Raw genomic sequence first — 57671 nt, forward strand, 5'->3', positions numbered from 1 at the left:
GATATTCACGGGTATTCCAACGTAGAAAGAATTCGTGAGCCTTCTTCGTACGTTAGCGCAAGAAGGCTCACTATCTACCATGGATAGCAAAGAATATTTTCCCAGCAGCTCGTAGCACGAACTATTTTCAACCTGTTTGTTTTTTTATAGATTAATATGCTGGTTTTCTAAGCGTCCTATTGGTTGTTAGGATCTATTACTTTAAATGGCCGCATCATATCATAGTCCTCATGCTCTAAAATATGGCAATGCCAAACGTATTTTCCAGTATAAGGTGCGAATTTACTTATTACTCTTGTAATCTGTGCTGAGGGAGCTGAAATTGTATCTTTCCATCCTTTTTCGTTTGGCTGAGGAGGAGCAGGTGAGTCCGTGTAGATAATCCTTCCATCCTTATTATAGTGCGCCAAATCAAAAGCTCTCCTATCTAATAATTGAAATTGAACAAGGTGTATATGGATAGGGTGGCTGAAACCGGTAACATTTATGATTGACCAGATTTCTGTTGAGCCTAATTCTGGTGTCTCAGTAATTGGATCTCCCCACTTTTTATTATCTAATAGTAGCAGTGGTCGCCCGTAGTCATCATTTAATCCTATGAGTTTTAGATTACGAACCGCTTTAATTTTATTTTGTTTGAGAGAGGGTATGGTTGATAAGTAGGTTGGAATAATAGTATGGTCTCGTTGTTTTAGTGGTAGTTGCACTCTAAATTGCATGATCTCGTTTGTTTCATCATCTGGATCAGCATTGGGTCCAAGGTCATTTTTCAAAATAATAGAGTTCTCTTTATACTTGCTGAAATCAACAATTACATCAACACGTTCAGCTGGCTCGATATTTATCGTATTTGCCTTAACCGTATTGGGGAGAAAACCTCCGTCTGAACCAATTTGATATAGGGGGGCACCAGAACTAAGGTATAATTGATATCCCCTTGTATTCGACGCGTTAAGAATCCGAAAACGATATTTCCTTGGTTCTACTTCAAAATACGGCCATATTTTACCATTAACGAGTATTTTATCACCAATAAATGCAGGTGAAATAGATGGATTTGGTGTGTTCGTAGTGGGATTATTAGGCTGTGCTGGATAGTAAAGAGATCCATCTTCATTAATGGTACGATCCATGATAATGAGTGGAATTTCATAAGGACCGTTTGGAATATTCATTTCTCTCTCCTTACCTCGAATAATGTACATTCCGGCAAGTCCTGCATACACATTTAATCTCGTAATCCCCATAGCATGGTCATGATACCAAAGTGTTGTAGCACGCTGTTTGTTTGGATAATGATACACTTGCTGTTGGAATGCAGGCCCTACTTTCTTAAAATCCTTTGTAAACCAAGCTTCAGGGTAGCCATCACTTTCTGGGGTAGTTACACTACCGTGTAAATGAGTTACTGTTCGAACTTCTGGTTGATGAGCTAAATGATGAATGGATTTATCAACTGGCAGTAAATGTTTATCAGGAAGGTTGTTTATCCACTTAATATGCATTTGATTACCTTGATCAGTATCAATCGTAGGTCCAGGAAATTGTCTGTTATATCCCCATAATGTTGTCGGTCTTAAATCACGATGTAGTTTTTGTCTGAATTCTTCCATCCTTATTTCTAAATAAGAATAATCTTTTCCTTTTATTGATTTCATAATAGGCAATTTATCAACAAATTTTGTTAGCTTCAAATAAGAACCCCCTTCGCAAAATTCGGGTGATAATACAGTAGATGTAAAGTAATGGTGTAAAGGTTGGGCGTTCTTCCTAATTCGTCATTTTCATTTTATCCCGCATATAACTGGCAGTAAAATCCTCACATCAAGCAATAGTGAATGCAATATGGGTAAGTGTGGATCAACTGCCAGTAAATGTCCGATTGGTTTAAAGGACTTTAGGTCATACCCTTGTGGTACTACCAATCCGTGGGGGATAAACGCCCTTCCACGGATTGAAGTTTCACACTCTCTATATACACATTTACATGCATGGTGATTATTATCTCTTATATATTTAAATAGAAATATACGATTATATTTATCGTGACTATTACGCTACAATTGAATTAACATGCAGATGATAAGGAGCTGTTTACTATGAATTTTCATGAGTTAGAGCACAAAGAGATGTATGCAACGAGAGAAGCAGATTCTTCATGGATAAATATTGTAACAACTTTAATGAATCAACCTGCTTCACGTATTCGTGCTGCTGATATTGGTTGTGATGGCGGAATTTATGCCAAAGCGTTGGCAGAAATGGGCATACCCACCGTTATTGGTATTGATTTTTCAGATGTAATGTTAACAGCTGCCAAGCAGAATTGTCAGAATTATTCACAACTATCATTTAAAAAAGGTAATGCGTATAGTACAGGTTTACAAGAAAGTAGCGTTGACCTCGTTCTACAAAGAGCGCTCATTCATCATTTGAAGGATTTACCGGCTTGCTTTCGTGAGGCATATCGAATTTTACAAAAAGATGGAGTGTACCTTATTCAAGATAGGACGATAAGCGATTGCTTGAGAGATGGCGATACTAAACATATTAGAGGGTGGTTATATTCGCTATTTCCCCGGTTAATTAATTATGAAGAAAAAAGACGATTCTCGAGTGATGTGATTATAAATTCATTAAAAGATGCGGGATTTAAAGATATCGAAGAGCTACAATTGAAGGAAACTAGAAAAATATACCCTTCTAAAGAACTTTTATTTACGGATATTAGAAGAAGAAATGGGAAAAGTATTCTTTATCAACTGTCTGATCAAGAAATTGAAAAATTTATATCCTATTTAAATACAATTTTAAAAACAGCAGGAGAAATTACGGAAGTAGATTATTGGACGATCTGGAAGGCAGTAAAATAAATAATATATACTCATAAAAGAATCGATGAACGTTCTCACCGATTCTTTTAGAATTATCCAATATGCATGCTTATACTCCGTAGAAGGAAATGTATCGTTTCCTTCTGCCTAATAACACAATTAATTATAAAGAACAGCCGGCTTACGGACAAAAGGTTATATAGTTAATGAGACGAAAGATCATCTTTAATCAAACTATATACATAATGATCCACATATGTATCATACAGCCACTCTGCTTTTCTTAATTGTCCTTCTCTATGAAAACCAAGTCGCTGCGGAATAGCGGCACTTCTAATATTCTTCGTTGCTACCCGAACTTCGATTCTATTTAATTGTAACTCTAAGAAGCAATAGTTGATTATAGCTTTGCATGCACTTGTAATTAATCCTTTTCCTTGAAACTTTTCCCCTAGCCAGTAACCAATTGATGTAGAGCGATTTCCCCAATCAATATGATGAAGGCCAATCACTCCAGCTAATTCTCCCTTATACCATATTCCTAAGTGTAACCCCGTATTATTGCTGAACTGTTTCAGTGCACTGTCAATGAAGGCTAAGGAATGTTCGACAGTCTGTGTTTGATCAATCCATGGTAGCCATTTTCGAAGATGATTTCTTGATTGATCGGTTAAATAAAATAAGTGGTTTGCATGACGGTGTTCTAACAATTGTAAACCTGCTTCAGGGCTCAGCTGATGATAAAACATAGTCGCTTTCTCCTTTCCTATTTACCTAACATGCTCTGCATGCTAAGCTTTAACTACTTCTATTGTAACGGAATGGATGGCAGTTAGGGGGAGATCTTTATGAATATGGATGAAACGTTGCAAAACATTGTTCATGCTTTCCAAACATGTTTAGGGGAAAAACTAGATGGTATTTATTTACATGGTTCGTTAGCTATGGGGTGTTATAATCCGCTTCATAGCGATATAGATCTATTAGTTCTTGTGGGAAAACAACTATCGTTGGATGAAAAGAAGCATATAATTAAACAATTGATCGACTTAGAAGATAGGTTTGCTGTACGTATAGAAATGAGTATGATGTTGCAATCCACCTTATACCCTTTTTTATATCCAACTCCTTTTGAATTACATTATTCCATGGACCATAAACATTATTATTTACAGAATGAAAACTACCTATGTGCTAATGGTAAAGACTATGATTTAGCAGCGCACATTGTCGTAACCCTTGAACGAGGAGTTACATTATTTGGTGAAGCTAAGCAGCTAGCTTTTCCTGCCATTGATCATACAATATACCTTTCTTCCATTATGAAGGATATCGAAGATGCCTATATTGAAATTCGCAACGCACCTGTTTATTATAGTCTGAATTTATGTCGTGTACTTTATTACTTGAGGGAAAGTGTTGTATCGTCTAAGCAAGAAGCAGGTGAATGGATGCTAGCACAGCTAGCTGATGAAAGAGAGGATTTACATATGGTAGTAGCTCATTCCTTAGCTGATTATTCTTTAAATAAGCAAAAACATGCATGGGATGTTTCTGCATTACAGTTATTTGCTGCATATATGCTTCGTGCTATTGATAGACAATTGGAGAACATAACGTAAATGCTTACCACTAATGTAGAAAAGAAATACAAAGAAAAGCCCTTATTCATATACTCCCTTTGTCTCTAGATGGAAATCAACCGTAATCTTATGAAGTGATTCAGCTTTTAATGGATACTTGGCTAAATCTTTTGGTTTAACTCGTTGATGGAATAGCTTATTCTTAATGTTATATACGTCAACTCCTTTATTAATACCATTTAAGTATGTTTCGGTTATTTCTTTTTTTATTTGTTTCTTTACTAATTTTTCAATTTTCTTGACTGAAAGTTGCTCCTCCATGTCAGAAAGTGACCCTACAGCTTTCACATGGATGGAAAATTGAAAATCGCTTCCCTTTTTCTCTACACTAAATTCCACATGGGGCTTCATAATTCGAACTGTTCCTTTAATTTGATCATCTTCTACAACATCTATTGTTGTATTTTTCGTATCATTATTGGTCCAGCGAAGTCCTGGTAGTTCATCATGGGATAACCATTCCTTGCCCTTCCCATTATGAATGGGAAATACACCATTCACCTTTAATGTCTTTTTAGGCTTAGGTTCCACGACAGATTCCTTCCAATCTGTTTCATCGATAGAAAGAGCAGGTAATAATGCCGTTCCTCCAGGCTCTTTGTAGATGGAAACAAATTTATGCATGCGGATCGGCCTAATATAGGAGTTAATAGTATACGTATCCGTGGGCTTATATAAAATGGTGTAGACAGGTGGTAGTTGAAAGAATCCTGTAGCACTTAGGATATCGTCAATCGATTCTTTTGTTCCAAACATCCAAGGAGTGTAACGAAATTGCCCGTTTTTTCGTAATGACTGCTCCGCACGTGTAACTCCTTTCTCAATTACAGATTGCGTATAAATAACAGCACCAACATGCGCCCAATTAATCATTTGCTGTGACGTATGATATAAATTATTAACAGCATCATTAACTGTTTTCCCTTTAGCCCTACCAATGTAAAGAGGAACTTGCTGAGCGGGTTTATTAACATCTTGCTTTGCTACATTGGAAAAGTCTAAAATTTGCACATAAATAATATAGTTTTCATCTTGATAGTCAATTGCCATAGCGGTTGCGTAATTAACCTCGCCAATTTCTTTTTCATCCCAACAACCACTTAAAACGAGTAATAAGAAACTAATTAAAAGTAATTTTTTGATACGCTTCATTATTTATCAGCCTGCCTGTCTGCATCATTCGTATCCAAAATTAATGCTCGTTCATTTTGTTTAACAACAGGGTCTTTTACGACGGCTTTCACAAAATCTTTTTTAGAGAAAGGAGAAACTGGGCTTAAATAAGGAACACCAAATGATTCGAGTTTTGCAAGGTAGCCAAGTGTAAGGAAAACACTAATGAAAAATCCAAACATACCAAATAAGGATGATAGAAGAATTGATCCGATTCTAATTATGGAAACCGTGCCAAAGAGTGCCTGATTTCCTAATGTAAACGTAGCAACTGCCGTAATAGATGAAATAACTAGCATCGTTGGAGAGGTTAAACCGGCACGAATGGCTGCATCTCCTACGATGAGACCACCTACTACGGCTACGGTTTGACCAACTGGTTTCGGTAATCTTACTCCTGCTTCTCTAAATAATTCAAATAATCCAAGCATTAAGAGTAACTCTACTGTCGTATTGAATGGAATACCTAATCTTGAAGCAGCAATTGTAGCTAATAGTGGAAATGGTATCTGGTCAACATTATAAGCAGATAGCGATACCCAAAAAGCTGGTAAGAAGATAGACAGCATAAACCCAACAAGTCTAAGAAACAATTCAAACGTAGCATAATAATACGGTGTATGCTCATCCTCAGAAGTATTTAAAAATAATCCTAAGTTGCCAGGAGCAATAATTACATTTGGTACATTATCAATAAAAATGGCGAACCTACCTCTTGCTAAGCTACTTACAACACCATCTGGACGAGATATTGATTGCATAAGGGGAAATAAGGAATAATGAGATTCACCAAGAATACCTAATAACTGATTATCACTTAACAAGATATCAATATCTATATGATTGAGCCTTTTTGTAACTTCATTTATCATATCTTTATTTTGGATATCGCTAAAATAAACTAATTCTACCTTCGTATTACTTCTTTTTCCAATTACAAATGATTTTGAAGTAAGCGAGTTGGTCTTTAAGCGCTTGCGAACTAGTGCTACGTTAGAGCTTATGTCCTCAATAAATGCATCTCTAGGTCCACGTAAAGATACTTCTGCATTCGACTCTTCAGGTGAACGCTTTGGTGGATTCGAAGTATCAAAGAAATAAATATGGTCTGATATTATGAATGCTGAATAGCCGTTAAATATTTTTTCTGGAAGGGTTTGACCGATATTGACCTCATCTTTAGACCACTTTATTTTTTTTGAGCAGTTTATATGTTCTACACCCTTTAGACCATTATGATAATAAATTTCTTGTATTTCAGGTAAAATACTGTTTATTAATAAACTATGTTCAATCATACCGTTGCAGTAAATCACTAACATCGGTTCTTTGTGCTTTGGATTATATAAGAGATGGTTTTCAATGGAGACATCCGAAGAATCTCGAAATAAGTCTCGTATATAGTTTTCTTTTGATTGCTTTTTATTTTTTCGCATGTATAGACATCCTATTCTTCGATAATTTAATCAGGAGTGCGATCGTGCAAGTGATTACAACACCAAAGATACTGCTGCCCAAGTAATAATAGTTAGATAAAAACTTCAAAAATGCCTCATCCGAAATAGGGGCTAACATAAACAGTAAATAGATGAAGCAGATAAAAGCTTGTATAAATAGCCGTTTCTTTTTATTAGTAATGTTAAAGGCTTGGGTAATGAGATATAAGATGATAGCTAAACGGATAAAAGCGCCAGATAACCATTGGTAAATAGATAAAAAATCCAGATGGTTAAAATAGTTTCCAATACCAACAATTCTCCATTGAAAAAAGGCTGGATAACGAATTTTTGCTGCCTCTTCAACGCCAAAAGTAGCTATTGTCCCAAGTAAGGGGCCGGTAGTTAAGATAGATAAAAATAAGATAAGAAAAACTAAATGCTTGAATTGGATTGATTTTGTAACCTGATGTTGAAGTAAATACAATAAAAATAATTCAATAACGGAACCAAATGCGAACAAAGCACCGTGGAGGACGTCTCCCCATCCATTTTCAACCAGTACTGGTGCCACAAGTCGGTAGTTTTTATCGGGAATAGTACCAATTGCTACGAACATACCGAAAAGAATTACTAGAGGTAGCAGAACGCCTGCGCAGATACCAATAACGTTTAGCTTACAATAAGATATATAGAGCGATGCGCCTAAAGTAAACAAGGTGATAACAAGGATTGGTGTAAAAAACAAATACGTTTCATCTGTCCACATAACGGTTTCCTTTAAGGTTATCCAGCCCATAATTAGAAGAAATATAATAATTAAAATAGCAATACCATAACTTAGCGTTTTAGAATAGTTAGAAGATAACCATTGAAATAGCGATTGATCTTGAAACTGCTTTGTAACATAAAGGAACAATGGGGAAAGGGCTAGAAGGAGGCTATAACCAATTAGCACACTAATCCAAGCGTCTCGGCCAGTCGCGTTAATTAAGATTGGTATCACAATAACATGGTTGCTTAAGCCTGTGCTTAACAAGAAAATAGCCATTAATTGTGAAATTGTAATATTACCCATCTATAATCCCCCAACCCGTGTTAATGATGATAATCATATTGTGAGGATATTAGCAAAGTTTATTCATGCTAAAATGCCAAACCGTAGTTAACTACTAGCTTGGCATTTTTATCCGCATATAACTGGCAGTAATACTTCCATTGATTGAAGTTTCCCCTTATCATTTTATATGCTTATGATAATAGTTACCCCAATGTGGTTTACTGCCATCCCTGTCCGTAAAATTGTAAATATCGGATAATTGCCAGGTAGATAGTGTTTTACCCGAAAAACGATCAACATCAGGATCTGTTGCTAAATGCCTAATCGCTTTACCGATGTAAAAAGGTGTTTCAGATGCTATAAAGTGTTTATCGCTTTTAACACCATCCTGCCAATTATCTTCCGTAACCTGAAATAAATCTAGCATTGCCTCGGAGCGCAGAAACCCTGGAGTAACAGCCAGTGCTATAATCGAATCTTCCTTTAAGTCAATGGCAAGCGCTTGTGCCATATGAATGTTTGAGATCTTAGCTAGACTATAATAGAAGTTCCCTCGATAGGAATAATCTGTCCCATCAGTGATTTCGATCATTATTCCTTGAGGTGCTTTCTTTAATAGTGGAATAGCATAATGTGAAGTAATAATATGTGATTGTACTGCTTGTTGCAGCAACTGTAACCCATCGGATAAATCATGATCTCCTATAGTTTTCCCCCATTCTGTTAACGGATCTCCGCCCCAAATGTCATTCACAAGAATGTCCAGTTGACCCTGTTCATGTTCAATTCTTTGAAATAAGGATTTGACTTGTTTTTCCTTTGTATGATCAGTTTTAACAGCGATGCCGCAGCCACCCGCTTGGCTAACTAACGCTGCTGTTTGCTCGATAGTTTCTGATCGTTGCATAGGTGAAGTATGGTTATTCGTAGTCCTTCCTGTTACATAAACTGTAGCTCCTGCTTCCCCTAACTGGATAGCAATACCACGTCCTGCTCCTCTTGTTCCGCCAGCAACAATGGCAACTTTCCCTGTCAAATTTCCCATCTTATTACTCCTTTCAAATTGATATACTGTTAGTGTAACGGTTAAATATGACACCTAATGTCAACATTGTTCGAAATTGTAGAGAGAACGACATTGTTAGGAAAACCAGTTCCATAGGTTTAAGCAGAGATAGTAGGGCAACAATGAAGCGATGGGATTTGATTAACTACAGTGCTTATTCAAATGAGTGGACAACCTTAACCCAATTTTGTGAATTCCAAGCATCGAAAATCCTGCGATTCCTTGATCTATGCGTGTATTGAAAGAGAAAGGTACCACACTTGTTTGCTCCACTGTTGGAGGAATACATAGTTGGGTGGTAACTTGATTTAGAAATGGATGATGCATCCCATTAAATAATGCACTAATAATAAATATCATACATGCAGGCATTAGGATCATAGCACTTAATAATACGAATTTCCGCTTTTGCTTTTGGTCAAAGTAAATCTTAGCTTTGGTACTAGCTAATGGCCACCACATGAAAAAAGCTAAAATGAAAAGTATAACTAAATATGGTATACGAATCATAGGGTATTTGAATATAAACTGCATGACAACAGGTAAGTGATACAGAAAAAATAAGATAGCAAAAAGGAGAAGTGCTGATATCGTTAGCAATTTCATGTTTAGTCGAATTTGGATACCTAAAAAGCTATTCCTAGTACGGACGTGTAGTTTAGGACTACTTCGTATAAACAACGGCGGGATAATAAAATAGACGATACTCATTTGAATCATATGAAAACTAAAGTTAAAATGGCTAATTGCTGATAATGGACTACCTATGGTTAGATAGAAGAGGCATAGGGAGAAGATTAATAATATAGGCTGAGACTTCGTATTTATTGTTAACCTTTTCTTTATGAATAATAGAATATATCCAATGACTATTAATATGAGTGCGCATAATAATGGTATATTCCACTGCTGGCCAACAAGTAACATCTCGATACTCATTTTATCTCTCCTTTAGATTCGTAAGGCATTTATTATAAATTAACAAATACTCACAGATAAAGGAAGGGAAACTATAGTAGAATGTGTTAAGTTTGCAATGAATTCGTGAATTGACTAATAGATAATTCTATTCATAAAGTACATAAATTATTCACAAATAATTCAAAGAAATTACATTGATGATTCCGATTACACATGATATATTTTGTTATAAGATGTTAAATGATGTTATGTAAGGGGGGTAAATAATGCTGCCGTTGGAGCGTCAAAATCGCATAAAAAAACTTATCTATGAAAAAAAGAATCTAAAAATAGCTGAATTAAGTAAAACATTTGGTGTCTCAGAAATGACAATACATCGTGATGTGAAGGGACTATTAGATCAGGGGATTGTTAAGAAAACATTTGGAGGAATTTCTTTAGTACATACGGAGCATCAGGAAACGAACACTAATCATGATGCTTGTGTATTTTGTAGCCGGAAAAATAATGATAGGCTAGCTTATCGTTTAATCTTATCTAATGATAAAATCGAAATGGCCTGCTGTGCTCACTGCGGATTATTGCGACATCAACAATTGGGAGATAAGGTAATTCAAGCGATTTGCCCAGACTTTTTTAGACAGACAACTATAAGTGCACCCTCAGCTTGGTTTGTAATGGATACAACATTACATATGGGATGCTGTCAACCGCAGGTTTTAACTTTTGAATGGAAAGAGCATGCCGAAAAATTTGTCAAGGGTTTTGGAGGGGAAGTATATGCCTTCCAAGCAGCTAAAAAAGCTTTATTTGAAAAAATGAATGGTAATACAACTTGTGGTGGGAAGCACTAGTCTTTGAGTCCATTAAAAGAGGAGAATGTCAGATGCACAAGAAATATTTGTTGCTGATTTTAGGAATGATTTTGATGATGGTTCTTGCCGCTTGTGGCGAGAATGAAAAAGATGATACGACAAAAAAGGCTGAAGATGAAGAGGTTAAGTCATTAAATGTAGATTTTGAAGTACCTGAAACAGTTGATCCTGGTGATCCGGTGGAATTAAAAGCAACAGTGACTTATGGTGATGAAAAGGTTACAGATGCCGAAGAAGTGGTTTTCGAAATCTGGGAAAAAGACAAAAAAGATGACAGTATTAAAGTTGAATCTACAAACAATCAAGATGGTACATACACTGCAGAAACAACATTTGATCACGACGGAGAATATGAAATGTATGCTCATACTACCGCAAGGGCGCTTCATACCATGCCGAAAAAAGCAATAATAGTTGGAGATGGCAAAAGTCATGAGGAGCAGGAGGCTGAAAATCATGAACATGACTCAGGAGAGCACGATCATGGTACACATGCAGAAGGATTCTCCATGCACTTTAATAAACTAGAAAATGTAAAAATAGATCAGGATGTGGAAATGACCGTTCATCTACAGATGGATGAACAAGCACTTGAACAAGCAGCTGTGCGCTATGAGGTATGGAAAGAAGGCGAAGAAAAACATGAATGGGTAGATGCAGAAGAGAAAAAGGCTGGTGAATATACTGCAAACCATTCTTTTGGGGAACAGGGTACTTATCATGCTATCATCCATGTTGAAAATGATGAAGGTTTACACGAACACGAGGAATATCAAATAGAAGTAGCTAAATAAAGAATGGGTAACAATTACATGGTGAATTTGTTCACATATTATGAAATGGAAAAAGGAATGTTCATAGAGGAACGTTCCTTGCAGCTTGTAGAGAACCTTTATGTTTTCTACAAGCTTTTTTTGTTGTCTAGGAAACTATAAAATTTGAGCACTATGGATAACTATGGGCGTGTTGAACCGCGTCAAGCTCCAGCGTCTAGAAACTAGGCAGTCTCGCGAATTGCCCTACGATACGCCATCATCGGTTCGCGCGCAACCACACCGTGATTCCTTTATCTCCGTTAACTCTCTACGTTTCTAATCGGGTGCTTGCGCTTTTGTTGTGTGTGTGGGACGAATGCGGAAGTCTCCAGTATTCTCTGTCTTTATACGGAAAAGAATCCCCCTTATCTAACGCCATCTTATATAGGGGAAGACAATCTTCCGTGTTCTGTAGATCTACTTACCTTCATTAGAAAGCCGCTCGCCGTTTCATCGACCTGTTTTTTCGATCCTTCTCATACACGACGTATAACGGTTTTTCAATGTCTTAATTTTGTGTACACGTCTAGGATGATACCTACTTATTCGAGGACTACTATCAATTTAGCGTAAATAAAACGTTACGCGTTGAGTTTCTTTTGTCAGAGTATTATGGATTCGGTATAATAAGTCGAAGAGGAGGCGTGCAGAATGATTTCTTCATAACCGACACTTTAAATGCAACAAAAGGGACATGGGGGATTGGGGGTTCCCAACTTTTATATCAATACGGCATTGTAGATGAAGTCCATGATTTAGACTTAATCATTCCTGATAATGAGGTACAGCTTTTCACGGGGGCTATGAGATGTATTGGGACAGAAAAGGACGTACAAAAGAAACATCCCTTTTTAACTACGTATTTCTTTAAATTTTGTGTGGATCAGCTAGAAGTAGATGTAATGAGTGAATTTAAGATCGGGCATTCAGATGGGGTATATACGTATGCATTCACCAAAAATTCTATTGTTGAGCATCAAATCAAGGGTAAAAAGGTTCCTTTTTGTAAATTAGAGGATTGGTTTATCCTCTACCAGTTAATCCCGGGAAGAGAGCGAAAAGTAAAACAATTAGAAAATTATTTCCTGGGTAATGGTATCTGTTATCCTAGTATTCTATTAGCTGCAATCGAAGAAAATTTACCTTTGCAAATGAAGAAGCGTATTCAAACTGTGTTAGATAATACGATAGAAGCTAATGGCAATTGGAAATCTAAATGAGGGAAGGAGGATAGTTGATGGTAACAACAATTTATTTGGTAAGGCATGCTCATTCAACGTATACACCTGATGAGTACAATAGAACCTTATCAGCACAAGGTGTAATTGCTGCTAGTCAAGTAACAGATAAACTCACAAAAGAAAACATTCACCATGTCTATTCGAGCCCTTATCGACGAGCTATTCAAACTATTGAAGGGACGGCTAGACAGTAGGACAAAACGATAGGTCTGATTGAAAATGTTAAAGAGCGGATTTTGTCAGATAAACCGGTAAAGGATTTTCAAACAGCCATTACCAAGGTTTGGGGCAATTATGATTTTGCTTTCACAGGTGGTGAGTCCAATTATGAGGCACAACATAGAGGAGTTAAGTCCATTTTTGAACTATTGGAAATTCATCAGAATGAGAATATTGTAATTGGAACACATGGAAATATTATGGTACTCATCATGAACTATTTTGATCGTCGCTATGATTTTTCGTTTTGGGAAAAGCTTGCAATGCCAGCAATCTACAAGCTCGTTTTTAGGGAGAAAGAGCTTCAAGAAATACAAAAAATTGACGTAGACTAGTTCATATAAACAAGCAAGGATAGTTTCCATTTTTCGCGTTAACTATAACATTGGGCTGTTATGAAAGGGGTAGTGCTAATGAAATCCAAAATAAAACAATCGTTTGATCAATTATCCTACGCGTATGAACAAGAGGTTGACAAAGTAAGCTTATACAATAGCCAATATGAAAGACCAGCTATGCTGAAGCAAGTACCTGAGGATTTAACAGGGAAATCAGTTTTGGATGCAGGCTGTGCAGCAGGTTGGTATACAGAACAATTGGTGAAAAGAGGGGGGAGGCTAACAGCAGTTGATCTCAGCCCCAAAATGGTAGCTGCTACAAAGAGAAGAATGGGAGAAACAGTACAGGCATATTGTGTTGATTTAGAAGAAGTACTTCCATTTACGGATAATTCCTATGATATCATTGTTAGTTCTTTAACGCTTCACTACTTAAAAGATTGGCACAAGACCTTCGTTGAATTTAAACGTATATTAAAACCATCTGGCTTACTATTATTTTCTGTACATCACCCACAGATGAAATTCTTATTAGACCATATGACTAATTATTTTAAAGTAGAACTAATGAAGGATAAATGGAAAAAAGCGGGGGTATCCGTCGATGTTTACTCATATAGTAGGTCAATGCAATCTATTTTAAACGATACACTTTCTTATTTCTCACTTGAACAAGTAATTGAACCCCAACCAACACGAAAGTTTAAAGAACAGAATCCAACAGGTTATGAAACATTAATGAAGCAACCACATTTCTTAATCGTAAAGGCACGAAACGATAAAAGATGAGAAATAAACATACTAAAATTAGTGGGCTGAGACAAATGTGTTTTATCTTGTATATAACTGGCAGTAAGACTGCCAGTTCAAGCAATAAAGTGAAACCTCAATCAGTGGGGAATAAACAAAATCCCCACTGATCAAGGTTTGTTCTGACCCCTTTGTTTACACAAACCAGGTTCTTTCATCAGTCGAACAAAATACTACGCTTTCTGCGGATAAGGCTTCAGCAACGATACATCGCTTCCATAAATTAGATTTTCTCTCTAACTTCCGGGGGTTGGTATCTTATCGTTTGGCTCTTGGGTTAATTATGTTAATTTTGTCCCATCTTTGAACAGCGAAAGCTCCTATCCATTAAGTATATCCACATGATTACTTATTGTGATCTATCTCTGCTAATTGTTGTTCGGTGTCATTTTTTCTATACCTTATTTGTTCGAAGTCAGTATTATCTGAAAGATTGTTTTTTCCGGTTATATTTTCTAATAGCTCTTTTACATCAATACCTGAGGAAGCTTTGAGGGATTCCTGCAAGCTTGCCATTAAGTTTGTAGCATATCCAGATACCTTATTAGCACCACCGTCACTTCCACTGCTTCCAGTATCTACAACCGTAAGCTTATCAATATTTGAAAGTGGAGCGGCAATTTCTTTTGCATATTCTGGTAGCATTTTCATTATCATATCTAATATGGCTGCTTGACCATATTGTTCAAATGCCTCTGCAATTTCACGTTTTGCCTCAGCCTCTGCTAATCCAGTAAGTCGGATGACCTCTGCTTCAGATTCTCCTTGTGCTCGTTGAGATTCAGCCTTGGCAAGACCATCAACCCTTACACGCTCTGCATCTGCTCTGGCTTCAGCTTCAATTCGGTATTGATTTGCTTCTGCCTCAGCTATTTGTTTTGTCTTATCGGCGATAGCTGATTGCTCTACCGCATAACGATCTGCGTCTGCTTTCTTCTTAACCTCAGAATCATATTGTCTTTCTCGTCTTTGAATTTCTTTTTCTTCCAATTCAATTTGCTTTTGACGTTCAATGATTTTTATTTCCATTTCATGTTCGGTTACTTCCTGCTTTGCTCGGGCTGTTTCTAAATCATAGGCTTGGTCAGCTCGGGCTTTTGCAATATCCTGTTCTCTACGATAATCAGCAGTTTTCAATTGATTCACTTTTTCTGCCTCGGCGATTTCTGTAGATCTTTCTAATTCAGCCTTTTTCGCGTCTTTCGCTGCTTCAGCGCGTTTTATACGTGTTTCCTTATCCGCTTCTGCTGTAGCTATATCAGCATCTCTCTTTACTTGCGCAATTCTGGGCTTACCAAGTGATTCAAGATAACCATTTTTATCCTTAACATCCTTTATAGTAAATGAGACAATGATTAAGCCCATTTTTGCTAAATCTTGAGATGCAACACGCTGTACTTCCTGTGAGAATTTATCACGGTTTTTGTAAATTTCTTCGACAGTCATTGACCCGAGAATGGAGCGCAAGTGTCCTTCTAAGACCTCTCGTGCTTCATTTTCTCTGTCTTCTTTTGATTTGCCTAAAAACTGTTCTGCGGCAGTTGCAATCTCTCCAATCGATCCACCGATTTTAATAATTGCTGTCCCATCTGCCATAACAGGAACTCCCTGTTCAGTATAAACTTCTGGTGTGGTTACTTCTAATTTACTAGAAAGCAAGCTGAGTGGTTCCGCCTGTTGGAAAACAGGTAGTACAAAGGCACCCCCTCCTCGAATGATCTTAATCTTATTACCTGATTCATCTACATGAACATTTTTCCCACCTAGGTAGCTCCCAGTTACGATTAATGCTTCGTCTGGACCAGCGGTTCGGTATTTTGTGATAAAGACTCCAATTAATGCTAATAATAAGAAAACCGCAACTCCGATAACAATCCAAAATCCTTCAAACATAAATTTCCTCCTCCAACATGTATATTATTAACGTACAATTCCAAATTGGATTTGTAGGGTTAATCAGATTCATAGACTTCCAATTCATCTTCATAAGGTTCTACATAGAGCACACCATTTTTCACCTCAAGTACTAATACTTGAGTGCCTTCATGAATACCTTTTGTTGTATATTGTGTTGCAGGTTTTGATATCATTCCGCTTTTACTTTCAATAACAACTTCCCCATATCCTTCATCAGGAATTGGAATAATGATTTTACCAACTCTTCCAATTAACGATTCTTCTGTGTAACTTAACGATTCCTCAGCTGTAGATAAGGGAATAAGAATAAAAATATTTAATAGTGTATCTAAAATAAGACTTATAACTAGAGATAAACCTATAATAAAAAGACTAGATAATGTAGTAGTGGACTCTAGGATATATCCTGCTGCTGAAAAAAAAGTAATAAATGCTAAGATGAGCACGGGATTTATGAATGGAAAAATTTCACCAATCCCCTCGAGAAAGTCTCCGAAAAAAATGTAAAGAACAGTTAAGAGTCCTGCTATGATAAGTACATATAAATAGACTGTCTCAATTGGTGCACCAAATAGGGACATTCGAATCACATCCTTCATAAAGTTGTTATGCAACTTTTTCTTTAATAGTAATACGTAGTAAAATAAGGAAAAGTTTCGTAATTTTATTAAATTATAAAATATGTAGCGGGAATTATTAGATATATCGCTTGATAAAAATAGATGGAGGAACGCTTGTTTCTATTGAAGAAATCTTCCTTTGCTTTTAAGCGAGATGCTAAGGGATAGAAAAGTAGGAAAACCTGCAAAAATAGGCTATCGAGATTTTCGATAGCCTGAGAAACGTGAAGAGCCCCTTATAGAAAATACATTTCTACTAACCGTCAGCATTTACCTTTTCTGCATTCATATGATAATCACTGATAACTTTAGCTAATGCTTCTGTTGTATTGCTAAGTTCTTCCTTGTTATTATCGACGCCGCCGACCTCAATTAGAATAGATTTTGCAGAGAGATCTTGGTTATAAATACCATTTCCTTCTGACTTATCTTTTAAATAGATACCGCGACTAATTCCTGGATATTTTTCTTTTAGACGATCGTTTAATGCTTCAACAAATTTTAAGTTTTCTTTGTATTTATTGTGTTCTACCCCTACAATGAAATAGAGTTTGGCGTAATTTTTTCCATGAACATTAATAGTAGTTTTTTCTTTTCGTTGTGCATCACGATGAATATCGATTAGATAATTTACATGATTGTTGGATGCCATTACTTCTTCGATGGTTTGACGTGAATATTTATACGAATCATAATAATCCCACCCTTTTTTGTGTAATTCTGCTGTTACATTCGTTGTATCGTGAAATGTAGTTATTCCCTGTTTTTCTAATTGCTCTGTTAATAAAGAGCCCACCATTACAATATTTTTACTATTATCGGTACTTGATGCATCACTAGGTTTTTTCTTTGAATCTCCTAATAAAGGTAGGAAAGCTTCCCAACTATGACTATGATAGATAAATATTTCCGCGTTATCTTTATCATCACTTTCCTCGTTGGGTTGCTCCGTTTTTTTATTATTTGAATCTTCCTTTAGCAAATCTTCAAAATCAGGAGGTGGAGATTCCATTGGTATATTTGTGCTATTTTTGTCTGCTCCTGCCGTATAAATATTATTGGAATAAGCAGTTAATCCCGGCAACTCTAGGTTTAGCAGGCTGTTAAAATTGTTAGGTGTAATCCCTGATGTTCCTTCAAAAAGTAATCGTGAAAACTTTGGAGTTTCCATACCATTTTCCTCCAAATGATTATCCAATTGAGGTATTTCCGTACTCATTATAAAAAGCAAGGCATCTGAAAAAATAGTTGACTCCGTGATTTTACTTATCAATGGTACATGAAAGAGATCAGCATGAATTTTTGGTAGAGTCATAAAAGCCACAAGCAGAAGTAATATGACTGTACTAATAACCGATGTTAGTAGTGTGTTTTTTAGATTCATGATAGAAATCAGCCTTTCCTATTCTTTCTAGATTCTATGCTAGATATCGTTTTTAATAGAACTATAATTCAAAAAAGGTATCAAAATCACTATTTAAGGTGTAAAAAATAATGTTTAACCATTCGGTTGACTATTTGATGGCTATTCTTTATTATTTAACTAATTGGTTAAATAATAAAGAAAGGAATGAAGGAAACATGGGAAAAGTAACCCCCTTTTTAACATTTTCAGGTAATGCAGAAGAGGCAATGAATATTTATACGTCTATATTTAGACAATCAGAAATTAAGGAAATTATACGCTATGGAAAGGGCGAAGTTGGCAGAGAAGGAACTGTACATCAAGCGACTTTTATCATTAATGATCAAACGTTTATGTGTAGTGATAGTGTTGTTAAACATGAATGGTCTTTTACACCTGGTATCTCTTTGTTTGTAGCGTGTGAGTCAAACCAAGAAATAGAGAATGCTTTTCACGAACTTTCTAAGGAAGGGCAAGTGCTTATGCCACTTGACAGCTATCCGTTTAGTGAGAAGTTTGCTTGGATAGACGATAAATTTGGGGTATCTTGGCAACTAAACTTAAATAGTAAATGAATGAGGGATTACGATGGTCGTTAAGCAGCAGGAAGCAAAATTAGATCATGTTTTTCACGCATTGGCTGATCCTACTCGACGGAAGATAATACGTTTAATAGCAGCCCATCCTTGTACCATATCGGAGTTATCTAAACCTTTTCCTATTTCTTTGGCAGCTATTTCCAAACATATCAAGGTATTGGAAAAGGCAGGGTTAGTAAATCGTCATGTCAAAGGCCGTATTCATAGCTGTAGTATTCAGTTAGAAGGACTTTCTGTAGCTAGAGAATGGCTGCGTTTCTATGAGGACCTGTGGAACAGTCAATTTGATAAATTGGAAATAGAACTAAATAACGATGAGTGTTAGGAGGGGAGAAATGGCGAGTGAATCACAAGTTACATTACAAATGAAGCGTCAATTTTCTGTACGGCCAGAAAGGGTATTCGATGCTTGGCTTGATCCAAACTGTATGAAAAGATGGCTGTTTACTACTTCTGGGTCAAATAAAGTATGTACAAATCATTCAGTTGTCGGTGGGACATGGGAAATTGTTGATCACCGGGATGGTAAGGACTATCGAGCGATAGGTAAGTACTTAGAGATTGAAGAGCCGAAAAAAATTGTATTTACATTTCAGATGCCGCAATTTAGTGAATCAGTGGATAAAATTAAGGTAGAGCTGAAAGAAGTTGAGTCTGGTTGTGAAATGATATTCACGCAATTTATAAATATTCCACATGAGATAGGCCGGGAAGCTGAGGATATGGAGAAGGAGAAAAAATCATATAAAGAGCAGTATAAACATGGATGGAATCTCATGTTTATCAGCCTTGAACAACAAGTAGCTAGGGATAAATAGCACGAAGTCTTTTTGGACTTGTGCTTTTTTTGCTTTAGCATAAAAATAATGAAACATTTAGCAATTATTCACGTAAAAGAAGATAGTGCTTGTGAAGTTTGCTACAATATAAGAAATAGTTTTCTCAGGGGGTTAGCACTTGGAATATAACGAACAAAAGGAAACAGTAAAATCAAAAAAGTGGAGACGTGTTGGGACTGGATTTGCGATATTTCTTGGTATAATCATTATCCTCCTATCACTTGGTTTAATAAGCTTTCAATGGATTATTGACTATATATGGATGGATTCACTTCAATTTGGTAGTATTTTTACAACCATTATTGGCAGTAAAGTCATACTCGGTATTCTTGGATTTATCCTCTTCTTTATACTTACATATATTACTATTTCATGGATAAGAAATTCCTACCTTAGTCATTTCCACGATAATCAGCTACCATCGATGATCGAAAACCTGAAGCAGAGCAGATTATTAATGGCGTCCATATCACTTGTATTCGGTGCGATAGGTAGTATGATTGTACAAGGAATAGGGTGGGAGCCTTTACTGAAAATGGTAAATCAATCCTCATTTGGATTAAATGACCCGTATTTTAACATGGATATTTCCTTTTATATGTTTGTCTTGCCATTCATTAAAATGATTGTATACATTTTACTAGGGTTAAGTATTTTCTATTTAGTAATTGAGATTGGTTTCTATTCCTTTTTTCATTTATATCAAATGAGCCGTTCAGCACAGCTTCATATGGGGATTACATTAGGTATGATCGGACTTCTTTTGGCAAGTCACCATTTATTGCAGCCTTATGAATCCATGTTAACCAATCAAGTTAATTTGTTTCAAGAAAGTGCTGTACATGGGTTAAGTTATACCGATAAACTCGTAAACATTCCGGCATCTTATATTTTAGCTGGTACTGCTGTAATTGGAACAGTATGGATGGTTAGTGCTTTATATCGTCGGAAATATTATCAGATGATAATCCCCATAGCTGGTTATCTAGGGCTCGTCATTGTAGCGCAGTTAGCTTCTGTCGGTGTTCAACAATTTATTGTGTCTCCAAACGAATTCTCTAAGGAGTCACCATATCTAAAGCATAATTTGGAATATACCAGAGCAGCCTATCAATTAGAAAGAATTGATGAGCGAGAGCATCCAGCTAATCAATCATTGACTGAAGCAATGGTTGATAGGAATAAGTTAACGCTAGACAATGTCAGAGTCAATGATTCAAGACCATTACTAGATATTTATAATCAATTACAAACATTTAGGACTTACTATAAATTTAATAATATCGACATTGATCGGTATGAGATTAACGGGGAGTACCAGCAAGTGTTTATCGGAGCGAGGGAATTGAGTACGGTAGACTTACCTTCACAGGCTAAAACATGGGTAAATCAAAAACTCCGGTATACACATGGTTATGGTGTTGCTATGAGTCAGGTAAATCAAGTTACCGAACAAGGTCAGCCTGAGTATATGGTGAAAAACCTTCCTCCAAAAGGAGAAATAGATATTACTCGTCCGCAAATTTATTTTGGGGAACAAGATTACGATAATGTCATCGTGAATAGTAAGAAGGATGAATTTGATTATCCTTCCGGCGATGAGAATGTATCCAATCGATTTGCTGCCAATAGCGGTATCTCTTTATCTGGAATCAATCGACTTCTATTTTCGTTACAAGAAGGATCATTTCGTATGTTTGTTTCTGACCAGATAACAAGTGAAAGTCAGATTTTACAAACGAGAAATATTATGGATCGTGTTGAACGGATTGCTCCATTCTTTCAATACGACAAGGATCCTTATATTTTTGTGAGAGAGAATGGTAGTCTTGCATGGATGATTGATGCTTATATAACTGCGGAAAATTATCCGTATGCCAAACCACATGTAGGAAATGAAAATTATATTCGGAATGCAGTAAAAGTAGTAATTGACGCGTATACTGGAGAAGTTAATTTTTATATGGTTGATAAAGAAGATCCATTATTACAAACATATGCGAAGATGTTTCCAGATCTATTTACAGAGGAAATACCAGAAGACGTTCGTTCGCATTTTCGATATCCAGAAAGATTATTTACCATTCAAGCAAAAATGTATGGAACATATCATATGACTAATTTAGAAGTATTTTACAACAGGGAGGATTATTGGCAATTTCCAACGGAGAAATATTACAATGAAGATATTGAAATAGAGCCCTATTATATCACGATGAAATTGCCAGAGTATGAAGAAGAAGAGTTCATGCTTATGATGCCATATACTCCAAAGAATCGGCAAAATATGATTGCGTGGATGGGTGTACGAAACGATGGAGAAAACTATGGAGAAATGCTTGTGTATCGTTTCCCTAAGCAGAAAAACAGCTATGGGCCACAACAAATCGAGAATAGAATTAATCAAGATAGCACCATTTCCCAAAAATTGAATTTATGGTCGCAGGGAGGATCAGAAGTCATTCGAGGAAACCTATTAGCAATTCCGATTGAAGATACAATGTTGTATGTAGAGCCAATTTATATTGAATCCTCAAATGCTACTTCTTTACCTGAAGTGAAGCAAATTGTAATGGCATATGATGACCATATTGTTATGGAAGCAACCTTTGATAAAGCATTGGATAAGATACTTCAATATATTGATCCAAATCGGGTAGTGGAAGAAGGTCAAAATGATAAAAAATCCAAGGAAGATGAAGGGATTACTGATTCTTCTGAACAAAAACTGCAAGAAATAGCAGAGTTGTTTGATGCTTATCAAGCGGCATTATCGGCTGGAAATTGGGAAGAGGCAGCAAAAATAATGACAAGCATTGAGAATAAGTTAGATGACGTAAAATAAGTTAAACTTTATATTCTTTTATAGAAAAAGGAAGTCAGGGCGCTATGATAGCGCCCTGATTGTATAGGTTGTTCTTTTATACTGAAATAACGAAGAACACCAAAAAACTAATTTTTTATAAGAAAGGTATTACAACCAAGCTGCGCCAACGATAATAAGAAGAATGAATAAGACTACAATCAAGGCAAATCCGCCAACACCGTAACCATATCCACCACCTGCTGGAGCTCCATAACCATAGCCTCCGCAGCCACAACTAGATCCATAACCGAATCCCATTTAAACCCCTCCTACTAATTTATATAGCCTATTAACAAACGTAAGCTGCACCTACGATAATCAACAGGATAAATAAGACTACAATTAAAGCAAAGCCACTGCCGTAGCCATATCCGCCTACTGCTTCACCCATGTTGCTAACACCTCCAGTCCGTTTACATTAATAATGTATGAGCACAGATAAGAATTGATATAGGTTATCACCCAGATCATCAGAATTTGGGCGCTATTTCTCTGGAAAATCTCTTTATTTCCGCTATTCACCTGATACATCTGTCTTTTACAATGCAATATTTTATACATAAAATGTTGTATCTGTACTACAAATGGGGGGTGAATGATATGTCAGGATCACATTACTATTCCGTTTGTCAACGACATAAAGGTAAAGCTGTCGAAATTAAAACACACAATGGGAGAGTTCATCGAGGGATAATTGACCGTGTTAGCTCCAATCGAGTATATTTACGACCACTTGGTCAGCAAGGCTTAGGCGGATTTGGAATTGGATTTTATGGACCGGGTTATGGTTTCGGATTTGGTGTCGCACTTGGAGCCATTGCAACGTTGGCGGTATTGCCATTTTTCTTCTGGTAGTAAGAGAAAGGATGAGACAAACGTATTTTATTCACCTAATAATCCGAACGATTTCAGTTGAATCATTTCGGATTATTAGGTTCTATCATTGATCCAGCAAATTTTGGGTTAACTATTATAGTTTTGTAGGAAATTAGTAATGTCAACATCTAGTATTATAGTACTTATGAGTGGTAAGAGACTTTAAAGGCATTCAATTTCATGGTTATAAATACTTATTTTTGAAAAGATTCTATTTAAGTGGTAGCTACTACCAATATTTTCTTTTATAATGGCACTAAAGAACGATAGATATTAAAGTTGGAGGAAGTTTGTATGTCTGGCATGATGCGTATAAGTCCTGAAGAATTAGCAACTATTGCTCAACAGTATGGTATGGAAAGCGGAAATGTACTAAATATTGTGGGTAATTTGGATGGGCTAATGGAAAAATTAGAGGAAATCTGGGAAGGTAATGCAAAAGATGCGTTTGCGGGACAATATGAAGAATTACGTCCTTCATTCATGCAAATGGTTGAATTGTTAGAGGATGTGCAGAGACAATTAGCTTCAACGGCACAAACACTCCATGATACGGATGCAACTATTGCTAGTCAAATGCGTAAATAAGACTCTAAGTTGTAGTTATTTTGTTTCTTTTTTATGCGGATAATAACAGAAATAGTAAGTTTGTCATAGTGCCGCAGTATGTAAATTGCCGGCACTATTTTTTACGAAATAGAAAATAATAGGGGAGAAAAACATGTATATACATGTCACGGTTAATATTGAACGCTATCATCAAGAAAATATAGAACTGCGATTATCTGATCAATTTATGATTAAACAGCTGATTGATATCACATGGCAGGCGAAACAAATAGAAGGAAAACCAAGAGAAGGACATTGGATACGCGTAAAAAATAAGGAACGTGTTTATAATGGTGGGTTAACCTTACAAGCATGTGGCATTACAACAGGAGACTGTATCGAAATCCTATAAAGATACTAGATGGAATTGATAGTTTAAAGGAGCAAAGAAATGTCTGAGGAGCTTACATATTTAGAGAAACAAACAGACGCAGCTATTTCGTATGAACATGGAAAAATAGAAATCAGTTTTCACCGTGCAAAAGTAAAACTTAACGATCAATTAGAAATTGAATGGTTAAAGTCCATTAATCAAGAGATCCGTAAAGAAATAGTTCGAACGGAAGACGAATTAAAAATCTATCTGTCGCCACCTAAATCTTATCATGCTTTTCATAAACTATACTCCAAGAGTGAACAGGCACAGTGGCAGTTTGCATATAACTTAGTTCAACATATACAAAAACATGCCTTAAAACGATTAAAAATTATTGTTTGTCCTGAGAATATATTGTTTGACTATGGATTGAATCCCCATTTTTTACATTATGGTGTAAGTGAAAGCATACCACCTTATGAAGATAATGATGAAAGGTTATGGAGAGAAGTTAGGGCAGTTATTGCGGAGATAGCAGATAATAAAATTGATTTCGCTTCCTATGTAAAACACCATGAAACACTTGATCTGTCGCCAATTGCAAAGCAAATTATGGATGCAGAAACTTATGAACAGTTACAGTCGATTATCACTCATCAATTACAAAATAAAGAGAAAGATGAGCAGTCTGTATTACATGTGCCAGCAAAAAAATGGAAAGTACAACGCTACACTTTGATCGCTGTATCTCTATTATTAATCCCAACGCTTTTCTATAGTTTATTTGCACTGTTTTTCAAAATCCCGCAGACAAACGCTTATATAGATAGTAACCGGTCATTTATGGAAGAACAGTATAGTTCTGTGGTAACAACGCTTGAAAACTATGATGAAGCATCTATGCCTTATGGAGTGAAATATCAGCTTGCTTCCTCTTACATTGTTAATGAATCATTAACAGAAAATCAAAAACAAAATGTTCAAAATACCATTACTTTACAGTCTGATGAGCGATATTTCTCTTATTGGATTAATATTGGACGTGGTAACTATCAAGAAGCAATTGACACCGCTAGGTTATTGGAGGACCGAGATTTAATCGTGTATGGTCTATTAAAACAACGTGAAGCATTAAAAATAGATCAAGAGCTTAGTGGAGATGAAAGAGAGGAAAGACTAAATAAAATTGAACGAGAAATAGATGACTATCAAGAAACAATGGATCAAGTCCAGGAGGGTAGCTCAGGGCAAGACGAACCACCAATTGATGAAGAAGCGAAATCAAACAATGGCGATTAAACACAGTTTACAACAGGAGGTGATCTTATGGAGCATCTGTGGTTATTTTATAATGGGTCCTATCAATACCAATCACTTAGCGGATTACAAGATATTTTAATAGGGAATAGTTTAAGCGACACAATTACGATTCAATCCATCTCCTTAGACTCATCAAAGATCTTAATTCGTAAAACGGGCGTTCAAAAGTTGGAAGTATTTCATGGCGGGCATTTTAAAGGTGAAATTGAACCCGACAAGCCGCATGAATTAAACATAAACAATCAAATGATAAAGCTTGTTTATCGATACCAGGAGTATCAAGAAAAAGACTATTACATTGGCAACCATTCGGAGCTGATCATACGTGATTTTTCCTTAGTAAGGCATGATGGTTCGTGGATATTACAACCTACTAACGATTCTGTTTTTCGAAATGGTGAAATTGTCAAAGGAGTAACACCCATACAGTATGGCGATAAATTGTTACATCAATATATATTCTTTTCTATTAAGAAAAACGATATCTTAACCGTTTACGCGCATAATCAATTTTCTATAGAATTAACAGAAATGAAAGAGCCAACATCGGTTATGAAGGAAAAGTATCCATCGTTTCGTAGAACACCTCGTATGATTTATGAAATGCCCGATGATAAAGTTGCTTTTTCGTTTCCTTCTGAGGAAATTGATGATGAAAGACGAGGAATCTGGCTAATTATTTTACCTCCGCTCATGATGCTTATTGTTATGGGGGTTGTAGCCTTGTTACGTCCACGAGGTATTTTTATTTTGATTTCTCTAGCAATGTTTGGTACATCGCTAATAACTTCTACTGTACAATATTTTAAAGAAAAGAAAAATCAGCTTAAGAAGCAGGAAAAGCGAAAAAGGTTATATACACGCTATTTAAAAAATAAGCGTGAAGAACTTTACCAGTTATCGAATAAACAGCGTGAGGTACTTTATTATCATTTCCCTTCATTTGAACGCATGAAGTATTTGACAAAAGAAATTAGTGATCGTATCTGGGAACGAACATTAGTAAGTAATGACTTTTTGCGGTTTCGTATTGGTAGAGCAAGAGTGCCATCTACCTACGATGTTTCTGTCCAACGAAGTGATATGTCCAACCAAGAAATGGATGATTTATTGGAAAAATCACAGGAGCTTGTTGCCCATTATAAGTATGTCAATAATGTACCATTAGTTATTGATCTATCCCAAGGTTCAATGGGAATGGTTGGTAAAGATTCAATCGTAAAGAAGGAAATTCAGCAAATTGTTGGTCAATTAAGTTTTTCCCAAAGCTATCATGATATTCGATTTGTAACTATATTTCATGAGGAAGAGTATAAGCAATGGGAGTGGATGAAATGGTTGCCACATTTTCAGTTACCACATACATACGCTAAAGGATTCATTTATAATGAACAGACACGTGATCAACTACTTTCTTCCATTTATGAAATGTTAAAGGAACGAGATTTAGACGAAGAAAAGGGTAAAATAACCTTTTCTCCGCATTTTGTGTTTATCATTACGAACCGTCAGTTAATTTCTGAACATGCTATATTAGAATATTTAGAAGGTGAACACGCTTCAATTGGCATCTCAACTATTTTTGCAGCAGATACGAAAGAAAGCTTATCGGAGCATATACACACCTTGGTAAGATACATTGATGATCAGCAAGGAGATATCTTGATTCAACATCAAAAAGCCGTACATATACCATTTAAACTTGACGGGCATCAAAAACAGGATAATGAAACCTTTGCGCGAACGCTGAGATCTTTGGATCATCAATTAGGGATGAACAATTCAATTCCAGAGAAAGTAACCTTCTTACAATTATTTCAATCAGCAGATATTCGTTGTTTAGACATTGCCAATAAGTGGCGAGAGAATCAGTCCGCCAAATCACTTGCTGTACCAGTTGGTCTTAAAGGAAAAGATGATCACGTATTATTAAACCTACATGAAAAAGCACATGGACCACATGGTTTGTTAGCTGGTACAACGGGCTCAGGAAAAAGTGAATTTCTACAAACCTATATTTTATCTTTAGCTGTTCATTTTCATCCTTACGAGGTAGCTTTTCTATTAATAGATTATAAGGGTGGTGGGATGGCTCAGCCATTTAAACACATTCCGCATTTATTAGGTACAATCACAAACATTGAAGGGAGTAATAATTTTAGTAAACGAGCACTTGCTTCAATTAAAAGTGAATTGAGAAGACGGCAGCGTTTATTTGATCTCCATGAAGTAAATCATATTCATGATTATATGCTTCTATATAAGCGAGGGGATGCCGTGGAACCAATGCCGCATCTCTTTTTAATCTCTGATGAATTTGCAGAGCTAAAGAGAGAAGAACCGGAATTTATTAGAGAATTAGTTAGTGCTGCACGAATTGGAAGAAGTTTGGGAGTACACTTAATTCTTGCTACGCAAAAACCTGGTGGTATTATTGATGACCAAATTTGGAGCAATGCACGGTTCAAGATTGCTTTAAAAGTTCAAGAGGAAAGTGATAGCAAAGAGGTTCTGAAGAATGGTGATGCGTCAAAAATCACAACCACTGGACGAGGATATTTACAAGTTGGAAATAATGAGGTATATGAACTTTTTCAATCCGCGTGGAGTGGGGGACCATATACAAAGGATGCGTTTGGTACGGAGGATGAAGTTGCGTTGGTTACAGACTTAGGTCTTATTCCTTTATCAGAGGTTTCAACAGAAGAAAGTGGAGCAAGGCATAAGAAAACGGAAATAGATGCAGTGGTAGAGGAAATCTCCAAGGTGCAAGAGGAATTGCAAATCCGCAAATTACAAAGTCCTTGGCTACCTCCTCTCCCACAGAGAATTACAAAAACAGAGGACAACATTGTAGCAGATAATGCGTACGAGATAGGTTTGGTAGATGAACCTGATCAACAAAGACAGACTAGTTATCTTTATCGTGTCATGGACGATGGAAACATTGGTATTTTCGGCTCTTCAGGCTATGGGAAATCAACGACACTACTTACATTTTTACTTCGTTTCTCAATGAAGAATAGCCCTGAAAAGATGAACTATTATATTTTTGATTTTGGAAATGGAGCACTTCTACCACTACAACAACTGCCACAAACTGGAGATTATTTTCGGTCAGATGACCATAGAAAGATTGAGAAGTTCTTCACTTTTATGTCAGCACAGATGGAAGAGCGAAAGCAGTTATTTAGGGATCAGGAAGTTAGTAATATTAAAATGTATAATGCTTTAGTAGAAGAGGAGTTACCAATTATCTTTATCGTGATTGATAACTATGATTTAGTAAAAGAAGAATTGCAGGAAATAGAAAATCGCTTTATCCAAATTGCTAGAGATGGTCAATCGCTTGGTATTTATACAATTCTGACTGCTTCACGAACCAACGCGGTAAAGCATGCGTTGATGAGTAATCTGAAAACAAAAATTGTGCATTACTTGATGGATACGTCGGATAAATATGCGATCCTTGGAAAAACCGCATATGAAACAGAGGCAATTCCTGGAAGAGTTTATATTAAGAATGAAGAGCCATTTCTTGCGCAAATTTATCTGCCTTCAAGTGGCGAAAGTGATGTTGAGGTATTAACAGGCATTAAAGGAATAATTCAACTACTAAATAAAACCTATGTAGATGCTCCGAAGCCAAAGTCGATTCCGATGTTACCACATAAGTTATCATATCAATCATTTCTTAATCGTTCAGATGTTCAATTGTCTGGACAAACCCCGGCAATTGGCTTGGATGAAGCAAATGTAAAACCTGTGTATCTGGACTGGCAAACAAATCGACATTGCCTGATTCTTGGCGATGCACAAAAAGGTAAATCAAATGTGTGCAAAGTTATTATCCATCGAATGAAGGAGAAAGCTACAATTGGATTATTTGATTCTATTAACCATTCATTAGCAAACTATGTAGAGGAAGATTCCGTTAATTATATGGAAACGAAGGAAGAATTAATAACATGGTTGAAAGAAATTGAACGAGAGTTTGAACGTCGAGAGCAAACATATAGGGAAGCTTTGATGGAAAGAAAAACAGCAAAAATCTTATTTTCTCCATATATACTTATGATTGACGGAATGAGTAATTTTCAGCAGAAATTGGATACTATGCTCCAAACAAAATTAGCAAATTTTATGAAGCATAATAGTCATCTTGGGTTTAGTGTTATCGTCTCTGGTGGTGCGAATGAATTTTCCAAAGGGTTTGATCCATTTACAAATGAAGTCAAACAAGTGAAACAAGCAATCTTACTCATGAAAAAATCTGAGCAAAACTTGCTTTCATTACCATATACACGTAATGAACAAGAAATTAAAGCAGGTTTTGGCTATTATGTAAAAAACGGTAACCCAATAAAAATTCAGATTCCACGCTATGACCTTGAAGGGGTGACCTATTAAATGGACAAGGGAATGAAAGCATCCATAGGGTTAAGCATGAAGGTACTAATTATATTACTATTACCACTTCTATTATTTCGTTATGTGGATAGTCAACCTAGAATTATTCTGGAAGAAGAGTCAAGTATTCGAAGTGTGGCAATTGTTAATGAAGATACTGGATATGAAAGTGAATTACAGTCGATTAATCTTGGGCATGAAATACCTATCCTATTAAAAGATCAGGAGGATTACTCATGGACCGTAGTTAATCGAAGTACAGCAGAGCAGGGGCTTGCTAATAAAAATTACGATGCGATTATGTATATCCCTTCCAATTACTCCAAAAATATAATGACCTTTAAAGAGAATCAGCCGACAAAGGCATCACTTCATTATGTAATTCAGCCTAATTTGGAAGCGAAGGAACGACAACGAATCCATAGGCAAATGGCGAATGCTAAAAATATAATTAATCAAGAAATGATATCGTTATATTGGAATTATGTTTCTCAGCAGGTCAATCATATTCGGGATCAGTTTGATTTAATTGTTGAAAAAGAAATTGCTTTTCAAGATGCAATGTATTCCTTCTATACACCTTCGTCAAAAACATTAGCGTATGAAATAGATGTACATAAATCTAACTTGAAAAACATATTAAAGGATACGAGTCAAGTTGATGAGATATCATCAAGCAATGTTCATACTGCTGAAAAAGTCGAAAACAAAATGAAGTCCTTTGCCAAAGCATTAAATGAATATAAAGAAACGCAAAAGAAACAACAGCGTTTATTAGAAATATATCTAGATGAAAACCAAGAGGCATTTCATGAAGGATTGACGAGATATCATCAGGCTCTTGAAGAAAGTATAACTTCAATTGAAGAACAGTTTAAGCAGCAATCGGTGCTATTTAAAGAAAATCGAAATCAATTATTGGGTAATTTTGAACATTTAAAGAATAATGTAGTACACGGTAGAAACTATGTGGATAAGTGGAATGAAATACAAGCAAAAAAATATGAATTACTTTTATTAAAAATAAATACGTATAAAGATAAATTTTTAAACGAACCAAATACTAAACTAGACAAAGCTATACGTAATTTAAAAGGTTTAAAAAGAGATATCATTGATATTCCAACAGCTCCTAATGTGAATGAAGTTATTACAATTGATTTAGCAAAACTGAGTGAACATATGGCAGAGTTGGGTAAGGCTATTGATCAGTTTTCAGCCGCAAGTGAGGAAGAGCCGGAAATTCCTAAAGAAGATAAGGCTGACTGGAATAATATAGTCAATAACTTCGCAAAATTAGATACGGAGTTAAATGCTTTAGTAGAATTGCAATCTAACAATCCAAATCCTAATGAAATTATTGATGTATGGGAAGAACACGTCAATGAATGGAATAAAACTTATAAAAAACTGATGGATCAGATAGAAGAGCCCATTTTGAAATTAGTTAACAACATTGAAGAGAAACAAAACAAAATATTAGTAAGTAAAGAAATATCTGATGAAAGAAGGGAGTTTTTAAAGGGTGAGTTTGAAAAATTAAAATTGGATAATAAACCACTTATTTCTTTAATTGTGTATTCAGAAGAGTTATCAGTCTACATGAATACATTAAATCAAAAGAAAAAAGTAAATAATGACATTTTGAGCGTTTTTGAGAAGGAATTACATACATTAACTACTTTAAATTCAAATTATTATACAAAACTCAATGATGTATTTGGCAAGAATTTAAACGCTATTAATTCATCAAAATCAGTAGGAGAAGAAAGGATAGGTCTTAGTGAATTAATTAAAAACACAGAAGATTTATTTGCTTCTTATAATGATAAACTGAATCAAGGAAAAACAAATATTAAAAGTATTATAGAAGAAATGGAGCTTGGTTCAGCTAATATTACAGAGAAACTACAGAAAATTAACGATCATACCTTTGAATGGAAGATATCTCCTGTCCTAGAACAATTAGATGGAGAAATGATGGTCGAAATTCAGCAAGGTACCATGTCTGATTTAGAGCATATGGCTGAACTGTTAAATAAACTAAATGAAAACCAAAATCAAATAACTTCCTCCACAGAAGAGCTACAGGAACAAGTAAATACGGTTCAGCAGCAATCAGATGAATTAAATAATAAATGGTCACAAAACGTTGCTTCATCTGAAAAGGTACGGAATGAAATCTATGATATCCTAGGAAATACAATTGTGGATGGACAAGTAAATCCACTTGTTTTCAATTATTTATCAAATCCTGTACAAGTGGAAGGACAGCTGAATGGTCAAGTAAAAGCAGAAACAGAAGATAGGATTCCACCAGTAATAATGTTTATCATTATTTTATTAAGTGGTTTATTAATTGGTTTTTTAAGTAATTACTATTCCAATACATCCTATCTTGTTCAAGGCGGACTGTTCTTGCTCTTAAATATAGCTGTAGGGTTGATTATTAGTATTTATGGATTGAACATGTATTCATTAGATAATGCTAGAGCTATGCAATGGTCGCTATTTACTATATTGTTGTTGGTTACCTGTGCAAACATAGTTCGTGGGGGATTATTTATTGGTCAATTTGTCGGTTGGATAACAAGTATGATGATGATCGTGTTTTTTATTTCACCTTTAGTAGATCTAATTGTACCGGAGTTTCGATTTAATAATCCGATAACGGATGTATATATTTCTTTACAATATGGTACAGGCGAATCCACCTATTTAGCTATGTTCATACTAGCCTTAATATCGTTACTCATGTCAGCTCTTATTTACACGATTCAGCAGTTTAAAAATAAGTCTAAGGTGGATGAGGATGAAGAAGAAGCACTTTAGTTTACTCGTTCTAGTAGCTTATTTCTGGTGTAGTCCCGTTTTTGCTGAAGGAAGCGATACACCGGAACCTAATGAATACAAAGAAAAGGAAATAGAAATAAAAAAATCATATCAAAATGATGTAAGCAAAAGAGGAGAATTACCAGAGGAACAAAAACATTTAACATTCCAAAAGCAGGATCAAACAGATAGTATGCAGTTAAGGGAGCAATTATTCCAAATTTCTCGACTAGAAGCAAGTACGATTATAGCAAAAGCAGATCAATTAGCACTTTTTTCAAAGCAAGATCGAAATACTATCCGAAAACAAGAGATACAGCCAACGGAAAGTCCGTCCAATATCTTAACTGTATTGATAGTTACTGTGGTCATTATTATTGCTGCAATGTTTTTGCTGATTATTCCAAAGTACAAGCAATCCCATAATTAATTTTATGGGATTGTATTTATTTAATCGACTCAACCCCTAATATCAACATTATCTAGCTCTGCTATCTTTTCACTAGTTAATGTTAGCAATTCCTGACTAGTAGCTCGATGTTTTTCCAGGTATTTTTTAACTAGATAATTGCCAACGGAATAACCCATCATGAATGGATAAAATTGAAGTCCATAAAGGATGTGATGATGTTTTCTACTTTTTTTTGATAGTTGGTTATGAGGTAGAATATGTTTTTCCCAAAAAACGTTTAACATATCATCTGAATATTTACTTGTATAGAATGCTGTATATTTTTCACCTAGCCGTTCACGTACAGCATTTTCTGCCAACCCCTCTAAAATAATCGTGTCTAGTAAAGTATAATCTGCTTCTTCCTTGGAATAGTTCGTTAATCGACAGGCATGATTATATTCATGCGTAAGTAATGCTTTTATTTCATTTGGTGTATTTGTGTCGGATAAAAATAAAAAAAGTTTATCTTTAAAAGTTAGCCCAGCCTTACTATTATAATCATCTTTTAACTTACGGTTGGTGGTATCAGATGGGAAAATGAAAATAGGAACACTAGGGCCATTCCAGAGTCTTTTTAGCTGTTGATAGTCTTCCTCTACGGTTTGCCAAACTTGTTTTTTTATAAGTTGCCTGACTCGTTGTTTTTGTAGTGGTGGCAGGTACATACCGAATTGGGTTAAGTGGGCATATATTTCATCAGCGTAAGCATGCTCAAAATAATCCTCCATCTTTTCCGTGATTTTCAAAGGGGTTTTATAGTGCTTTAACAACCATTGATCTGTCCGTATAACTCCCATTTTTCCCCACCCTTACATCATTATTTTGATAGCATATGCGCTTTTTTTATAGACGTTTCCAGACTATATGTATTTTTGTGACCGAAATTGTTGTATTGTCATAGTCTGACAATGAAAGGAGGACTTTAACGTGAATTATCTTGAAGGATTAGCCGAACTTGGAGTTGGAGGTGCACATCCAGGGGGATTGAAGTTGACAAAAGAGCTGTTGAAAAAGGAAAACATTAATGAATCAACAGTGATTTTGGATGTAGGATGTGGGACTGGTCAAACGGCGGCATATCTTGCAGGGTTTTACCAATGTGCCGTTACTGCCGTAGATTATAATCAAATGATGGTGGATAAAGCGATAAATCGATTTAAGCTACGCAAGCTTCCAGTTCAAACCATGAAAGCAGATATCACGCAGCTGCCACTGAAATCAGAGGAATACGATATGGTTATTTCAGAATCTGTTATTTCCTTTACAGAAATTACTCGTGCCCTTTCAGAAATCACTCGTATCTTAAAGCCAGGTGGAGTCTTTATTGCGATAGAAATAGTATGTGAACGCACATTAAGGGATCATGAAAAGAGGATGCTAACATCATTTTATGGATTTACGGAAATACAAACAGAAGAAGCATGGAAGCAACAATTGTACCGAGAAGGGTTTCATCACGTGCGGGTGGAAAAACCGAAGTTAAAAAAGGAAGAAATGACATTAGAGGATACAAATGATTTCGATCTATCTGAAAAGGTTGATGAAGATACGTTTGAAGTATTAGTTTTACATGAAGAATTAATGGAAAGGTTCAAAGAAAAACTAGGATTTAGAGTATTTAGATGTAAATTATAAGGCTAGTTTATTATGGGACTTCCTAGTACTATCCAGGATGTGGCCTTGTATCTGCTAGTATGTATAATATCAGAGCATCATTTTGATGTCCCTGATAACATGTACACGCTAAAAGAGCTAATAACGAAAGACAAGTTTAATTAAGTGAAGAGTATTGTTGAACACGTACTGATTTTTATGATGGATCAACTTTGTTCATATGGTTAGAAGTATCGATTGTAAGTTTTTCGATTAATCGTTTCTTTATGTCGTTATTAGATATATTCTCATTAAAAATTAGAAATGATTTATCTCCATCTTCTATTATGTTAAATGGACCAGTTTTATTGAAATGGTGATCATTAAAAATCATATCATTTGGGTAATTATCTATTTCGTTACCTTGACTTCCAGTTAAAATGGTAACGAAAATGATTGCTATACTTAATCCAGCAATTATTTTCACCGAGCAATCCCTCCTAAATGAAAAGCTACTCATTATTAATTTTCATAGCAACCTGTTTTCCATTAATAAAAGTTTCCAATATCGTTATGAATATCGAAATAAATTGTTTCATGATGATTAACCTCCCTACTGTTTAGTATTACAATTTTGATTATAGTATCTAAAGGAAGTATTACCTATGTATTTATGTGACGTTAGCCTTACAATAATGAAAGGTCAACTTTTTTATATCATGATGATGCACCTTAGATAATTGTAGTACCTTCATTCATGTATAGTTTTCTGATCCTTTGGTGTTTCGCTTAGTAGCATATTTACTACCTTCATTTTCATATACGTTAACAAAGAGGCTGTAAAGGAAAGGGGACAGTATATGGACTATAAAATAGCTGTTATTCCTGGTGATGGAATCGGTGTTGAAGTGATGAATGAAGCGTTAAAAGTATTGGAAATTATTAATACCAAAGAATCAATTCATATTACATATGATATATTTAATTGGAATTCGGATTATTATTTACAAACCAGTCGTATGATGCCAGAAAATGGATTAAAGCAGCTTAAGGAATATGATGCGATTCTTTTCGGAGCAATCGGAGATGAAAGAGTACCAGATGATGTTACATTATGGGAACTAATTATGCCAATTCGAAAATCATTTCAACAGTATGTTAACTTTCGACCAATTAAATTACTTAAAGGTATGGATACTCCGATACGTAACCAATCCACTAAACCGATTGATTTTGTGCTAATAAGAGAAAACGCAGAAGGAGAATACTCTAATGCTGGAGGAATAATGTTTGCGGGAGAGCACAGGGAATTGGCGATCCAAAATAATATAATGACAAAACAAGGTGTTACACAAATAGCAGAATTCGCATTTTCCTATGCGCAAAAGCAAAATTTAACAAAGGTTACGAATGCAACTAAATCAAATGCGATTATTCACTCTATGAAATTTTGGGACAGAATTATAGAGGGTGTTGCTGGGGAATATCTAGATATTTCATATGAAAAATATTATATAGATGCATTGGCTGCATACTTTGTACAGCGTCCTCAAGATTTTCAAGTCGTATTAGCAACGAATTTATTTGGTGATATCCTTTCTGATTTAGGATCTGCAATTGTAGGAGGTTTAGGGATATCCCCTTCTGCAAACATAAATCCTGGAGGTGAGTTTCCTTCTATGTTTGAGCCGGTTCATGGTTCAGCTCCAGATATTGCTGGAAAAGGTATTGCGAACCCGATTGCTCAAATCTGGTCGTTGGCACTTTTGTATGAACAATTAGGTAGAAAGGATATCCATGATAAGGTAATAACAACTATTGAAGCCTTATTCATTAACAAGGTTAATTTAACTGCCGATATGGGAGGGACGGCGTCAACTACGGAAGTAGGAGATTCTGTTTGTACGATCTTAAAAAGCTTGTAAGAAAAGGGCGGGCAACGCTGAATAACATTTATCAAAATCGCAATAAATAATTTAAAACCAGAAAAAAAACGGATGGCTGCAAATGCTAGTTGAGAACATTTGCAGCCATTCTGATTTTCTTTAGTAAAATACGACTGTACTAGTCTCCTTCGTTTGTTAGCTTGGTTGTAAGTAATCGATAAAAATATTTTTTAGGATTTTTAATTGTTCTTCAGCCTCTAAATCTCCTTTAAGCATAGGGATTCGTTCATAAAGCAACAGCTTTCTAGAAAAGAGCCCAAACGAATTCGTAATAGTGGTTAGAACCTTTTTTATATCGATGTCAGATCGTATAGATCCATCTTGTTTCCCATCTTCTATAATGGATGCAAGTATCACTGATATTTTATTTTGCGACCTATTATATGCTTCAATATCTTCCAACGGCTCTGTTTGTAGAGAAGCATAACTTTTAAAAACCTCAAGAAGCTGCATATTTTCCAGTTTCTCTTCATTTATTTCTGAGATAAAGAAATCAAACATTCTTTCCATTTTATCTAAACAACTACCATTCATATCAGCAATAGATTGAAAAATAGGTATATATTTTTCCACAATATTAATCGCTACTGCTACAATTAGCTTCTCCTTTTTAGGAAAGTATCGGAAGACGGTAGCAATTCCAATATTTTCTTCATCGGCAATTTCCTGCATGGTCGTATTGTCAAAACCTTTTTTAGCAAATACTTTTTCTGCAGCTAGGATAATACTATTTCTTCGCTTCATTTTCCCTTCCATTCTTTCTTGTTTCCATCTATCCTGCGGATTCATTGGTCTTTCTCCTTTTTAAATGATAAAAGTTTTATGTATATAAAGTGAAACTTCAATCAGTTGGAGGGGGGGTTATCCCCCACTTATCCATATTGGTTTCGCTTTATTGCTTAAATTGGGGTCTTACTGCCAGTTATATGCGGGATAAAGTGAAACTTCAATCAGTTGGGGGGTGTTTATCCCCCATTTACCAATATATGTGGGATAAAAAATTCGGAAAAGATGATAATTATAAATGAATATCATCTAAAAATCCTAGCAAACTAATTCATATTCGTCAATTTGAATCGTTTTTGAGCAATTCTATTGGAACTATTTCTTAAACAATACTATAATGATAATATCATAATGATAGTGAAACTATCATTATGATTAATTCACAAATTGAAAGGGGCTAATTAGCATGACAAGGCTTACAAATAAAGTTGCAATTATAACAGGATCTGGTAGTGGTATGGGAAAAGAAGAAGCATTGCTTTTTGCAAAAGAAGGTGCAAAAGTAGTTGCAACAGATATTCAAGTGAATGCTGTTCAAGAGGTAGTTGATGAAATAAAAGCAGCTGGTGGTGAGGCGCTAGCTTTAGCACATGATGTTACCTCAGAGGATGATTGGAAGAGTGTTATGCAAACGACCATTGATACGCATGGAAAATTAGATATTCTTGTAAATAATGCTGGAATTTCTCAGCCAGAACCAATGGAAGAATTGACGCTTGCACGCTGGAATCAAATTATTAATATTAATTTAACTAGTACATTTCTTGGTATAAAATTAGCTATTCCGCATATGCGTGAAAATAAAGGTGGATCGATCATAAATATTTCTTCCATTGCAGGATTGACTGGTAGTTCAGGTGCTGGTGCTTACACCGCATCTAAGGGTGGAGTACGTATGTTAACGAAAGCTGCTGCCGTTGATTATGGAAAAGACAATATTCGCGTGAATTCTGTTCATCCAGGATTTATAAAGACACCGATGAGTGAGGAATTCTTTGAACGAGAAGATATGAAGCAATGGTTCCTTGCACAAACTGCATTGCCGCAATTAGGTAAGCCAATCGAGGTAGCAGAAGCTGTGTTGTTCTTAGCATCAGATGCTGCCTATCATATCACAGGGGTGGAATTACCAGTTGATGGTGGCGTGGTTGCAAAATAAGGTGCGTAACGTAGAAAAGTGCTATGCAGAAAGTTTATTAAAATTATTACAAATCGTTTAGAACAAAAAAGCCGACCGCATTCATAAAGGTATCGCCCCCCTGTTAGAGTAAAAAATCTACCTGGGGGCGGATTTAGCTTTTATTAACTACTCGTTTGATCTAGTGCTTTTTCAAGTGGTTTAAGCGTAGTAGCATGTAAAATATTCTCCTTGTTTACTCAGGTAAAGTTTGAACTGTATCCTTTAAAAGGCGAAATTTTTTGATTGTCGTATTTGAAAGGAACTAGTGGTAGTTCGTCTATATGGAAGTTAACAAGATACCGCTAGTAGAAACCTGTATGAATGACATAAATAATTTTCTGAAGTATAGGTTGCTCTCTTTTTCTTTCCATAAAAGGAGGTCCCAAAAATGAAACTTACTGCATATAAAGAGTATATAGGTAAATCTCCTTGTGAAAGGGGCTGAAGTATGATGTATTATTATGTTCCGAGTTATTATCCCACCACCTTATATCCTGTGTATATACCGGTTCGGGAGCAACTTCCTCCTGTTAATATAGAGTTTTTCTATGAATCAGCAAATGAAACGGTAAGGCTTATGAATGACGTACGTGTCGTTCTGAATAAGTTATCTACCTCAAAAGAATTTGATAGGCAGATAATGAGTGCTGCTCAACAGTCTGATCATGAAGAAGTGAAGCGCTTAATTCAATCATTAAATATTACTTCTACCATCGAGGTTGGGTTTACGCCAGATGAATTGCGTTTAAATTTCAGTAAAAAAACGGTTCATTCTAATCGGGACTGTTGCAAAATTACGATATTCCTGAGATGGAGATAAAGAAATGAGGATGAGGTTGGGACATAATTAAAACAGCATTTTAAGGTCTAATGATGAACAATACACTATTCTATCACCAGAAATATACGTAGACTCCTTGGAAAGAAGAGCGCTCTTTTTCTACGTGGAGTAACGTTGCTACAAGCCTTCCTTATCTTTCCAAAGGAAAGGCAGCAGTGAGCTGCCAAAGTGCGTCAGTAAGAGGAGAGACTCACCATTCGCTCGTGGAAAGCGAAGATATTTCTGGAGCGAGTTAGTTACACGAACCATCATTTCTAGTTGTTCCATATATAGATTACTTTTGTCTCTATCTCATTTGCTTCATAGTTCATGATGAACGAAACGATCGCTTCAACCGTGAGTATTTAATACGAATCGTAAAGGTGATCATTGTAATATGGTACAATTGTTAAGCTCTTTCTTCTAATAAGCTCAATAAAACATTAGCAATGATTATCCCAGCGGACTTTGATGCAACCTTACCTGGTAGACCAAGTGCATGCGAAGCTTTAATACCCTGTTTTGCTGCAAAGTTAAAGTCTGTTCCTCCGGGTTTTGATGCTAAATCAATGATAAACATACTTGGCTTCATTGCTGAAATGATGGTTTTATCAACTACGTTATCTGGTATGGTATTAATACAAATATCCATTGTTTCAATTGCTTGCTTTAAATCACGCAACTGAACGGGCGTAAAGCCCATCTCTGTAATGCGAGCGATTGCGGTGGAGCTTCTAACTGCGACAGATACATGTGCACCAACCGATTGAAATAATCTTGCGACCGTCATGCCTACTCTTCCAAATCCAAGTATACTAACATTAGAGCCATGTATTGTTACATCTGTTTCTTCTATGGCTATTTTAAGTGCACCTTCAGCGGTTGGAATAGAATTATAAATAGCAATATCATCACGAGCAAAGAGTTTAACTAATTTACGATTCGTAGCAGCTGTTGCATGATCTAAGTAATTATTGGAAGTACCGGTGTAAATAACACAATTTGATGGTGTACAAGATAAAAGCTGTTCGGTTAAATATATTGACTTGTCTGAATAAGTTACTTCTACTTTTCCTTTTGTATCAGTACCAGCAACAGGAAGTATAATAGCATTTAAAATGGAGTGGTCAATACTTTCTAACTCGACATGCTGAACATTTATTTCATTAAAATGAATATGATCATATCCAATCACGTAGACGGTTATGTTTTCCTGCGCTAACATGCGGATCACATGTAGATATCGAGCATCTCCACCCATTATCAATACATGTAAATTATTTTGCAAATAAAACATCTCCCTTCAGGTAAATACATTCATTCGTACAAGAGCTGATTACTTTATTAAAGAATAATATTGCATAACATAAATAAGAAACGATGGAGCAAACAAAACTCACTTTTTTATTTTACAATACATTGCTTGTCTCTTATGACAATTTTCTTATTATGAGGAGAATATAAGTATACGAGGGTTTGAATAAAGTAGTTAGATCACAAAAGAAGACCAACTTAAGTACAAAAGCATAAGCGTCCGATTAGAAACGTAACGATTGGAGCGAGTCAACGGAGGTAAAGGAATCACGGTGAGCTTGCGAGCCAATGATGACTTATCGTAAGGTGATTTGTGAAGTCGCCTCGTTTCTGGGCGCTGAAGCTGGAAGTGGCTTAACGCGCCGATATTTATCCATATGGGGAAAATGTTATGATTTCCTAGACTATAAAAAAAGTCCCAATTTGATAGATTGAGACTCTATGGCTCAGTTGACTAGTCTTGCCATTTAATTAATCTAGGGTGCGCATCTAAAATAGATTGATATTGTTCGTTCCAGCCAAATTCACTATCTGGATCAAGCTCTAAATATCGGTTATATTTTTGCTGACGCTCCTTAGCATTTGTCCAGCCAAAATGTTTAATTCGTAGTCGGGAAATTGCATTTGGCAGATGATAAATATTCGCAGGAAATCTACCACAATGAAACCTTTTCTTCTTCCATTGATAATCAAAGTTTGGTTGATATCGTAATAAAAATGGCCGATAGCACAAATGGGATTGCCAGTAATTATCATCTCTATAATGTTCTTCATCCCACATATCATAGAGTCTGAAGCTATAGAGATCGATATCCGATTGATTGATTAATTCACGAATCTCATTTGTCGCTTTATCTTCTAACAGTTCATCAGCATCTAGATTCAAAATCCAGTCTGGTTTTGTTTTTATTGTTTCCTCCCATTGTTGTTTTCTTAGTTCTACTTCATTTGCAAATGTAGATCTTTTGTTTTGGACGATATGCGTCGGAATGCCAGCTAAAATTTGTTTACACACCTCTATACTATTGTCCTCACTGCCATCATCAATAATAACCGCCGAATCAATGAAGTCCCTATGCTGAAGTAATACTTTTTTTAAATATCGTGAGGCTTCATTTTTCATAATCATGGATAATGTTATTTTATTGTTATTGTCTTTACTAATACGCTTAGCTAAGATATCAGATACTTCTAGAGGAGAGATACGTTCTTGATTATCGTCCTTGTAATCCTCTACAGCTTCAAGATCCGAGCTACGGTAAATATGGTAAGCTGGATAGTGTGTGTCAACATATAATAATAATCCTAATGCCTGTGCTCTAATACAAAAGTGACGATCCTCCCCCCAAAAAGAAAGATTCGGAATTGGACTAAAGTTTACACCAGTATTTAATGCGTGTGCACTAAGTAACGTACATGCACCTAATCCACCAACTTCATACGTTCCAGGTACCTTTAATTGATTAATGAATTCCATAGTTCTGCGTTTTTTTTCTTCATCTGATAATCGTTCTCCATGTGTAGCGTGATATAAAGTATATTCATCTTGAACCCATACTTGTGGAAGTGGGTCTGCGTTTATCTGCCATTTTGTCCAAAAGATGGTAGAAATAATGTTCTTGTCTATTCGAATTAAATATTCAATGGTGTTTGGATGAATAAGAAGGTCTGAATCAATTAAGAATAAATAATTATACCCTTTATCCCTTGCATGTTTGATAATTTGATTCTTAAATTCAGCTACTTTCCAGATAGCTTGATGATTCCAAATATGCGTATTACCATTACGAGAATACCCCTGATGGTCATAGGGAGAGGGAGCAATAATTTCTGTACTGCCTTCATTATCTTGAGCGAAGTTCCTCAATAGTTGCTTTGAAGCTTTATCAGTATTATCATCAACGAACATATAATGGATAGTAATATTTGTTTGCTTCAGCTCAGATAAAGATGTTAAAAATTCTTTTAGAATAGGGTATTCCTGATGAATGGGTGACCCGATTAAGACACTGTGTTGTTTCATCCGAAATAGTACCTCCTTGTATGCGCGTAACAAAATAATCCTTGTAGTATTATATCGATCCGTTCATCAAATGTTCATTGTTTGATGTTTTTTAGGTAATGTAGAGTGGACAGCAAGGCAAAACCATCCTGTCTGTATGGCAATCGATATTAGGGTGAAAACATTAACAAAATCAATAAAATTATTATTGCAATTCATTTATGTAAGCGGTATAATTGCAATATACAATATTTTGTATATTATGAAGGAGTCGATATGAGCAGAATTTGGGAAAGTTTATTTTCAAAAAATGGTTTAGCGGCAAAAGAGATAGCTGGAAAAATGCTGCATATTCAAGAGGGGGATAGAATTCCTAGAGTAAGCGACTTAGCGAAAACATTAGAGATTGGAAATGGAACCGTTCAAGGTGCTTTAAAGGTTTTAGAAAACTTGCACGCTATTCATTTGGAAGCAAGGGGACATCTTGGAACGTTTTTACGAAAGAAAGATGTTGTATTACTGAAAGAAATAGCAGGTGTTGGCTCGTTAATAGGTGCTATGCCGCTGCCATATTCACCTAAGTATGAAGGGTTGGCAACAGGATTAATTGAGGCATCGGAAGCGATGTTAAATCATATCGACCTTGCTTACATGAGAGGATCTAAACAACGGCTTGAGTCGTTAAAGGCAAGAAGGTCTGATTTTGTAATTATGTCCCAGCTTGCAGCTGAACAAGAAGTTTCTGAGGATGAGAATCTAGAGATAGCGCTGAATTTTGGAGCCCATACGTATGTTACAGCACACCAAATCTTTTTTTCTAACCATGGTGAACAAAAAATAAAAGATGGTATGCGTGTCGGGATAGATTATACTTCAATAGATCAATCGAAAATTACACTCATGGAATGCAGAGGCCTTGATGTTGAGTTAATACCTGTTAACTATATGCAGCTCTTTGAAATGCTTTTAAAGGGAGATCTCGATGCAGCAGTTTGGAATGCTGATGAAAATCGAGCAAGAGAAACCTTCCAAGTAGGCGAATTTCAGTCAGCGTCTACACGGCAAGTCGTGAAAAATGCATCTACTTCGGTCATTCTTATTGAAAAAGATCGAAAAGATGTAAAGGAATACATTACAAAGCTGGATAAAGAAAAAATACTACGAATTCAGCAACAGGTTGTGAATAAGGAAAAGCTCCCACACTATTAGTGTGAGGCAGTTTTTTATCATCAATATACAGAAAACTGTATTTTATCTAGGGGGTATATGTATGAATGTAGCTGAATTAGAAGATAGACTCCACATTTTAGTCTTAGGGGAGGTAATAACGAAAGAAGCATGTCATATTACTTTAGCTGCTTTTCAAGAATTAGTGAATGAATTAGAGCTAGAAGAGGTGGATCAGGCAGAAATGTTATTTACTCACTTACCTTCTGCATTGACAAGAATTGAAAGAGGTGAAGCTCTTGAGGCCCCATCTCCTGCTATTATGGAAGAAGTGAAGCAATCTGCTTATTATCTAGATGCAGAAAGACATGTGAATAAGGTACAACAGAGCTGGGAGAAAGAGCTTCCTCAGGAAGAAAAGGAATTTTTATACATGCATTATACAAACGTATTAGCTATGAATAAAGGAGGAAATAAAAAATGAAAATTGTTATAGGTGGACAAGTAGAGAAAAAAGCGATTGAAGCGTTAATTAAAGATGTGGATCCCGCTGTTGAGACTGTTGTGAAGTCAGATTTAGATGCAGCAATGGCCATGAAAACAGGTCAAGCCGATTATTATTTAGGTGCTTGCCATACTGGTGGTGGCGGTGCACTTGCAATGGCAATTGCGATGATAGGAAAAGATAAATGTGAAACGGTGTCTATGCCAGGGAAGAAGCCTGACGCTTCCAGAGTAGAAGAGGCTGTAAAAGAGGGGAAAATAGCTTTCGGTTTTACTGGTGATCATATGGAAGCAGCGGTTCCTATGATCCTTCAAGCTTTAAAAAATAAAGGATAATCACAAATAAAGGGGGACTATTAGATGGAAATGATATTTGTAATTTTGATTGGGGCAATTGCCGCTGTACTAGCCAACATGAACATAGCCGTTTTCAATGATGGGTTACGGCCAATTGTATCGGAGCATTTAGAGGGACGATTGAAGCGTAGAGAGCTAGGGCTAACGGCATTTGCCATGAGTTTTGGTTTAGTAGTAGGATTTGGAATACCTTTTACCATTACAGCAAGTATTATTTTGATTCATAGTATTTTACTTGGAACAGATATTATTGGCTTGATGACACCGAAGAATAAGTGGGGTACACCCGTTGCCGCAGTAATTGGTGGTTTATATGGTTGGGGACTATTGATGGGATTGGAAGGCTTTGTAAAGCTATTTGAATACTTACCTGTTAACTTCCTTGAACCGATGGGAGAGGTAGGAACACCAGTAGTTGTAACATTTATGGCTTTCCCAGCATTAGCAGTTGCGATGCAATTTAGTGTTAAGAAAGGGATTGTTACGTTTATTGTAGCGGCACTAGTTAGGCAGCTAGCGGTGTTTGTCAATGATAGTGGCTTCCTAAGTATCGGTGATAACGTGATCACGTTAAATCAAGAGGGTATGGCTCTTATCGCTGGTATGATTTTCTTATTTGCTTTTGCTATGAGGGAAAAGACGGAAGAAGGTTCATCTGTTGACTTAGCATCCATATTCAGTGAGAAAGTTAAATCAATTAAAAAGAATGTTGTCTTCTTTATGATTATTGGTGCACTAATTGCTGGTGCGACGAATCTATTACTAATGGCCGGAGACCCAATTTCTCTTAATCTATTAGCTGAAGGAAAGCAAACAGATGCTGGAATTGCTGCTGCAGCTAGAGCCATTGGTTTCATTCCTTTAGTTGCCAGTACAGCAATAGCTACTGGTGTCTACAGTCCTGTTGGATTCACCTTGATATTTGTAGTTGGTCTATTCGTACCAAATGTTTGGGTGGCAGTAATTGTTGGGGCTATTGTTATCTTTTTAGAAGTAATGTTATTAAGTTCGATTGCTAAGTTCTTAGACAAATACCCTGGTGTAAGGAACTCAGGGGAAAATATTCGTAGTGCAATGACAAAATTATTAGAAGTTGCCTTATTAATTGGAGGGGCAAATGCAGCAAATATCATTGCACCTGGTTTTGGATTCTTCTTTATCGCAGGCTTCTATTTATTGAATGAGGTTGCTGGAAGACCAATCGTCCGAATGGCGGTTGGGCCTGTTGGAGCAATCGCAGTTGGTGTTATTGCAAACATATTGGTACTACTAGGAATTATGTCAGTATCTTAAGTACAAACAGCATAGGAGTGATTAGCAAATGATACAGACTGTAAAGGGAAAAATTGAGAAAGAAGCATTTGGTGTTTGTGCGGCGCATGAGCACCTCTCCATTGACTTATCTAGAGTAAAAGGGGATCCAGATACAATTTTGGATGATGAACAAGGGATGATGGAAGAACTTGCTTATTTTTATCAAGCAGGTGGACGATCCTTGATAGAACTGACGAATGATGGAATGGGAAGAGATGTCAAAAGGCTAGTTCGTTTAAGTGAAGAATCTGGTGTACACATTGTTACATGTACTGGTTTTTATAAAGATCCATTCATACCTGAATTTGCCCAGGGGTGGGATCGTGAACAATTTGCTACTCATTTCATAAAAGAAAGTAAAGAAGGAATTGAGGATACAGGTGTTCTTCCTGGAATTATCGGGGAGGTAGGGACAAGTGTTAATGAGATAAAACCAGTGGAAAAAGAGCTCATTATTGGAGCTGGCATGGCTGGTCTAGAGACAGGCTTACCGATTTCCACCCATACATCTTTAGGGACGCTAGGTAGTAAGCAAGTGGACATGTTTTTTGCATTGGGATTACCGAAGGAACAAATAATCATTGGTCATCAGGATTTAAATCCTAATAAGGAAGAGGTTTTAGACGTACTTCAATCTGGTGTATATATTGGATTTGATACGATTGGTAAGAATAATTACAGACCGGATGAGGAGCGTTTGGACTTTCTATTAGATTTTATTGAGAGAGGTTTCCATAAACAAATTGTTTTGTCAGCAGACTTAACACGAAAATCCCATTGGCATAAATTTGGTGGTCCGGGATATGATCTTGTGTTAAACGATTTTATCCCTGCATTAAAAAAACGTGGTGTAACGGAGACGGTAATTACAGACCTGCTTGTAAAAAATCCAGCAAATGCATTTTCAGTAAAGGAGCGGTAATATGGCTTACAATCCGGAAAAATTAAAATATGCTTCATCTGTACTTCCAACGTTGACAGTTGAGGAGGCTCAACAGCTTCAATTTAAATTAACCCATAGTATGAGTAAATATTTTACAGGTGATCAATTCTTATCTATGGGTGACCTTGGTGTCGCTCCTCGTTATCAGAAACCAGAACAAACGGAAAGGGTAGAGCGTGTTATTGCCGATTTTTTTGAAGCTGAAAAGTCTGCTCTCGTTCGAGGTGCAGGTACAAGTGCGATTCGAATCATTCTGAGCACGCTCCTTGAAGCTGGTGATAGCATGTTCATTCATACTGCTCCTGTTTATACAACGACGAAGGATACGATTCGTATTCTAGGTATTCAGACAGAATCAATAAATTACAATGATTTGAATGCTGTAAAGGAAGCTGTGCAACAGAATCAATCCTGTAAGCTTTTTTATATTCAGCATGCAAGGCAACAGCCGACAGATATCTACCATCTAAAAGAGGTTATTCAAACGGTGAAGAATATTCGTCCAGACCTTCCAATCGTTGTTGACGATAATTATTGTGCGATGAAAGCTTATGGGATTGGTGTAGAATATGGTGCTGATTATTCTACGTTTTCCGGATTCAAGCTGCTTGGGCCAGAAGGTATTGGAGTAATTGTAGGGAAAAAAGACGGTATAGAGACACTACAGCAACGAAATTATTCTGGTGGTGGACAAGTACAGGGATATGAAGCGATGGAACTTTTACGTATGATGACATTTGCTCCAGTATCACTAGCAACGCAGAATGAACAGGTTGAAGAGGTTTGTAAACAATTAAATGAGGGCGTCATCGAAGGAATTGCAGCAGCCTATATGACAAATGCGCAATCAAAAAATGTCATTGTTGAGCTAGAGCAGCCAATTGCGCAAGAAGTTATTCAAAACAGTAATGGACTTGGTGCTGCTACTCATCCAGTAGGCGCAGAATCAAAATATGAAATTATTCCAATGATTTATCGTGTTTCAGGCAGTTTTATTGAAGCACAGCCACACTTAAAACAATATGGATTACGCATTAACCCGATGAAATCGGGAGCATCCACAGTTATTCATATCTTAAATAAAGCAATAAAAATGGTCAACTAGATTTTTATGAAGGAGGGGTGCTTCCATGTTTTTGCATACAACAATACAAAGAAATCCAGAGCTGATATATGCCGGGCTTTCGTTACATCAAAACGGAGAGATTCCTCCAAATACGTATATTATCGATGTAGATGCTCTAAAAGCAAATGCCAGCATGTTAGCAGATACTGCTAAAAAGCATGGAATGGAATTATATTTTATGAGTAAGCAGCTAGGCCGATTTCCGGAGGTTGTAAATTATATCGTAGAAAGTGGAATAAAAAAAGCAGTAGCTGTTGACTTTGATGAAGGTAAAGTACTCGCAGATCACGGTATCGCGATAGGTAATATTGGACATTTGGTTCAACCTGGAAAGCATCAGTGGAAGGAGATACTTAGCTGGAGCCCAGAGGTTGTTACGATATTTTCATATGAGCGTGCAAAACAATTATCAGATGCAGCAGTAGATATTGGTACAAAGCAGGATATTTTATTGAAAGTCGTTGGCCCTGAAGACAGTATTTATGAATCGCAGGAGGGTGGGATTCCACTAGGTGAGCTACATCGAGAACTTGATCGAATACTAACCTTACCTGGTGTTCGGATAATAGGTGTAACTACTTTTCCTAATTTACAATTAGCGGATAATAAGCAGGAAATGGTTGCAACTGCTAATCTCACAACGTTATTAAAAGGAAAGCAATTACTAGAAGAGAAAGGAATTACAGTAAAACAGGTCAATGGTCCGAGTGGGACGAGTGTTGACACGATTCCGTATCTAGCTACTCACGGAGTAACTCATGGTGAGCCAGGACATGGATTAACAGGGACAACACCAATACATGCGTTTAAGAGGTTGCCAGAAATTCCTGCAATGATCTATGTTTCTGAAGTATCACACGAAACGAAAGATCATTATCAGGTTATTGCTGGTGGTTTTTATGGGAGATCGAATATGGAAGGCTGTTTAGTAGGAAGTCACAAAGAATCCATTCTTCAACAGTATGTGGCGGCAAGGCAAAGTAGCCCAGAAGCTATTGACTATTACGGTTCCATTGCAAAACCAGATTGTTTTAAAGTAAAGATTGGCGATACAGCTATTTTTTCCTTCCGTACACAAATATTTGTAACCAGAGCTCATGTAGCACTTGTTGAAGGGATACAGTCTGGAACACCCAAGCTTGTACATCTAGAAAGGAAGTGGTGATCATGGCGAAAATGACATTACTTGTCATTGACAGCTTTGGAATTGGCGCAATGGATGATTGTGTTGATTATCAACCATCCGATTGCACGGCTAACACGTATAAGCATATTCGTGATGTGAAAAAAGATGATTTACAAATTCCCTTTATGTATCAATCTGGTCTTGGGGCTTTGGTTGACAATCAAGTTCCACCACCAAATGCCTATGGTCGTTCCAAATTAGCTCACCATGGCGCAGATACGTATTTGGGACATCAAGAAATAGCTGGAAGTTGCCCCAAAAAATCGCATAAGCGTCTAATGAAGGACATTCATTTAACAATGAAAGTTGTACTAGAGAACGCTGGATATCGTGTGACGTATCCAATTGCAGATTGTCCCATATTATTAGTGAACGATGCAGCAGTTGTTGCTGATAATTTAGAATCAGCATATGGAAATATTATTAATGTAACAGCTGATTTCAAGAAGATGCCTTTTTCAGAAGTTAAAAAGCTTGGTCGTGTCGTCCGTGAGAACGTAGATACTACTCGAGTGATTGCTTTTGGTGGACCATATACGTCGATCGAGCATATTTTGTCCTGTGTAGAAGAAAAGCATAAAGGACAATGGGGAGTGAATACGCCGAAAGCCAAGGTTTATGGAGAGGGCTATAATGTGTATCACATGGGCTATGGTGTTGAAATTGACCAGCAATTCCCGATGATTGCTGCGCACCATGGTTTGAAGGTTCATCGCTTAGGAAAAACTGCAGATGTATTGCATGGTGAGGGACCATCTGATCCGATTGTTAACACTACCGATCTCCTCCATACTGTGAGTCATGTTTATGAACAGGAAGAAGCAGACGCAGCTTTTCTCATAAATGTACAGGAAACAGACTTGGCAGGACATGCTGAGGATGTTAATTGGTATTGTCAGCTATTAAATGAAACTGATAAGTGGTTATCTGATTCGTTTCTTCCTCTAATGGCAGACGATGATTTGCTAATTGTTATGGCTGACCATGGAAATGATCCAACAATTGGCCATGCTAATCATACAAGGGAATATGTGCCGATTTTGATTCTTGGTAAGAAGGTAAAACAGGCGAATATTGGCCTCCGGGATACAATGGCTGATGTTGGTGCTACATTCTGCGATTTCTTTCAGCTACCATCAACGGCAGAAGGAAAAAGCTTCTTATCTGAAATAATAGACCGATAGATTTCATATAAAGAGGCTGGACAAAACACAACTTCTTACTCAAAATACGAATAATCATATTATCAATAGGAGTAGCATTGCCGTACCGTGAAACTATACGCTCTTTCCGCGGGAACGGCCTCAGCTAACTGGGTAAAGAAAAACACGTTACCACGTGGATCTTCGGACTCGTGCTGTTCCCGCTGGAGTCTCGCTTGTTTTAGATGTTCAACGAATGATTTTAATCAAAAAACGAACGATAATTAATTTAAACTAATTATTGTTCGTTTTTTACTGTTTTTCCGTTCTTTTGTCTCAGCCTCTTTGCTTTATCCCACATATAACTAGCAGTAACCCCCACGGATTGAAGTTTCATTTTATGTGCAATGACTAATTGCATACTTTGTTTTTAAGCTATAAGCAATATCGTATCTTGAATTTAGAAAACATGTTAATATTGCATTAATCCTATCGGGAAAGGAGTTTTTACTTTATGGCTAAGCAAACGTATTTAGGGAAATCTGATATTTCGGTCTACCCAATTGGGCTAGGGACAAATGCTGTTGGTGGACATAATATTTATCCGAATTTGTTAGATGAACGTGAGGGCCAGGATGTTGTGCGTAAGGCGCTGAATAATGGGATTAATATGCTAGATACAGCCTTTATCTATGGACCAGAGCGTTCTGAAGAGCTAATTGGTGAAGTAATGAAGGAATATAAGCGAGAAGATATTATCATCGCAACCAAAGGTGCACATAAATTTATCGGTGATGATATTGTGATGGGATAATTCACCAGCATTTTTAAAACGATCAGTAGAGGATAGTTTGCGTCGTCTGCAAACAGACTATATTGATTTATTTTACATTCATTTTCCAGATGAAGATACGCCAAAAGATGAAGCTGTAGGTGCATTAAAAGAGTTAAAAGATGAAGGGAAAATTCGATCCATTGGTGTTTCTAATTTTTCTCCGGAACAATTAAAGGAAGCGAATAAAGATGGATACGTTGACGTACTGCAAGCAGAATATAATCTATTAAAACGTGATGCGGAAACGAAATATTTTCCTTATACCGAAAAAGAAAATATTACGTTCATTCCTTATTTTCCATTAGAATCAGGTTTATTAGCTGGGAAATATAATATAAATAGTACTTTCACTGATTTGCGAGCACAGAACCCTAATTTTCAAGGTGAGAAATTCGAAGAAAATCTTGCGAAAGTAAAACAGGTTAACATGATAGCTGAAGCATATGGCGAAGAGGTAGTGCATATTGTACTGGCCTGGTATTTGACACAGCCTTCGGTTAATGTTCTTATTCCTGGAGCTAAGCGTCCTGATCAAGTACTTAGCAATAAAAGAGCTGCTGAGATTTCTCTTTCGCAAGCAGATGTACAAAAAATTAGTGATATATTTGCATAGCTGTTAGTTTCCGAGCACTTTTTGCTGTAAGCAAATGGTGCTCTTTTTAAAAAGGGGAGTTTGTTTTAAGCGTAATGACCACCAATTTTTTGGCTTCTTTCTAGGGTAATTCCAGCGTCTGTGTAACTGATGGCACGGAGAATAGAAGTAGAACCATATTTGGCACGGATAGCGTCCATCGTATAACCAATATCATTTTTCTTTGCCCTGTCTTCAAACAAATTGAGCTGTGTTTCTTGTTTTTTATATAAATTATCTAATGTAACATAGGCACGACGAACGCTGCTTACTCCATCATAAAACTGTAAAAACAAATCCATACAAACATGGTAAACATCCATCGTCACATTTGTCGGGATTTGGATAGAGCGAGAACGGGAAAAACCACCTCCTGTAGCTTTAGAATAGCCGATTGCTAGATGAATCGTTTTACCAGCCATGTTAGCAGTGCGAGCTCTACGACATACTTCTTCACAAAGGTCAAGTAGACAAACTTCTGTTTCTTGCATAGAGTAATCACGTAGTAAGGAAATACCATGACCAAATCCCTTTTGTTCCGTTTTAACAAAATCACCGAGGACTGGGCTTAAATCGATTCCCCAAGCATGCCAATAAAGCTGTTCTCCCATCACCCCAAAACGTTTTTTTAAGTGATTTAAATCATAGCGTGCAAGCTGTCCCAGTGTGACAATCCCCATCTTGTTTAAATTATTCTTCATTCTACTGCCAATTCCCCATATTGCTTCTATCGGAAATGACCATAACTTTGCTTCGACATCCTCATATTTGCATTCCGCAATTCCTTGCTTTTTGGCATGAAGATCCATAACAACTTTTGCAAGGAATTTATTATCACCGATACCAATAGAGCTCGTAATTCCAAAGCATTCAAGGATGTCGTGCTTCATCCGTTTTGCCACTTCCCAACGACTGCCAAACAATTTTGTTAATCCATTAACGGTAACCCAGACTTCATCAACAGAGTATGGATGAATAGCTTCCTTAGGCACATACTGATTAATTAATTTGGTTATTTCAGCAGACACATATAAGTAATCAGCCATATGTGCACGGACAATATATAAATCTGGATCATCCGGTAGCTCAAAAAAGCGGCTGACATTGCTAATTCCATATTTTTTCTTTAAAGCTGGCGATGCTGCCAGTACAATACTTCCTGATCGGTTCGGATCCCCTACAACTGCAAGCAGGACCTTCATTGGATCTTTTCCTAATTTAATTGCTTCGACACTTGCATAAAAGGAGCGCATATCAATGCAAAGTACATCGTTGCGTGGATAAGAAGCATAGTTCATATTAATCCACCTCCGAAAAAAGAACGTTTGTTCTTATTGTATGCTGATAGCCCTATTTTATTCAATGGAAATATATGCACATATAGGTACTTATTATCAAACGAATCGTATGCTTGCCGGATAATTGTGATTATTCCCTAAAAATATATGTTATATTGGAAGAATAAGAGGAGGTGATACTATGAAGAACAAACCAATTTATGTAGAAATACCCATTCAATCGGATACAGAAACAATATGGAAATTCACACAAACACCGGACTTACATGAAAAGTGGGATTTACGTTTTTCATCTATCTCGTATTTACCAAAGGATGAAGTGAAGCAGCAACAAAAATTCTCGTATAAAACGAGAATTGGCTTTGGTTTACAAATAAAAGGCTGGGGGAGAAGTTCCGGAAGCTCCAATACAAAGGATGGATCTAAGGTATCCTCCCTGCAGTTTGGTTCAGATCAGACAGTATCCATTATTAAGGAAGGTGGAGGGTATTGGAAATACATACCACAACAAGATTCTACACTGTTTCTTACAAAATATAACTATAAAACAAGGTTTGGATACTTAGGTAAACTGTTTGATTTTTTCATTTTTCGTCCATTGATGGGATGGGCCACAGCAATCAGTTTTGCTGTGTTAAAAAGGTGGATAGAAGAAGGAGAGATGCCAACAACACAGTATTTACGTTTCTTTAGTAGTTGGTTATTCACCTTGTTATTTAGCTTTATTTGGCTCTATCATGGATTAGCTGCTAAGTTGATACACCAACATCCTGTTGAATTATCAATGGTACAAACGGCACTTTCAATCAATGTAAAACAAGCATCTGTGCTAATTATGATCACTGGAGCGATAGAAGTTATGTTTGGGTTGATGTGGCTATTCTACGAAAATAGAAGATGGTTATACATAATACAAATTGCAATTTTTCCGTTATTAGGAATCATAGCCAGTTTAACAACTCCAGATCAGCTCTTTCATCCATTTAATCCCGTAACGTTTAATTTGGCTTTGCTAGTGGTTTCTATCGTAGGGTTACACACTACTAAGAATATTCCTACAGCAAGAAGCTGTAAGCGTAAGTAAGAAGGAGTTGCAAATGTCTATTTATAAAAAGGTATTAGAAAACCAATTTTATGATCTTCACCCTATGTTACAAAGACGATATGAATTTAAAAGAAATAGTATCTTTAAAGCAACGGGAGTGATGAAATGTGTAAGAGGGGGACCAATGTGGTTATTTCCTATCTTTTGGCTAGGTAAAAAGTATAAATTATTCTTTCCTGAATCTGGAAAGAATATTCCATTTGAAATTGTAAATTCGCAAATAATAGCAAGCGATGGAACCGAACAGGTTCACTGGGAAAGAGTATTTTATTTTAATCATAAAAAGCGCTTTTTTAATGCACGTATGTATCTAAATTCCGAACAAAACCTTATCCAAGATTATCTAGGTGAACCTGCTAAGTTTTATTCCGATTTAGCACTGTCAATAACGAAAGAAGGAGGATTGCGAATTGATTCTAAAAAACAGAGACTCGTATTACCATTTATAGAAATTCCATTACCCAAAATATTTCAGGGATTGGCTACTGTAACGGAAACATATATGGAAACGAAAGCGGTGTACTATATACAGGTTCAGGTTAAAAATCCTATAATTGGAACGGTTTTCTCATATGAAGGGGAGTTTAAAAGCAATGACATTTTTTAAAGTAGCCTGTATGAATAGTGTCTTATTCATTCTGATTACCTTGTATGGAAAAGATTCTTGGTACTTATTAATATTATCTGCAGCACAATTAATTTTTGTGCCATACATGCTGCACATCATTTTAAAAGAACAAAGAGGCTGGATCCCCACTTTTTATCCATATTTTGGAATTGTCGCATCTATAGCCATTTTTGTACTGCAAATAACACAAGATTCTCCAATTGATACAATACTGGCAACCATCTATTTCATGTTTACAATCATGTTGGCAATCCTTGGGGTCAACCGTTTTCTACATAGAGGTTTTGTACATGTCGAGGAGTTTTTAATTGATATTGGACTTATTTATATGGTTATAGGTGGAGCTTGGTTTGTGGCGCATGAAGCACAGATTGATACAGGCTTTTCACCTATTATTACATGGTTAACAGCAAATCATTTTCACTATTCTGCATTTCTATTACCTGTTTCTGTCGGGCTTTTAGGAAGAGTCCATCAATCGAAATGGTATCCATTAGTCGCAACCGTTATTATCATTTCACCTATGGTTGTCGCGTTAGGAATTACGTTCTCGGTTATTTTGGAATTCGTGTCTGTCATACTTTATATCATTGGAATATATGGTTTAATTGGCTTATCATTTCAAACTTCGTTCCAAAACACGTTCCAAAAATGGTTTGTCCGTATTTCATACAGTGCATTAGGAATTTCAATACTTTTCTCACTTATATATGCACTTGGGAATCTTTCAGAGCGATTTTTTATTTCCATTGACTTCATGATACTGTTTCATGGCTTGATAAATATCATACTGTTTGCAGGAATAGGTACAATAGGCTGGTTAGTTGCTCCACCATTAAGTAAGCAAAGGGAGATAGTCTTTCCAATTAGTAAGATCAGAGGATCAGTCGTAGTAGACGAAGCAATTCTAAATGGAAAGACGGATGAACAAAGTTATAACGGGCTTATAGACTCTATGAAACAATTTGCATATGATATCGATACAGAGACGTTATCCAATACGATTATCGATTTCTATGAAAATACAAAAAGTTATCGATTATTTGCCGAAGTATATTGGCATCACTGGTTTCTACCCCTGGCAATTATCTATCGACAAATAAGCCGCTTTATAAAGCAATTGAATTTACCTTTATCCAGTAGATGTAACGAAATGACAGGAGATATACACGGGATCGCCGATCATATAGATGGCCGAAGCAATACAAGAGCATGGGTCAGAAAAATCAGTCAAGAGACTGTTTTTGTAGCGTTATATTCCCATCACCAAAGTGGGGAGCGTACTTATATGAATATTGCTTTACCATTGCCTCGTACATCCATGATTGGAATTTTGGAATTAAATCAACAAGGAGAGCATTTGCAGTTAACCAGCAAAAAAGTACGTACAACTAAAGCGGATTCGGGTATTTATTTAGTGATTAGAAATCGGTTATTTAGGTTGCCGATTGAAGAAACCTTTGATGTAGAAGAAGTAGAGGAAGGTTTACTTAAAGCCAGACATCGAATGTGGCTGTTCTCTATACCATTTTTACATATTAATTATCGTATTGAACATAAGCATCTACCACAACTTGAGAGAAAGGTGGAGTAATGTTTGCATCCGTTATTTACTATGCTGTAGTTTGCTATAAAGGAAATGAGTGGATAGGTTGTATATATAGAAGCGCGAAATCTTAAAAAAACAGGAATGAAAGACAGTCTTGTGGAAATAATGAATAAGGCCATAAACTTAAGCTATTTTGAGGTGTGTTCTTATGTTTGTACATCCTAAGGGTATAGGGTGGCTGGTTATTTTAGGATTGATCGTTACTGTATGTATAGCTTCTTCTGTGTCTTGCACTGCAACAGCGGCTAATGGAAAAGGAGAGAGCTATAGTATGAAGCAAGAGCTAGATTCATATATCTATAAAGAACCAAAATTAAAGGGCGGATTAATTGGGGTAAGTATTCGACAAGCGGATACAGGCAAAATAATTTATGAGCATATGGGAAATACTCGGTTTCGACCTGCCTCTAATATGAAGTTGTTAACTGCAGCGACGAGTATATCCGTGTTGGGAAAGGATTATCAATTTTCTACAGAATTACGTACTAATGGGACGATAAAGCAGGGGAGGTTGAATGGAAATCTGTATTTAGTTGGAAAAGGGGACCCTACCTTGTTGCCAGAAACCTTTGACATGTTCGCAGCAAAGTTAAAAGCAATGGATATTGATCATATTTCTGGAGATATAATCGGTGACGATACATGGTATGATGCAGTTCGCCTCTCACCAGATATGATTTGGAGTGATGAG

At 36.2% G+C, this 57671-nt stretch carries 51 protein-coding genes and 2 pseudogenes (1 of these 53 running past the window's edge); 35 read left to right on the forward strand and 18 right to left on the reverse strand.

Annotated features, from left to right (window positions below; translation table 11 throughout):
* Positions 1-176: 176 nt before the first annotated feature.
* Entirely contained in the window at positions 177-1658 is a 1482-nt protein-coding gene (locus ABDZ84_RS17820) for a multicopper oxidase family protein (protein WP_051388388.1), read from the reverse strand.
* A gap of 441 nt (positions 1659-2099) precedes the next feature.
* Here ABDZ84_RS17820 and ABDZ84_RS17825 point away from each other — a divergent pair, with 441 nt between their 5' ends.
* The gene (locus ABDZ84_RS17825) at positions 2100-2873 is read left to right on the forward strand and encodes a class I SAM-dependent methyltransferase (RefSeq protein WP_343782453.1); all 774 of its coding nucleotides are present in this window, start codon (positions 2100-2102) and stop codon (positions 2871-2873) included.
* A gap of 164 nt (positions 2874-3037) precedes the next feature.
* On the opposite strand, the gene ABDZ84_RS17830 is transcribed toward ABDZ84_RS17825, so the two are convergent.
* Positions 3038-3583 carry a GNAT family N-acetyltransferase gene (locus ABDZ84_RS17830; RefSeq protein ID WP_281949147.1) on the reverse strand — a complete coding sequence of 182 codons (546 nt, stop codon included), beginning with the start codon at positions 3581-3583 and terminating at the stop codon, positions 3038-3040.
* A 99-nt stretch (positions 3584-3682) separates the two neighbouring features.
* Between ABDZ84_RS17830 and ABDZ84_RS17835 the strand changes: the two genes are divergently transcribed.
* Positions 3683-4456 (forward strand): aminoglycoside adenylyltransferase domain-containing protein, encoded by a 774-nt coding sequence (locus ABDZ84_RS17835; RefSeq protein ID WP_121604984.1) that lies wholly within the window; start codon positions 3683-3685, stop codon positions 4454-4456.
* A gap of 42 nt (positions 4457-4498) precedes the next feature.
* Here the strand turns inward: ABDZ84_RS17835 and ABDZ84_RS17840 are convergent, their stop codons facing one another.
* From ABDZ84_RS17840 to ABDZ84_RS17860, 5 genes are all read right to left on the reverse strand, one after another.
* Positions 4499-5629 carry a Ger(x)C family spore germination protein gene (locus ABDZ84_RS17840; protein WP_121604985.1) on the reverse strand — a complete coding sequence of 377 codons (1131 nt, stop codon included), beginning with the start codon at positions 5627-5629 and terminating at the stop codon, positions 4499-4501.
* Positions 5629-7086 (reverse strand): spore germination protein, encoded by a 1458-nt coding sequence (locus tag ABDZ84_RS17845; protein ID WP_343782457.1) that lies wholly within the window; start codon positions 7084-7086, stop codon positions 5629-5631. Before ABDZ84_RS17845 ends, ABDZ84_RS17840 begins: the two co-directional genes overlap by 1 nt.
* Positions 7073-8164, reverse strand: coding sequence for an endospore germination permease (locus tag ABDZ84_RS17850; protein ID WP_343782459.1), 1092 nt, complete (start codon positions 8162-8164; stop codon positions 7073-7075). Before ABDZ84_RS17850 ends, ABDZ84_RS17845 begins: the two co-directional genes overlap by 14 nt.
* Positions 8165-8324: 160 nt before the next feature.
* Complete coding sequence (locus tag ABDZ84_RS17855; RefSeq protein ID WP_343782460.1) at positions 8325-9191, reverse strand: SDR family oxidoreductase; 867 nt, start codon at positions 9189-9191, stop codon at positions 8325-8327.
* Between the two features lie 162 nt (positions 9192-9353).
* Positions 9354-10151 (reverse strand): cytochrome c oxidase assembly protein, encoded by a 798-nt coding sequence (locus ABDZ84_RS17860; RefSeq protein ID WP_343782461.1) that lies wholly within the window; start codon positions 10149-10151, stop codon positions 9354-9356.
* A 248-nt stretch (positions 10152-10399) separates the two neighbouring features.
* Between ABDZ84_RS17860 and ABDZ84_RS17865 the strand changes: the two genes are divergently transcribed.
* The 5 genes and pseudogenes from ABDZ84_RS17865 to ABDZ84_RS17885 all read left to right on the forward strand — a co-directional run bounded on the left by ABDZ84_RS17865 (position 10400) and on the right by ABDZ84_RS17885 (position 14410).
* Positions 10400-10987, forward strand: coding sequence for a DeoR family transcriptional regulator (locus tag ABDZ84_RS17865; RefSeq protein ID WP_343782463.1), 588 nt, complete (start codon positions 10400-10402; stop codon positions 10985-10987).
* Positions 10988-11019: 32 nt separating this feature from the next.
* Positions 11020-11802 carry a FixH family protein gene (locus ABDZ84_RS17870; RefSeq protein ID WP_026682187.1) on the forward strand — a complete coding sequence of 261 codons (783 nt, stop codon included), beginning with the start codon at positions 11020-11022 and terminating at the stop codon, positions 11800-11802.
* A gap of 665 nt (positions 11803-12467) precedes the next feature.
* Positions 12468-13043 carry a hypothetical protein gene (locus ABDZ84_RS17875; RefSeq protein WP_343782466.1) on the forward strand — a complete coding sequence of 192 codons (576 nt, stop codon included), beginning with the start codon at positions 12468-12470 and terminating at the stop codon, positions 13041-13043.
* A 17-nt stretch (positions 13044-13060) separates the two neighbouring features.
* Positions 13061-13618: pseudogene (locus tag ABDZ84_RS17880) on the forward strand (histidine phosphatase family protein).
* A gap of 78 nt (positions 13619-13696) precedes the next feature.
* Positions 13697-14410 carry a class I SAM-dependent methyltransferase gene (locus ABDZ84_RS17885; RefSeq protein ID WP_343782468.1) on the forward strand — a complete coding sequence of 238 codons (714 nt, stop codon included), beginning with the start codon at positions 13697-13699 and terminating at the stop codon, positions 14408-14410.
* A gap of 366 nt (positions 14411-14776) precedes the next feature.
* On the opposite strand, the gene floT is transcribed toward ABDZ84_RS17885, so the two are convergent.
* From floT to spoIIP, 3 genes are all read right to left on the reverse strand, one after another.
* The gene (floT, locus tag ABDZ84_RS17890) at positions 14777-16324 is read right to left on the reverse strand and encodes a flotillin lipid rafts scaffold protein FloT (RefSeq protein WP_121604993.1); all 1548 of its coding nucleotides are present in this window, start codon (positions 16322-16324) and stop codon (positions 14777-14779) included.
* A gap of 59 nt (positions 16325-16383) precedes the next feature.
* Entirely contained in the window at positions 16384-16929 is a 546-nt protein-coding gene (locus tag ABDZ84_RS17895) for an NfeD family membrane protein (protein WP_121604994.1), read from the reverse strand.
* A gap of 295 nt (positions 16930-17224) precedes the next feature.
* The gene (spoIIP, locus tag ABDZ84_RS17900; RefSeq protein ID WP_121604995.1) at positions 17225-18352 is read right to left on the reverse strand and encodes a stage II sporulation protein P; all 1128 of its coding nucleotides are present in this window, start codon (positions 18350-18352) and stop codon (positions 17225-17227) included.
* Positions 18353-18549: 197 nt separating this feature from the next.
* Here spoIIP and ABDZ84_RS17905 point away from each other — a divergent pair, with 197 nt between their 5' ends.
* From ABDZ84_RS17905 to ABDZ84_RS17920, 4 genes are all read left to right on the forward strand, one after another.
* Positions 18550-18948, forward strand: a complete 399-nt coding sequence (locus tag ABDZ84_RS17905) for a VOC family protein (RefSeq protein WP_026682181.1) — start codon at positions 18550-18552, stop codon at positions 18946-18948.
* A 13-nt stretch (positions 18949-18961) separates the two neighbouring features.
* A complete protein-coding gene (locus ABDZ84_RS17910) occupies positions 18962-19297 on the forward strand; it encodes an ArsR/SmtB family transcription factor (protein ID WP_026682180.1) in 336 nt (111 codons plus the stop codon).
* A gap of 10 nt (positions 19298-19307) precedes the next feature.
* Positions 19308-19790: an SRPBCC family protein gene (locus ABDZ84_RS17915; RefSeq protein ID WP_121604996.1), complete on the forward strand. Its 483-nt coding sequence runs from the start codon at positions 19308-19310 to the stop codon at positions 19788-19790.
* 139 nt (positions 19791-19929) lie between these two features.
* A complete protein-coding gene (locus ABDZ84_RS17920; RefSeq protein ID WP_343782473.1) occupies positions 19930-22656 on the forward strand; it encodes a UPF0182 family membrane protein in 2727 nt (908 codons plus the stop codon).
* Positions 22657-22785: 129 nt separating this feature from the next.
* On the opposite strand, the gene ABDZ84_RS17925 is transcribed toward ABDZ84_RS17920, so the two are convergent.
* Positions 22786-22935: a YjcZ family sporulation protein gene (locus ABDZ84_RS17925; protein ID WP_034679373.1), complete on the reverse strand. Its 150-nt coding sequence runs from the start codon at positions 22933-22935 to the stop codon at positions 22786-22788.
* A gap of 31 nt (positions 22936-22966) precedes the next feature.
* A complete protein-coding gene (locus ABDZ84_RS17930; RefSeq protein WP_080668726.1) occupies positions 22967-23068 on the reverse strand; it encodes a YjcZ family sporulation protein in 102 nt (33 codons plus the stop codon).
* 209 nt (positions 23069-23277) lie between these two features.
* Between ABDZ84_RS17930 and ABDZ84_RS17935 the strand changes: the two genes are divergently transcribed.
* The 7 genes from ABDZ84_RS17935 (at position 23278) to essA (ending at position 33470) form a co-directional block, all read left to right on the forward strand.
* Positions 23278-23532: a hypothetical protein gene (locus ABDZ84_RS17935; protein WP_026682178.1), complete on the forward strand. Its 255-nt coding sequence runs from the start codon at positions 23278-23280 to the stop codon at positions 23530-23532.
* A gap of 315 nt (positions 23533-23847) precedes the next feature.
* Positions 23848-24141 (forward strand): WXG100 family type VII secretion target, encoded by a 294-nt coding sequence (locus tag ABDZ84_RS17940; protein WP_026682177.1) that lies wholly within the window; start codon positions 23848-23850, stop codon positions 24139-24141.
* A 133-nt stretch (positions 24142-24274) separates the two neighbouring features.
* Positions 24275-24514, forward strand: a complete 240-nt coding sequence (gene yukD, locus ABDZ84_RS17945; protein ID WP_026682176.1) for an ESX secretion system protein YukD — start codon at positions 24275-24277, stop codon at positions 24512-24514.
* A gap of 39 nt (positions 24515-24553) precedes the next feature.
* Positions 24554-25777: a type VII secretion protein EssB gene (gene essB, locus ABDZ84_RS17950; protein ID WP_026682175.1), complete on the forward strand. Its 1224-nt coding sequence runs from the start codon at positions 24554-24556 to the stop codon at positions 25775-25777.
* A gap of 27 nt (positions 25778-25804) precedes the next feature.
* Entirely contained in the window at positions 25805-30208 is a 4404-nt protein-coding gene (gene essC / locus ABDZ84_RS17955) for a type VII secretion protein EssC (protein WP_026682174.1), read from the forward strand.
* On the forward strand, positions 30209-33040 hold the full coding sequence (gene esaA, locus ABDZ84_RS17960; RefSeq protein WP_026682173.1) for a type VII secretion protein EsaA: 2832 nt from the start codon (positions 30209-30211) through the stop codon (positions 33038-33040). It abuts the gene before it with no gap.
* A complete protein-coding gene (gene essA, locus ABDZ84_RS17965) occupies positions 33021-33470 on the forward strand; it encodes a type VII secretion protein EssA (protein ID WP_343782480.1) in 450 nt (149 codons plus the stop codon). Before esaA ends, essA begins: the two co-directional genes overlap by 20 nt.
* Positions 33471-33499: 29 nt before the next feature.
* Here essA and ABDZ84_RS17970 read toward each other — a convergent pair whose 3' ends face one another.
* On the reverse strand, positions 33500-34291 hold the full coding sequence (locus tag ABDZ84_RS17970; RefSeq protein WP_026682171.1) for a DUF2268 domain-containing putative Zn-dependent protease: 792 nt from the start codon (positions 34289-34291) through the stop codon (positions 33500-33502).
* A gap of 130 nt (positions 34292-34421) precedes the next feature.
* Here ABDZ84_RS17970 and ABDZ84_RS17975 point away from each other — a divergent pair, with 130 nt between their 5' ends.
* Positions 34422-35129: a class I SAM-dependent methyltransferase gene (locus ABDZ84_RS17975; RefSeq protein WP_026682170.1), complete on the forward strand. Its 708-nt coding sequence runs from the start codon at positions 34422-34424 to the stop codon at positions 35127-35129.
* A 175-nt stretch (positions 35130-35304) separates the two neighbouring features.
* Here the strand turns inward: ABDZ84_RS17975 and ABDZ84_RS17980 are convergent, their stop codons facing one another.
* Positions 35305-35607: a hypothetical protein gene (locus ABDZ84_RS17980; protein WP_162986397.1), complete on the reverse strand. Its 303-nt coding sequence runs from the start codon at positions 35605-35607 to the stop codon at positions 35305-35307.
* A gap of 340 nt (positions 35608-35947) precedes the next feature.
* Between ABDZ84_RS17980 and ABDZ84_RS17985 the strand changes: the two genes are divergently transcribed.
* Positions 35948-37012 carry an isocitrate/isopropylmalate dehydrogenase family protein gene (locus ABDZ84_RS17985; protein WP_026682168.1) on the forward strand — a complete coding sequence of 355 codons (1065 nt, stop codon included), beginning with the start codon at positions 35948-35950 and terminating at the stop codon, positions 37010-37012.
* Positions 37013-37168: 156 nt separating this feature from the next.
* Here the strand turns inward: ABDZ84_RS17985 and ABDZ84_RS17990 are convergent, their stop codons facing one another.
* The gene (locus ABDZ84_RS17990) at positions 37169-37822 is read right to left on the reverse strand and encodes a TetR/AcrR family transcriptional regulator (protein WP_026682167.1); all 654 of its coding nucleotides are present in this window, start codon (positions 37820-37822) and stop codon (positions 37169-37171) included.
* 403 nt (positions 37823-38225) lie between these two features.
* On the opposite strand from ABDZ84_RS17990, the gene ABDZ84_RS17995 reads away from it, so the two are divergent.
* Together ABDZ84_RS17995 and ABDZ84_RS18000 are read left to right on the forward strand one after the other, a co-directional pair.
* The gene (locus ABDZ84_RS17995; protein ID WP_026682166.1) at positions 38226-38978 is read left to right on the forward strand and encodes an SDR family NAD(P)-dependent oxidoreductase; all 753 of its coding nucleotides are present in this window, start codon (positions 38226-38228) and stop codon (positions 38976-38978) included.
* 469 nt (positions 38979-39447) lie between these two features.
* Entirely contained in the window at positions 39448-39819 is a 372-nt protein-coding gene (locus ABDZ84_RS18000; protein WP_121605003.1) for a YuzC family spore coat inner layer protein, read from the forward strand.
* A gap of 409 nt (positions 39820-40228) precedes the next feature.
* On the opposite strand, the gene dpsA is transcribed toward ABDZ84_RS18000, so the two are convergent.
* Together dpsA and ABDZ84_RS18010 are read right to left on the reverse strand one after the other, a co-directional pair.
* Positions 40229-41107, reverse strand: a complete 879-nt coding sequence (gene dpsA, locus ABDZ84_RS18005) for a dipicolinate synthase subunit DpsA (RefSeq protein WP_026682164.1) — start codon at positions 41105-41107, stop codon at positions 40229-40231.
* Positions 41108-41587: 480 nt separating this feature from the next.
* Positions 41588-43156 (reverse strand): glycosyltransferase, encoded by a 1569-nt coding sequence (locus ABDZ84_RS18010; protein WP_343782485.1) that lies wholly within the window; start codon positions 43154-43156, stop codon positions 41588-41590.
* Positions 43157-43411: 255 nt separating this feature from the next.
* Here ABDZ84_RS18010 and yhfZ point away from each other — a divergent pair, with 255 nt between their 5' ends.
* From yhfZ to ABDZ84_RS18055, 9 genes and pseudogenes are all read left to right on the forward strand, one after another.
* A complete protein-coding gene (yhfZ, locus tag ABDZ84_RS18015) occupies positions 43412-44344 on the forward strand; it encodes a GntR family transcriptional regulator YhfZ (RefSeq protein ID WP_034679368.1) in 933 nt (310 codons plus the stop codon).
* Between the two features lie 61 nt (positions 44345-44405).
* Positions 44406-44786 carry a PRD domain-containing protein gene (locus ABDZ84_RS18020; protein ID WP_026682161.1) on the forward strand — a complete coding sequence of 127 codons (381 nt, stop codon included), beginning with the start codon at positions 44406-44408 and terminating at the stop codon, positions 44784-44786.
* Positions 44783-45142: a DUF2620 domain-containing protein gene (locus ABDZ84_RS18025; RefSeq protein ID WP_026682160.1), complete on the forward strand. Its 360-nt coding sequence runs from the start codon at positions 44783-44785 to the stop codon at positions 45140-45142. Before ABDZ84_RS18020 ends, ABDZ84_RS18025 begins: the two co-directional genes overlap by 4 nt.
* A 24-nt stretch (positions 45143-45166) precedes the next feature.
* Entirely contained in the window at positions 45167-46456 is a 1290-nt protein-coding gene (locus ABDZ84_RS18030) for a YhfT family protein (RefSeq protein ID WP_166529960.1), read from the forward strand.
* Positions 46457-46484: 28 nt separating this feature from the next.
* Complete coding sequence (locus tag ABDZ84_RS18035) at positions 46485-47399, forward strand: phosphotriesterase family protein (protein ID WP_343782488.1); 915 nt, start codon at positions 46485-46487, stop codon at positions 47397-47399.
* Position 47400: 1 nt separating this feature from the next.
* A complete protein-coding gene (locus ABDZ84_RS18040; protein ID WP_026682158.1) occupies positions 47401-48525 on the forward strand; it encodes an aminotransferase class V-fold PLP-dependent enzyme in 1125 nt (374 codons plus the stop codon).
* Positions 48526-48550: 25 nt separating this feature from the next.
* On the forward strand, positions 48551-49711 hold the full coding sequence (locus tag ABDZ84_RS18045; RefSeq protein WP_026682157.1) for an alanine racemase: 1161 nt from the start codon (positions 48551-48553) through the stop codon (positions 49709-49711).
* A gap of 2 nt (positions 49712-49713) precedes the next feature.
* On the forward strand, positions 49714-50916 hold the full coding sequence (locus tag ABDZ84_RS18050) for a phosphopentomutase (protein WP_026682156.1): 1203 nt from the start codon (positions 49714-49716) through the stop codon (positions 50914-50916).
* A gap of 472 nt (positions 50917-51388) precedes the next feature.
* A pseudogene (locus ABDZ84_RS18055) lies at positions 51389-52322 on the forward strand (aldo/keto reductase).
* Positions 52323-52387: 65 nt separating this feature from the next.
* On the opposite strand, the gene ABDZ84_RS18060 reads toward ABDZ84_RS18055, so the two are convergent.
* Positions 52388-53638, reverse strand: coding sequence for a DNA polymerase IV (locus tag ABDZ84_RS18060; protein ID WP_166529961.1), 1251 nt, complete (start codon positions 53636-53638; stop codon positions 52388-52390).
* Positions 53639-53819: 181 nt separating this feature from the next.
* Between ABDZ84_RS18060 and ABDZ84_RS18065 the strand changes: the two genes are divergently transcribed.
* The 4 genes from ABDZ84_RS18065 to dacB all read left to right on the forward strand — a co-directional run.
* Complete coding sequence (locus tag ABDZ84_RS18065) at positions 53820-54722, forward strand: DoxX-like family protein (protein WP_281949132.1); 903 nt, start codon at positions 53820-53822, stop codon at positions 54720-54722.
* Positions 54723-54735: 13 nt separating this feature from the next.
* Entirely contained in the window at positions 54736-55350 is a 615-nt protein-coding gene (locus ABDZ84_RS18070) for a DUF4166 domain-containing protein (RefSeq protein ID WP_026682152.1), read from the forward strand.
* A complete protein-coding gene (locus tag ABDZ84_RS18075; RefSeq protein WP_051388379.1) occupies positions 55337-56965 on the forward strand; it encodes a YndJ family protein in 1629 nt (542 codons plus the stop codon). The genes ABDZ84_RS18070 and ABDZ84_RS18075 overlap by 14 nt, the downstream gene beginning before the upstream one ends.
* 163 nt (positions 56966-57128) lie before the next feature.
* A protein-coding gene (gene dacB / locus ABDZ84_RS18080; protein ID WP_051388378.1) for a D-alanyl-D-alanine carboxypeptidase/D-alanyl-D-alanine endopeptidase crosses the window boundary here: on the forward strand, positions 57129-57671 show its start. The gene runs 939 nt beyond the window's last position; the window shows 543 of its 1482 coding nt (coding positions 1-543); the start codon lies at positions 57129-57131; its stop codon lies off the right edge, out of view.

Origin of the sequence: Virgibacillus salarius (genome assembly GCF_039521925.1) — a bacterium.
GTDB classification, from domain to species: domain Bacteria; phylum Bacillota; class Bacilli; order Bacillales; family Amphibacillaceae; genus Virgibacillus; species Virgibacillus salarius.

Excerpts from the sequence above, each read along its gene's own strand:
- ABDZ84_RS17820 (WP_051388388.1), bottom strand. The coding sequence starts at position 1,658 with ATGAAATCAATAAAAGGAAAAGATTATTCTTATTTAGAAATAAGGATG.
- ABDZ84_RS17825 (WP_343782453.1), top strand. The coding sequence starts at position 2,100 with ATGAATTTTCATGAGTTAGAGCACAAAGAGATGTATGCAACGAGAGAA.
- ABDZ84_RS17830 (WP_281949147.1), bottom strand. The coding sequence starts at position 3,583 with ATGTTTTATCATCAGCTGAGCCCTGAAGCAGGTTTACAATTGTTAGAA.
- ABDZ84_RS17835 (WP_121604984.1), top strand. The coding sequence starts at position 3,683 with ATGAATATGGATGAAACGTTGCAAAACATTGTTCATGCTTTCCAAACA.
- ABDZ84_RS17840 (WP_121604985.1), bottom strand. The coding sequence starts at position 5,629 with ATGAAGCGTATCAAAAAATTACTTTTAATTAGTTTCTTATTACTCGTT.
- ABDZ84_RS17845 (WP_343782457.1), bottom strand. The coding sequence starts at position 7,086 with ATGCGAAAAAATAAAAAGCAATCAAAAGAAAACTATATACGAGACTTA.
- ABDZ84_RS17850 (WP_343782459.1), bottom strand. The coding sequence starts at position 8,164 with ATGGGTAATATTACAATTTCACAATTAATGGCTATTTTCTTGTTAAGC.
- ABDZ84_RS17855 (WP_343782460.1), bottom strand. The coding sequence starts at position 9,191 with ATGGGAAATTTGACAGGGAAAGTTGCCATTGTTGCTGGCGGAACAAGA.
- ABDZ84_RS17860 (WP_343782461.1), bottom strand. The coding sequence starts at position 10,151 with ATGAGTATCGAGATGTTACTTGTTGGCCAGCAGTGGAATATACCATTA.
- ABDZ84_RS17865 (WP_343782463.1), top strand. The coding sequence starts at position 10,400 with ATGCTGCCGTTGGAGCGTCAAAATCGCATAAAAAAACTTATCTATGAA.
- ABDZ84_RS17870 (WP_026682187.1), top strand. The coding sequence starts at position 11,020 with ATGCACAAGAAATATTTGTTGCTGATTTTAGGAATGATTTTGATGATG.
- ABDZ84_RS17885 (WP_343782468.1), top strand. The coding sequence starts at position 13,697 with ATGAAATCCAAAATAAAACAATCGTTTGATCAATTATCCTACGCGTAT.
- floT (WP_121604993.1), bottom strand. The coding sequence starts at position 16,324 with ATGTTTGAAGGATTTTGGATTGTTATCGGAGTTGCGGTTTTCTTATTA.
- ABDZ84_RS17895 (WP_121604994.1), bottom strand. The coding sequence starts at position 16,929 with ATGTCCCTATTTGGTGCACCAATTGAGACAGTCTATTTATATGTACTT.
- spoIIP (WP_121604995.1), bottom strand. The coding sequence starts at position 18,352 with ATGAATCTAAAAAACACACTACTAACATCGGTTATTAGTACAGTCATA.
- ABDZ84_RS17905 (WP_026682181.1), top strand. The coding sequence starts at position 18,550 with ATGGGAAAAGTAACCCCCTTTTTAACATTTTCAGGTAATGCAGAAGAG.
- ABDZ84_RS17910 (WP_026682180.1), top strand. The coding sequence starts at position 18,962 with ATGGTCGTTAAGCAGCAGGAAGCAAAATTAGATCATGTTTTTCACGCA.
- ABDZ84_RS17915 (WP_121604996.1), top strand. The coding sequence starts at position 19,308 with ATGGCGAGTGAATCACAAGTTACATTACAAATGAAGCGTCAATTTTCT.
- ABDZ84_RS17925 (WP_034679373.1), bottom strand. The coding sequence starts at position 22,935 with ATGGGATTCGGTTATGGATCTAGTTGTGGCTGCGGAGGCTATGGTTAT.
- ABDZ84_RS17930 (WP_080668726.1), bottom strand. The coding sequence starts at position 23,068 with ATGGGTGAAGCAGTAGGCGGATATGGCTACGGCAGTGGCTTTGCTTTA.
- ABDZ84_RS17935 (WP_026682178.1), top strand. The coding sequence starts at position 23,278 with ATGTCAGGATCACATTACTATTCCGTTTGTCAACGACATAAAGGTAAA.
- ABDZ84_RS17940 (WP_026682177.1), top strand. The coding sequence starts at position 23,848 with ATGTCTGGCATGATGCGTATAAGTCCTGAAGAATTAGCAACTATTGCT.
- yukD (WP_026682176.1), top strand. The coding sequence starts at position 24,275 with ATGTATATACATGTCACGGTTAATATTGAACGCTATCATCAAGAAAAT.
- essB (WP_026682175.1), top strand. The coding sequence starts at position 24,554 with ATGTCTGAGGAGCTTACATATTTAGAGAAACAAACAGACGCAGCTATT.
- essC (WP_026682174.1), top strand. The coding sequence starts at position 25,805 with ATGGAGCATCTGTGGTTATTTTATAATGGGTCCTATCAATACCAATCA.
- esaA (WP_026682173.1), top strand. The coding sequence starts at position 30,209 with ATGGACAAGGGAATGAAAGCATCCATAGGGTTAAGCATGAAGGTACTA.
- essA (WP_343782480.1), top strand. The coding sequence starts at position 33,021 with ATGAAGAAGAAGCACTTTAGTTTACTCGTTCTAGTAGCTTATTTCTGG.
- ABDZ84_RS17970 (WP_026682171.1), bottom strand. The coding sequence starts at position 34,291 with ATGGGAGTTATACGGACAGATCAATGGTTGTTAAAGCACTATAAAACC.
- ABDZ84_RS17980 (WP_162986397.1), bottom strand. The coding sequence starts at position 35,607 with ATGAGTAGCTTTTCATTTAGGAGGGATTGCTCGGTGAAAATAATTGCT.
- ABDZ84_RS17985 (WP_026682168.1), top strand. The coding sequence starts at position 35,948 with ATGGACTATAAAATAGCTGTTATTCCTGGTGATGGAATCGGTGTTGAA.
- ABDZ84_RS17990 (WP_026682167.1), bottom strand. The coding sequence starts at position 37,822 with ATGAATCCGCAGGATAGATGGAAACAAGAAAGAATGGAAGGGAAAATG.
- ABDZ84_RS17995 (WP_026682166.1), top strand. The coding sequence starts at position 38,226 with ATGACAAGGCTTACAAATAAAGTTGCAATTATAACAGGATCTGGTAGT.
- ABDZ84_RS18000 (WP_121605003.1), top strand. The coding sequence starts at position 39,448 with ATGATGTATTATTATGTTCCGAGTTATTATCCCACCACCTTATATCCT.
- ABDZ84_RS18010 (WP_343782485.1), bottom strand. The coding sequence starts at position 43,156 with ATGAAACAACACAGTGTCTTAATCGGGTCACCCATTCATCAGGAATAC.
- yhfZ (WP_034679368.1), top strand. The coding sequence starts at position 43,412 with ATGAGCAGAATTTGGGAAAGTTTATTTTCAAAAAATGGTTTAGCGGCA.
- ABDZ84_RS18020 (WP_026682161.1), top strand. The coding sequence starts at position 44,406 with ATGAATGTAGCTGAATTAGAAGATAGACTCCACATTTTAGTCTTAGGG.
- ABDZ84_RS18025 (WP_026682160.1), top strand. The coding sequence starts at position 44,783 with ATGAAAATTGTTATAGGTGGACAAGTAGAGAAAAAAGCGATTGAAGCG.
- ABDZ84_RS18030 (WP_166529960.1), top strand. The coding sequence starts at position 45,167 with ATGGAAATGATATTTGTAATTTTGATTGGGGCAATTGCCGCTGTACTA.
- ABDZ84_RS18035 (WP_343782488.1), top strand. The coding sequence starts at position 46,485 with ATGATACAGACTGTAAAGGGAAAAATTGAGAAAGAAGCATTTGGTGTT.
- ABDZ84_RS18040 (WP_026682158.1), top strand. The coding sequence starts at position 47,401 with ATGGCTTACAATCCGGAAAAATTAAAATATGCTTCATCTGTACTTCCA.
- ABDZ84_RS18045 (WP_026682157.1), top strand. The coding sequence starts at position 48,551 with ATGTTTTTGCATACAACAATACAAAGAAATCCAGAGCTGATATATGCC.
- ABDZ84_RS18050 (WP_026682156.1), top strand. The coding sequence starts at position 49,714 with ATGGCGAAAATGACATTACTTGTCATTGACAGCTTTGGAATTGGCGCA.
- ABDZ84_RS18060 (WP_166529961.1), bottom strand. The coding sequence starts at position 53,638 with ATGAACTATGCTTCTTATCCACGCAACGATGTACTTTGCATTGATATG.
- ABDZ84_RS18065 (WP_281949132.1), top strand. The coding sequence starts at position 53,820 with ATGAAGAACAAACCAATTTATGTAGAAATACCCATTCAATCGGATACA.
- ABDZ84_RS18070 (WP_026682152.1), top strand. The coding sequence starts at position 54,736 with ATGTCTATTTATAAAAAGGTATTAGAAAACCAATTTTATGATCTTCAC.
- ABDZ84_RS18075 (WP_051388379.1), top strand. The coding sequence starts at position 55,337 with ATGACATTTTTTAAAGTAGCCTGTATGAATAGTGTCTTATTCATTCTG.